This is a genomic window from Nocardia sp. 149-1B (genome assembly GCF_057747975.1).
In genome coordinates this window covers 564681-620810 of record NZ_CM173233.1, presented here as the reverse complement: position 1 = coordinate 620810, position 56130 = coordinate 564681, and the positions used below count along the sequence as shown (strand labels likewise).

Here is a 56130-nt window from a genome sequence, read left to right as displayed (position 1 = left end):
CGCATCCGCTCGAACACCATCGGTCGCAGCGACCAGAGCGGCTTGCTGACGTCGGCGTCCGCCCCGACGTACCGCTCGAGCCACGAGCTGGTGACGTCGCCGCCAGTGACCGGCGAGGGGGCGCCACGCACGACCCGGCCGTTGACGTACTGCTCGTAGTCGACGCCCTTGTCGAGCGTGATGCGCCACACCGCGGACTCGCCCTCCTGGACGGTCTTCGAGACCGTCGAGACGGTCGTGCGGGGCGTCGGGTCGTCGTCGAGCACGATCAGGCGGCCGAGGTAGCTGTCGGTCATCACGTTGCGCGTGGCCCAGGTCGTCACGGTCGTGATCGACGCGTCCGGGTCGTCGACCCGGTCGGGGGTGTAGCTGATCGGCACCTCACCGGTCTTCTGCCCCGGGGCGAGGTCGAGCTGGAAGCGCTGCACGCTGCCGCGCTCCTGCCCGGCCGTCATCACCACGATCCGGGCCGGCCGCGTGAGGTCACCGACGATGTGGAACGGCAGGTACGCCGTCGCCGGGCCCCGGCGGTTCCCCTCGGGGATCCGCAGCGTGCCCAGGTCGACCGTCGGCAGCCGCAGGTCCGGCACCGCGGCGAGCGTGGCCGGGGCGGAGGCCAGGTCGGCGACCCAGACACGGCCCTTCGCGCTGGCGCTGACCAGGTCGACCCGGACGATCTTGGTGAGGTCCACCCCGGTGGCGGTGGACGGGTCCACGGCAAGCGTCTGCGCCCAGTACTTCTGGGTATCGACACTGGCGGTGATCGCCGGCAACGCGCCGTACGTCGAGTCGAGCACGGCCGAGGCGCCGGCGGCATCGGTGATGCGCACCCGCAGGTCGGCGGCGCTGAAGGCCGGGTCGACGATCGTGCGCAGCTCGAGGCGTCCGGTGCTCAGGTCGAGCGGGTCGTCGAGCAGCAGCCCTCCGGACTGGCCGGCCGCGGTCCACGACATCTCGAAGAACGTGCGGGCCGGGACGTGCTCGTACTCCTCGGGCCAGTGCGGGCGGACCCCGGCGTAGTCCATGCCCTGCGTGCAGGACGAGACCCGGTTGAACGAGCTCGTGCCCTGGCACAGCCGGGTCCGGGCGCCGTCGGGCAGCGCGCGGGTCACGTCGACGCCGGGCGCCCGCTCGTCGCGGCCGCCGCCGATCGCGTGGCTGAGGACCTGGGCGTCACCGGTCGAGGCGACCCGCGCGCGCGAGCCGTCGAACAGCGGCAGCAGGTCCTGCTCGCCGCCCGCGAACAGGTGCACGGCACCGGCGACGTACGCCGTGCCGACCGCCTGCTGCTCGCGCGGCGTGAGCCGGTCGGGGTTGCGGGTGCCGCACGCCCCCTTGCGCTCGCCGCCCCAGTCGTCCCAGGCGGGCGCCTGCGCGAGGCCGGGCGTCCACTCGGTGTTGAAGTAGTTGTGGTTGGCGCCCATCACCAGCACCGAGCTCTTCAGCGAGGTGTCGCCGGTGGTCAGGTCACGGGCGGTGTCGGTGAACTTCTGGCCCTGCAGGTCGCTGACGTCACCGTCGCAGAACGGCAGCAGCGTGACCGTCGGGACGTACGGCGCGGTCTGAGCACCGAAGTCGGTCGGGGCGATCAGCACCTGACCGACGATGCGGTAGGGCGCGCTGAGCGGGATCTGGACCGAGGCCCGGTTGACCCCCTCACCGCCGCGGCTGTGCCCGACGAGCACGACCCGGTCGAGGTCGACCTGGTGGGCCGCGGCGATGTCGGCCCAGTGGTCGAGGTGGTGCTCGACGATCTCGGCGCGCGCGTCCGCGCCGCCGTCGGGCAGCCGCCAGTCCTGGCCGTTGATGCCGTTGACGCGGATCGAGACGGTCGCGTAGCCCTGGGAGGCCAGCACCTGCTGGATGTAGTCGTAACCGAGCTGGCTGGGGATGTCCTGCAACGGGGCCTGGCAGGGCCAGTCGCCGTACGCCTCGGGGTCCTTCGGGTCATAGCACACGCTGTGCCGGCCGTGCAGGAACAGCACCAGCGGGCGCGGACCGGTCGCCGCGTCCGCGGCCGGCTCCACCACATGGCCGACCATCTCGATCGGGACCGGCATGCCGGGCAGCTTCACCGGGTCGAGCTCGTAGTCACTGGTCGACACGGGGTACGGGCCCGGGGTCGCGGGGTCGACCGCCAGCGTCGTGGTGCCGGGCAGGTCGAGGCTCTTGCCGGGCGTGGTCGCGGCGCGGTAGCGGTCGTCGCCGCGCGTGTCGAGCCGGTCGCCGGAGAGCAGCACGTCGTACGCCGCGGTGTCGGGGCGACTGGTGGCGGTGACGACCGCGCGGACCGTGCGGCCGTCGGCGTCGAGCTCCGGGGTCCCGATCAGGGCGTCGGCCGGGCCGACGATCGTGGGGCGGTCCGAGGTGAGGGGGAACCGGCTCGGCGAGCGCCAGGACACGACGTACCGGCCCTGGCCGAGGTCCTGCACCTGCCAGGTGCCGACCTCGGTGGCACCGATCGAGCCGCTGTCACTCGGGGATGTCCCCGGGGACGCGGCGACCGCTCCCCCGTTCAGAGCGGCGGCGGTGAGGGTGGTGGCGGCGAGCGCCGCCAGAGCTGCAGCGGCGATCCGCCGGCGAGGTCCCATGCCTGGCCACTATGCCGTTGCCGAGGGCTCGCCGGGGCAAAACCCGGTCCGCGGCGCCGACATGTGACCGGGGCGACGCTCCGGAGGACACCCGGGCAGCGGTCTGGTCCGGCACCCTCGGATCGCCGTGTTCGCCGGACCGCCCGGGTGAGGGATATCTACCGTCCCCGCATGGCCATTCGCAGCTTCTTCGCCGCCCTCGTGATCGCCTGGGCCGGGTTGGTCGCCGTCCCCACCACGGCGCACGCCGTACCGGTCGCGGCCGCTCAGATGACCCACCCGTGCACGCACACGTCCAGCGGGTCCTGCATCCGAGGCGGGGAGTTCTGCCCCCAGTCCTCCTACGGGCACAGCGGCTGGGACGCCCAGGGCCGGCGCTACGTGTGCCGCGGCGACCGCACCCACCCGCACTGGATGGTTCCCTAACACCGCTGGCCGGCGGGGGCAGCGCCGTCCCACGCTGCGGCGCCGTTTCGGCCCGGGTGCGGTGGCAGACCTAGGCTGGTCCATCGTGAAGGTGCTGCTGCTCGAGAACATCCACCCGGCCGCCGTCGAGATCCTCGAGGGCCGCGGCTTCGACGTCGAGCTCCGCTCCGGCTCCCTCTCCGAGGACGAGCTGATCGCGGTGCTGCCCGGCGTGTCGATCCTCGGCATCCGCTCCAACACCCACCTCACCGCCCGCGTGCTCGAGGCGGCGACCGACCTCATCGCGGTCGGCTGCTTCTGCATCGGCACCAACCAGGTCGACCTGGCCGCGGCCAGCCGGAGCGGCGTGGCCGTGTTCAACGCGCCGTACTCCAACACGCGCAGCGTCGTGGAGCTCGTGATCGGCGAGATCATCGCGCTCGGGCGCCGCCTGACGGAGAAGACCCAGCGGATGCACGAGGGCATCTGGGACAAGTCCGCGCTCGGCAGCCACGAGGTGCGCGGCCGGACGCTCGGCATCGTCGGCTACGGCAACATCGGCACCCAGCTCGGCAACGTGGCCGAGGCGTTCGGCATGCGGGTGATCTTCTTCGACACCGCCGACCGGCTGGCGCACGGCAACGCGCAGCGGATGCGCAGCCTCGACGAGCTGCTCGCCGAGGCCGACGTGGTCAGCCTCCACGTCGACGGACGTCCCGGCAACGCCGGCATGTTCGGCGCCGAGGAGCTGGCGAAGATGAAGCCGCGCAGCCTGTTCATCAACGCCTCGCGCGGCATGGTCGTCGATGACGTCGCCCTGCGCGAGCACATCCTGTCGGGCCACATCGCCGGTGCCGCCATCGACGTGTTCCCGGTCGAGCCGAAGGCGCAGGGCGAGTCGTTCGAGTCCGTGCTGCGCGGTCTCGACAACGTGATCCTCACCCCGCACGTCGGCGGCTCGACCCAGGAGGCGCAGGAGGAGATCGGCTACTTCGTCTCCGCCAAGCTCGCGACGTTCGCCCGCCAGGGCCGCACCGAGCTGTCGGTGAACCTGCCGACCGTGCAGGCCCCCGAGCTCGAGGCCGGCCACCGCATCGGGTTCCTGCACGACAACGTGCCCGGCGTGCTCGCCAGCGTCAACGACCTGCTCGCCGACGCCAACGCCAACGTCACCGGCCAGTACCTCTCCACCCGCGGCCAGCAGGGGTACGTCGTCACCGACACCCTCGACCCGCTGCCGCAGGACTCGCTCGCCAAGCTCGCCGAGGCCTCGCACAGCATCTGGCTGCGCACCTGGGACGCCTGACCGCGTCTCGCGAGTCCGCGTCTCGCGCGTCGGCTTCGCCGCCGCGCGGGCCGCGGGATCGGTCCTCCGGTGGGTCGATCCGCGGTGTGGCACAGGTGGGCGCGCGGGTCTGAGGCCGCTGACTCGGTTGGTGTCGCTCCGTAGTCTCGGCCTATGGCGGGGGTGCGCGAGAGGTTGGGGCAGCAGCTGTTCCTGCGCGTCGCGGGGCCGGACGGCGCGAAGCACGCCGAGCGCATCCACGGGCGACCGGGGCCGCGGTGGTTCGAGGCGGACAGTCCGATCGCGCGGGTCCACGGGGACGCGTCGATGTTCGTCGGCGGCATCCGGGCCCTGCTGCTGCAGACGCTGCACCCCGCGGCGATGCGCGGCGTCGCGGAGCACTCGGGCTATCGGGGCGACATGTGGGGGCGGCTCGCCCGCACCAGCCGGTTCCTGGCGGTGACGACCTTCGGCCACGCCGAGGACGCCCAGCGCGCGGTCGACGCGGTGCGCGCGATCCACGAGCGGGTCGTCGGCACGCTGGCCGACGGCACGGCGTACGCCGCCTCCGATCCGCACCTGCTCGGCTGGGTGCACGTGGCCGAGGTCGACAGCTTCCTGCGGGCCCACGACGTCTACGGCAAGGAGCCACTGGTCGGCCCCGACCGTGACCTCTACGTCGCGCAGGCCGGCGAGATCGCCCGGCGGCTCGGCGTCGTCGACCCACCGACCACGGAGGCCGAGCTGGCCGCGGCGCTGGCGGCGTACCGCCCCGAGCTGCGCGCGACGCCCGAGGCCCGCGAGGCCGTGTCGTACCTGTTGCTCAGGCCGCCGCTGCCGCTGGCCGCGCGGGCGCCGTACGGCGTGCTCGTGGCCGCGGCGATCGCGCTGATGCCGCGCTGGACCCGCCGGCCGTTGCGGCTGCCCTGGCTGCCGGTGTCGGAGCGGACCGTCGTGCGTGCGCTCGGCGGCCTCGCCACCGGCACGATCCGGTGGGCGATGACCCCCGGCCGCGAGCAGCGGACCAGCCGCAGCGCATCTTGAGCAAAGCCTGATCTTCGCTTGAGCGGGGCTCAAGCGGGCGCGCCTAGGGTGGTCGTCATGCTTCCTCCTTCTCGACCCCGGCGCGCGGCGCTGCTGGCGCTCGTGGTGGCCCTGCTCGCCGCGCTCGTCGCGACGGCGCCGGTGCCCGCGCAGGCCGCCGACGACAAGGGCCTGGTGCACGGGGCGATCAAGTTCCCGCAGCACGACCAGCCGGCGCTGAAGATGCTGTGGTTCGACGCCGACTGGACCTACGTCGGCCAGCGCGGCATCGGGAAGGTCGACGGCTACTCCCTGTGGCTGGCCCCGGGCACCTACCACCTGCAGTTCGTCGACCAGCGGCCGGCGTACGACATCACGAAGTACGCCCCCACCGACGTCCAGGTGACCGTGCGCGCCAACGACTTCACGACCAAGACCGTGATCATGCGCAAGGGCGCCGCGATCACGGGTACGGCGAAGGCCGGCGGCAAGCCGCTCGGTGGCGCCCGGCTGGTCGCGGCGAACAAGGGCGAGCAGTCCTTCGCTACCACCGCGAACAGCAAGGGCCAGTTCGCGATCGGCGGACTGCCCCAGGGTCAGTACTCCGTGTTCACCTACGACAAGCACAAGGCCTGGGTCGGCAAGAGCAACTGGGCCGGCGCGGTGAAGCCCGGCCAGGCGAAGAACCTGCCGATCACGCTCACCAAGCGGGCCGGCAGCATGACCGTCTACCTGTTCACCCCCGACGGCCGGCTGCGGGCGACGACCCCGGTCACGATCACCAGCGACGCCACCGGGCAGTGGTGGACCGCCACCGCGCGCGACGGCACCGCCGTCTTCAAGGGCCTCTACCCGGGCGGCTACACGCTGAAGTTCGACGGCGTCGGCGTGTGGTTCGCGCGGACCGGTGCGGTCGCACGGGCTGACGTCCGGCCGGGCCAGATGGCGTTCGGCAAGTTCGACATCACCAAGCGCGGCGGCTGGATCACCGGCAACCTGGTCGACCGCGGGGCGCCCGACATCACCCTGGATCCGCCGTACACGGGGGCGCGCGGCGCGCAGATCGTCCTCTACAACGAGGCCGGCGACGAGATCGCCTCCGCCTACAGCGGCGCGGACGGGACCTTCACCATCACCGGCCAGCTGGCGACCCAGTCGGGCCTCACGATCGCGGTCAACCCGGGGATCGACAGTGCCGGCTACATGCGCGGCGAGGGCTACTGCCAGTTCGACGCCGCCGAGTTCAGCGGGTTCGCCCTCGCGACCGGGCAGGAGACCTACGTCGGCGACCTCTCCGTGCCGCGCACGCCGGGCCAGAAGGACCCCGCCTGCGTCTCCGCCAACGCCCCGGCCGGCCGCGCCCGCCGCTAGCCGATCGTCATGTCCTCCTCGCCCCAGTAGGCGCGCATGCTGGTGATCCGCCCGTCGTCGTCGAACGCCATCACGTCGACGGGGGCGAGCGTGTAGGTGACGCCGTCGGCGAGCGTGGCGACCTCGAAGTGGAACGCCGCCTCGCTGCCGGCGATCCGCACCGCGAGCAGCCGGGTGCGCTGGTCGAGGCCCTCGAGGGTGGCGTAGAGCTCGCGGATGGCGGCGTGTCCCGCCCGGGGCTCGGAGCCGACCGGGTCCTCGACGATCGCGTCCTCGGCGTACAGCGCGACGATCTCGTCGGCGGTGCCGGACCCCACCAGCTCGATGTAGCGGTCGACGACCTCGCGGATCCGCTCCCTGCTCGCAGCCATGGCTCCCCATTTCTAGAACACGTTCTCGTTGGTGGGGTCACGGTAGCGGGTCGCGGTCGCCACCGTCTTCAATGTGCGGGTGGATCTGCTGCTCGACTGGCCGCTGCCCTCCTCCCGCGAGCTCGGCGCGCAGCTGGTCGCGGCCTACGCCCACCACGACCGGCGCTACCACGACACCCGGCACCTCCGGGAGGTCCTCGACCGGGTACACGAGCTGTCGGCGCACGAGACGGCGTTCGACCGGATGGCCGTCGTGCTCGCGGCGTGGTTCCACGACGGGGTCTACGACGGGCGCCCGGACGCCGAGCGCCGCTCGGCCGCCTGGGCGGCCGAGGCGCTGCGGTCCGTGGTCGAGCCCGAGGTGGTCGAGGAGGTCGTGCGGCTGGTGCTGCTCACCGAGGGCCATCGCCCGGCCGACGGGGACGACAACGGCGGCGTCCTGTGCGATGCCGACCTCGCGATCCTCGCCGCTCCCGAGGACCGCTACGCCGAGTACGCCGCGGCGGTCCGCGAGGAGTACGCCCACGTCCCCGACGACCTGTTCGCCCAGGGCCGCGCCGCGGTGCTGCGTGACCTGCTGGCCAAGCAGCACCTGTTCCACACCCGCCACGCCCGCGACTCGTGGGAGCTGCTCGCCCGGGCCAACGTCGAGCGCGAGTTGACCGTCCTGGAGCGGTAGTCAGGGACCGCCTTGCTTGCGCCGCCGCAGACCCGAGGCGATCAGCCGCTGCACGAGCTCGCGCGAGGACACCGGGGTGGCACCGGCGGCGACCACGTCGGCGTACCGCTCGGCGGGGACGTCGTAGTGGTCGCGGTCGAAGCCACGGGGCGGGATGCCGATCCCGGCCGCGAAGGCGTGCAGCTCGTCGTAGGAGGAGTCGCTGGCCAGGTGCGACCACAACCGCCCGTGGCCCGCCGCGTTCGGCGGGTCGATGAGGATCATCCGGCGCTGGGCGTCGCCCGGTCGCGCTCGCGCCGGACCGCGTCGTCGAGGAGCAGGCGCCACGACCGCACGTGCCCGGCCTCCACGAACGCCTTGTACGACGCACCCGGCCGCGCCTGCGCCCCCAGGTGGAACTGCCGCACCCCGGCGCGCACGAACCACGGAACGTGCTCGGCCACCAGCCCGCCGCCGGGCATCAGCAACCGGGCGATCGCAGGATCGGAGGAGGCGAGCGCGAGCAGCTCGTCGTACCCGGCGTCGAGGCCGCGCGGCGAACCGGCGGACCGCACCCCCGCCAGGCCCGGCAGGTCGAGCAGGAAGCGCCACGAGCGCCGCAGGTCCAAGGTGTCGTCGATGGCCCGGCCGAACGTCCACGGGACGTTCGGCAGCGCGTCGGCGAGGTAGCCGCACACCTCCCGGTCGACCTCGAGGTCGGCGTCGAGGAACCCGAACGAGACGCCCGCCGCGCCGCAGCCGAGGTAGTCCCCGGCCAGGCCGACCAGCCGGGTCAGCTCGCCGCCGGTCGTCGTCCAGCTGTCGTTGAGCCGCAGCAGCACGAACACCGGCAGCTCGCTCTCGCGGGCGACCGCCGAGACCAGCGCGGGCTCCGGCGAGGTCGCCACGACCCCGCCACGGGAGACCATGTGCAGGCGGTCGGCACCGCCCTCGGCCGCGCCCGGAACGTCACGGGGGTCGAGCACCGTGACCTCGAGCAGCGCCTCGCTCATGCGGGCATCGTAGGCCCGTGCGCACGCCCGATCAGGGAGCCGCGCGCTACCGGCGCCGGGGCATGATGGGTGAATGGACGACACCCTGCTGTTCGACGTGCGTGCCCGCGTGCTCGCCGACCTGCAGGCCCGCAACCACGCCACAGCCGCAGCGGTCTCGGCCCTCGAGGACGCCGTCGCCCAGCGCAAGTGGTGGGCGGAGCAGTGGCCGGAGGGCGAGCAGTACGTCGCCGGCCTGGTCGCCCAGGACGTGCAGGACGCGCTGTTCGAGAGCGTGGGGCGCTGGCCCGTGTGCCACGACTGCGGCGACGGCGCACCCCTCCACGCCCTCTACATCCAGCCCGACCTCGGCGGCCCCGATCCGGTGTGGGTGTGCGAGGAGAGCGGCGACGTCATCGCGCCACTGGGCGGGTTATGACTCGCTGCCCACCTGGATCCACATCGTGAACCGGTCGGCGCGATAGACCGTCCGCGAGACCTCGACGACCTTGTCCCCGGACATCGCGCGACGCGAGTGACGCAGCACCGGGGTGCCCGCCGCGATCTCGAGCAGCACGCCCTCGTCCTCGGTCGCCACATCGGCGTTGATGGAGTCCTCGGCCCACGTGGGCCGCAGGCCGCGTGCCTCGAGCGCGTCGTACAGGCTCGTCGGCATGCCGCTCTGGAGGAAGCCCGGGATCAGCACCTCGTTGAGGTAGGCGTCCTCCAGGCACATCGGCACGCCGTCGGCGCGACGCAGCCGGCGCCAGTGGATCACGGCGTCGCCCTCGGTGAGGTTCAGGGCCCGAGCCACACCCGGTCCGGCCTGCTCACGGCGTGCGAGGAGCGTCTGGGACTCGGCCAGCAGGCCGCGCCTCCCCATCTCCTCGGTGTAGCTCGTCAGCCGGCTGGCGGCCCGCCGGGGCCTGGCCACGAACGTGCCCCGTCCCGGGATCCGCTCCAGAAGGCCCTCGACCACGAGGGCGTCCATCGCTTGCCTCACCGTCATGCGGGCGACCCCGAACCGATGCACCAGCTCACGCTCAGACGGTGCAGGTGAACCGGGTGCCGCCCCCGTGACGAGAGTGCGCACGTACTCACGCACCTGAACGTGCTTCAGCGCACGCCCCTCAGTCACCAGCAACTCGTCCACAGAGGGAACTCTAGGCAGACATCGACCCCCGCGTCCCCGGATCGGCGGGAACTGCGTGGACTGAAGGGATCAATTCCGAGAGATCCGTCGTGTGTCGGGTCCTACTCTGCCCCAATTACGCGAAGCACGTCGAGCGGGTCAGGGATGTCCCCGATGGCGGGCGTGCCGAGCCTTCCGGCAGGCTGTTCTCATGACCGTCACGCCCCCTGCCGACACTCCTGCGGCGCGCGCCGTCGACCTGCGCAAGACTTACGGCTCCGGCGACTCCGCCGTGCACGCCCTGGCCGGGGTGAGCCTCGACCTCGAGGCCGGCCGGTTCACGGCGATCATGGGCCCCTCCGGCTCGGGGAAGTCCACGCTGATGCACTGCCTGGCCGCCCTCGACACCCCGTCCGACGGCACCGTCGAGGTGGGCGGGACCGACCTCGGCCGGCTCAAGGACAAGGAGCTGACGGCGCTGCGCCGGGAGCGGATCGGGTTCGTGTTCCAGGCGTTCAACCTGATCCCGACACTCACCGCGTCGGAGAACATCCTGCTCCCGCTGAACCTCGCCGGCCGCAAGCCCGACCAGCAGTGGCTCGACACCGTGATCGACGCCGTCGGGCTGCGCGACCGGCTCGACCACCGGCCGACGGAGCTGTCCGGCGGTCAGCAGCAGCGGGTGGCCTGCGCACGGGCCCTGGCCAGCCAGCCCTCGATCGTCTTCGCGGACGAGCCCACCGGGAACCTCGACAGCACGTCGGGGGCCGAGGTGCTCTCGTTCCTGCGGCGCAGCGTGGACGACTTCGGCCAGACGGTCGTGATGGTCACCCACGACGCGGTCGCCGCGTCGTACTGCGACCGCGTCGTGTTCCTCGCCGACGGCCTGGTGGTCGATGAGATCCAGGATCCGCAGCGCGAGCAGATCCTCGAGCACATGACCCGTCTGCAGGACCTGGCAACGGCCCGCGGCACCCAGGCCTGAGGGGCGCGACGTGTTCAAGCTGACCCTGCGCAACCTGGTCGCCCGCAAGGTGCGGCTGGTGATGAGCGGCCTGGCCATCGTGCTGGGCGTGGCGTTCCTGTCAGGCGTCCTCGTCTTCAGCAACGGCCTGTCGTCCACGTTCGACAGCATCATCTACAGCTCCACGCCCGACGGCGTCGTCCGCGCCGAGCAGACGGCATCGTTCGACGCGGGCGGGGCCACGACGAACCAGACCCTCTCGCCCGGGGTGATCGACCAGCTCGCAGCACTGCCGGAGGTCGCCCGCGCCGACGGCGACGTCGTCGGCACCGGCATGAGCCTGCTGGCCTCCGACGGCACGCTCATCGGCGGCACCGGCGCACCGACGCTCGCCTTCAACCACACCGACGGCCCGAACATGGCCGGCGAGTCGCCGATGCTGCTGAGCAGCGGCCGCTGGCCCACCGCCCCCGACGAGATCGTCCTCGACGATGCGGCCGCCGACAAGGGCGACTACCAGCTGGGCGACCAGGTGAAGCTCCTCGCGCCGTTCGGCAAGCCCGACCGCGCGGCGACCCTGGTCGGCACCGCGGAGTTCAACGGTGGCGGCACCGCGGGCGCCACCTTGCTGGTGTTCAGCACGGAGGGCGCGCAAGACCTGTTCCTCGACGGTGCCGACAAGTTCCAGCAGGTCTCGCTCACCGCCGCCGACGGCGTCTCCCAGGAACAGCTGGTCAAGGCGGCCGCCACCGTGGCGCCCGACGGCTTCGAGGCAGTGACCGGCGACCAGGTCGCGCAGGAGTCCCAGGACGCCGTCGCCCAGTTCCTCGACGTGATCTCCACGTTCTTGCTGGTCTTCGCGATCATCGCGGTGATCGTCGGTGGCTTCATCATCGTCAACACGTTCACGATCCTGGTCGCGCAGCGCAGCCGCGAGCTCGCGCTGCTGCGAGCGCTCGGCGCCTCGCGGCGCCAGGTCACGCAGTCCGTGCTGCTGGAGGCGGTCGTCATGTCGACCGTGGCGGCCACCATCGGCATCGGGCTCGGCTGGCTCCTGGCCCGCGGCCTGGCCGCACTGTTCCGGGCGGTCGGGCTCGACATCGCCAGCGGCGCGTTGACGCTCAGCGCCACGTCGGTGGTCATCAGCTACGTCGTCGGCGTCGGCGTCACCCTGGTCGCCGCCTTCCTGCCGGCGCGGCGCGCCGGCAAGGTCGCACCGGTCGCCGCGATGCGGGCCGACTCGGCGCCCGTGCGCGAGTCGCTCCGCCGCCGCACGATCATCGGCGGCGCGCTCATGGCCCTCGGCGTCGTCTTCGCGGTGATCGGCGTCGTCGGCGGACCGGGCCCCGACGCGCTCTGGGTCGGCATCGCGGCAGGGATCTGGATCCTGACCGCGGCGGGCATCAGCTCGGTGATCGGCCGTCCGGTGCTGGTGATGTGCCGAGGCCTCTTCGGCCGGCTGTTCGGCACCACGGGCCAGCTGGCGGGCGAGAACGCCCTGCGGGACCCCCGGCGTACCGGCGCCACCGCGTCAGCGCTGATGATCGGCCTGGCACTGGTCTCCTGCATCGGCGTGCTCGCGGCGTCCCTCAACTCCTCGGTCGACGACGTCGTGGACGAGCAGTTCACCTCCGACTTCCTGGTGCAGAGCAGCAACTTCATGCCGTTCACGACGGCGGTCGGCGACGACCTGGAGAAGGTCGACGGCGTGGCGACGGTGAGCCGTCAGCAGTGGACCGCCGCGCAGGTGGACGACTCCACGGTCTTCGTGTCCGGCAACGACGCGGGCTTCGACGACATCTACGACCTCGACGTCACCGCCGGACGTCAGGAGCTGCAGGGCAACGAGGCACTGGTCTCCACCGGCTTCGCCGACGACCACGGGCTCGAGGTCGGCTCACCGCTGAAGCTGACGTTCCTCGCCGGGAAGTCCCTCGACGTCAAGGTCGCCGGGATCATCGAAGGCAGCGAGACCACCGGCGACGTGAGCGTCCCGATCGGCCTCCTCGCCGATGCCGGGGTGCCGCGCCAGGACACCAGCCTCAGTGTGCTGCTCCAGCCCGGCGCGGACGCGGTGGCGGTCGGCAAGGCGCTGGACGACGCGGTGGCGTCGACGCCGGTCGTGGCCGTCTACGACAAGCAGGAGTTCGCCGACTCGATCCGCGACCAGGTCAACCAGCTGCTCTACATGATCTACGGCCTGCTCGCACTGGCGATCGTGATCGCCGTGATCGGCATCGTGAACACGCTGGGCCTGTCCGTCATCGAGCGCACCCGCGAGATCGGTCTGCTCCGCGCGATCGGTATGAGCCGGCCGCGCCTGCGGCGGATGATCACGCTGGAGTCGGTCGCGATCGCGGTCCTCGGCGCGCTGCTCGGCATGGCCCTGGGCCTGGTGATCGGCACGCTGCTGCGCCAGTCCCTGAAGGACAACCTCACCAGCCTCGGGCTGCCGCTGGGTCAGCTGCTGGTGTTCCTCGTGATCGCCGTCATCGTCGGCGTCCTCGCCGCGATCCTGCCGGCTGTCCGGGCCTCGCGGCTCAACGTCCTGGACGCGATCGCCTCGGAATAGGTCTCGAACATCTGTTCGATCTCGGCGTATGCTCGGGTCATGGACTTCCAGGGAACCCTGTTCGAGGCGGCCGCGGACCTTGCCCCGGTCTTCGACGGGCTGACCCGGCGGGTCCTCACCCGCGGCGCCTGGGTCGACGTGTGCCGCACCTGGCTGCCCGAGGCCGACGACGTGTTCGCGACGCTCGTGCGCGACGTGCCGTGGCGTGCCGAGCGACGCCAGATGTACGACCGCGAGGTCGACGTACCCCGCCTCCTGCACACCTACGGCGTCGGCGAGGCGCTCCCCCACCCGGCCCTGGCGCGGGCCCGCGGGGCGTTGTCGGCGCACTACCGGCCCGAGCTCGGCGAGCCGTTCGTGACCGCCGGGTGCTGCTACTACCGCGACGGCCGCGACAGCGTCGCCTGGCACGGCGACACCATCGGACGCGGCAAGACTCAGGACACGATGGTCGCGATCGTCTCCCTCGGTGACCCCCGGAGGCTGATGCTGCGACCGCGCCTGGGCGGCGCCTCGATCGCGGTGGAGATGGGCCACGGAGACCTGGTTGTGATGGGTGGCTCGTGCCAACGCACCTGGGAGCACGCCGTCCCCAAGGTCACCCACGCCGGCCCGCGCATCTCCGTGCAGTTCCGCCCCCTCAACGTGTTCTGAGCTGAACTCCCCGCAGCCAACGCGGCGACCGCAACCACACCGTCGGACGACCAAGCCCAGAGCGACACCGCGGCCCGCGCGGCGACGAAGTCGACGCGGGAGACGCGGCCACCCGACCGGGTGACCCGATCCTGGGCGTGACGGCCGCCACGGCGGGGTACATGCATCACATGACCACGATCAGCCACGCCCCGGAGACGATGGGCTTCGGCGCGCTCCGGATCACCTTCGACGGCCGGGTGCTGCGTCCCCGGCCGTGGACCGCGGCCCAGTCGGAGTGGGCGGCCGAGATCCTCGCGAGCTCCCCGGCCGGACCGGTCCTGGAGCTGTGCGCGGGGGCCGGGCAGATCGGGCTGCTGGCCGTGACGGGCGCCGCGCGGCGGCTGGTCTGCGTCGATCTCAACCCGGTGGCGTGCGACTACGCACGCCGCAACGCCGCCGATGCCGGCCTCGCCGAGCACGTCGACGTACGCGAGGGCTCCATGGACGAGGTGCTGCGCGACAGCGAGCGGTTCGCGCTGGTGATCGCGGACCCGCCGTGGGTGCGACGGGCGGAGGTGGGGAGCTTCCCCGAGGACCCGGTGCTGGCGATCGACGGTGGCGCGGACGGCATGGAGGTGGCCTGGCTGTGCGTGGACACCGCCGCCCGCCACCTGATGCGCGGCGGCAGCGTGCTGCTCCAGCTCGGCACCGTCGAGCAGGTCGACCTGCTCCGCGACCGGTTGCGGGAGCAGACCGACGACGACCTCGCCATCAGCGAGGTGCGCTGGTGCGAGCGGGGCGTGCTCGTGCGCCTCGACCGGGGCTGACCGGCCGAGTTGGACGTCAGGCCGGGCGCAGCTTGTCCGGCAGCACCTTGTGGGTGCCGTCGCACCACGGGAACGACGCGGACTTGTCACACCGGCAGACGGCGGTGACCGGGCGCGTGGTCTCGTGCTCGACGCCGTCGGCGTCACGGATCGTGTGCTTGCCGCGCAGCAGCATCGGGCCGCCGGGGCAGAGCACCACGTCGGGGTGCTCGAAGTCGCTGCTCATGCGACCTCCTCCCGATGCTCCTCGCCGGCACCCCAGCGGTCCAGCATCGTGCGCGCGAACCGGTCCTCGAGGTCGAGGCAGGTGAACGCCCCGAACCAGACGTCCTCGGCCAGCTCCGGCTCCTCCGCCAACAGCCCCCCGCAGATCGTGCGCACCGCCAGTTGCTCGTGGACCGCGTCGGCCTCCACGTGCTCGGTGTAGTACTCGACGATCTCCGCGGGGAAGTCGAGCCGCTCGAGACCCTGCGCCATCCGGCGGGACGGCAGCGAGCTGGTCGCCTCGAAGGCCGCGAGATGGCCGAGGGCAGCCCCACGGAGCCGGCGGTGCAGTCCGAAGAGCGACATCGCGTTGTTCTGCTCGAGCACCTCCAGCGGGCTCTCGTCGATGTGGGCTGCGTACGACGCCTTGAGCCCGCACGCCTGCATCCCCTTCGCGTAGAGGTGGTGGTGCAGGCGGTTCGGGTCGCCGTTGCCGTACTCGTCGAACTGGAGCTCCATCAGCGCGGCCTTGGCGGCCACGCCGAGTCGGGGCACGACCCAGGCCACGGGGTCGGACTCCTTGAGGTGGTAGATCGAGCGCACCCGCAGCAGCTCGAGGACCTGTGCGCGGTCCGCGACCCGGTGCACGTGGGTCGCCAGGGAGGCGCCGTCCTGCTGATCGACCCAGTCGAAGAAGTCGTCCACGACCGAGAGCTCCTGCGGGGCCGTGAACCGCTCGCGCAGTCGCTGCTCGAGGTCACGCTCCAGGACGGCCCGCAGCCGCAGCAGCTGAGGATCCCACTCCAGGGTGTCGGACACCTCGTCGAAGCCGAGGTAGTGGAGCTCGTAGAGCACCCAGAGCGCCAGCGCGGCGTCCTCCCCCTCGGAGGGTCCGACGGCGAGGACCGGGTAGAAGTCGTCGGAACCGGAACGGAGGGCCCCGAAGAGCGCCTCGGTCAGGGGTCCGCGCGGCTGGGGGATCTGCATAGCCACTCAGTACCCGCCCCGAAAACCCCGCATGCTCACCCGTTGGGTGATGTAGACCGGCCCAGCAGCATCGTGGGCAGTTGTCGGCTCCTGCTGGCGCACCGTCACCCTGAGGAACTGGGTCTCGATACGCCCGTCGCGGCTTCGTTCCTCAGCCGCGGGGCTACTCGACCTGGCTGCTGGGTCCGAGCCGGCGCGAGCGCCGGCTCGGGCAGCTCAGAACTTGACCTGCGGCGCCTGCTCCTGGCCGTCGGGGGCGTCGTAGAACTCACGCTTGTGGACGCCCGCAACCCCGGTGAAGAACATCCACGGGATGGTCTGGGTGAGCTTGTTGAGCGTCGCGACCGCGTCGTTGTAGTACTGCCGCGCGAAGGAGATCTGGTTCTCGGTCTCGGCCAGCTGCTTCTGCAGATCGAGGAAGTTCTGGTTGGCCTTGAGGTCGGGGTAGTTCTCGGCCACGGCGTTGAGACTGACGAGCGCCTGCGACATGCGGGCGTCGGCGGCGGCCTTCTCGGGGACGTCGTCACCCTTGGCCGCCTTCTGGATGCCGGCCCGGGCTGCGGTGATCTCCTCGAACACGCCCTTCTCGTGAGCGGCGTACCCCTTCACGGTCTCGACGAGGTTGGGGATCAGGTCGGCGCGGCGGGTGAGCTGGACGTCGATGCCGCCCAGCGCCTCCTGCGCACCGATGTCGGTCGTGCGCAGCTTGTTGAAGCCGATGACGCCGAAGGCCACCAGGGCGACGAGCACCACGACGATGACGATGATGGCGATGAGCATGTGAACTCCTCAGTTGGTCCTGCTCGGTGATGGGTGGTGCTCGCGGGTCACCAGGACCCGACACCGCCGCCGCCCCCACCGCCGCCACCCGAGAACCCACCACCGCCGCCGCCCGAGGACGACGACTTCTGGGTGGCCTCGTAGGAGGAGACGGCGGAGCTGACGGTGGAGTGGAAGTCGTCGACCATCGAGGAGACAGCCGATCCGGTGTAGGCGCCGGCGTACGCCGGGCCGAAGTACGACGGCACGGGCGGCTCGGCGCCCATCTCGGTGCGGTACTTGCCGGCCCACTCGTCGGCACAACCGAATGCGACCGCCCACGGGACGTAGGCCGTGTAGAGCTCCTGGCGTCCGGAGAAATCGAACCGGTCCTGCGCCGACGGGGTCGAGAGGATCCGCTTGAAGCCGCCCGCGCGCGACCACAGGTCTCGGCCAGCCTTGGTGCGTCGGGTGCCCGCGCCGCGCGCGGCGAGCGGCGAGCCGAACACCGCGAACATGCCGGGCACCAGCGCGAGGACGGACATGTTGAGCGGGTTGAGGATGGAGATCGCGACCACGGCGATGAAGCAACCTCCGATCACCAGGCCGCCCAAGCCGCCCAGCCCGCTGGAGACCATCAGCCCGGAGGTCGAGGCCCAGGTGGTGGTGCTCTCCTCGAACGACTCGATCTCGCTCTTGAGCCGCTGGCCGGCCGCGACGTCCTTCGGCGTCGCGGTGAACGACGTACCCGGGCCACCGAGCAGGTGCGCGACGCCCGCGGTCACCGGATCCAGCCCGCTCCATCCCGCGGCGCCGGCCTTGTCGGTGATCGTCCACGCGTCGTTGTCGCGGCCGAGGTCGATCGCGCCCTTCTCCGCGGCGTACATCAAGGTGGCGACGTACAGCTCGTCGTCGACGCTCTCCTCGAGCAGGTATGCCGCCTGCGCCGGGCCGATGCCCTCGGGCGGTGCGTACATCAGCGGGAACTGCGGTGCCCGTTCGTAGGTCCGGCGGGCCAGGACCGTGCCGAGCACGCCGGCGGCGGCCGCGAGCAGGAGCACCGCGACCAGCGCGAGCAGGTTCGACCCGAACACCGGGTCGAACCGCGCGGTCCAGGGCAGCTCGTCACCGGCGTCCGGAGTCGGCATGTCGAGCCCGACCTTGACCGTCACCGGGGTGTGGGGATCGAGTGGTCCGGTCTGGACTCGCAGCGTCGCGGTGCCCTCGCCGTTCGCCGTGCAGCCTGTCGTCGACCCGGCGCCCTGAGCGCAGCGGACGCCCTCGGCGACGACGGGCAGGTGGATCAGGATCTGGGCCTCGTCGATCTGCGGGCCGTCGGGGACGAGGTTCCAGTAGAACTGGGTCTCGGTGCCGTCGGTGCCGGGCTCGAGCACGCCGTCGATCTCGTAGTGGATCGCGTACCGGTGCACTCCGGGCTCGAGCGTCGTGTCGGCGTCGCCGATCTTGGCGACCAGGTAGCGCCCGGAGCTCTCGTGAGAGAGCTCGAACGGCTCCGGCTTCCCATCCATGGTCACGGTCACGTGCTGCGGGTTGCGTCGCGCGTGGGACGCCGAGGGATCGGCGCGGTCCCAGAAGCGGAAGATGCCGTGCTTGCCGGTGACCGAGAAGTCGATGTCGAGCACCTCGTCGACGGTGAGGTCACCCTTGCTCGAGACATCCATCGTGGCGCGGTAGGCCGAGATGGTGAAGTCGGTGTCGGTCGTCGCGTCGTCGCCGGAGCTCCAGAACATGGCCGGGGCCAACACGAGCAGGATCACCACGGACAGCCCCGCCACCGTGGCGATCAGACGCTTCATGTGCGGGAGCCTAAGGGGCGGCGGACACGAGCGTCGGAAAACCGCGTGCTGGGTGTCGGCGGACGCTGGGACACTGGAGTCGATGAGCTCGACTGCCCCCTCCGACGCCCCCGCCCGACCCACCCTCGGCTCGTTCTGGCACGACCTGCCACGCGAGGGCCGGCTGCTGCTCTCCGTCGTGGTGTTCGAGTTCATCGGCACCGGCTTGGTGCTGCCCTTCCACGTCGTCTACCTGCACGAGGTGCGCGGGTTCACCCTCAGCGACGTCGGGTTGCTGCTCGGTCTGCCGCCGCTCGTGGGACTCTTCGTCGTCGGCCCCGGCGGGTCGGCGATCGACCGGCTCGGCGCCCGCCGCATCCTGATGGGCGCACTGGTCCTGCAGGTCGTGTCCAACACGGTGCTCGCGTTCTCGTCGGCCGAGTGGGTGGCGGCGTCCGCCCTGTTGCTGTCGGGACTGGCGTTCGGCGTCTCCTGGCCCGGCTTCCAGACCCTGATCGCGACCGTCGTCCCGACGGGGCTGCGGCAGCGCTACTTCGGGGTGAACTTCACGCTGCTCAACCTCGGCATCGGTATCGGCGGCATCGTCGGCGGGATCGTCGTCGACGTCGACCGGTTGAGCACGTTCCAGGTCGTCTATCTCGGTGACGCCGTGAGCTACCTGCCCGCGTTGTTCCTCATGCTGGTGCCGCTGCGGCACGTGGCCGGCCGGCCCGTCCACGACGGGGACGCGCCGCCGGCGCAGGTCAGCTACCGCGAGGTGATGCGCCGCCCGGCGGTCGCGTCGCTGATGCTGCTCAGCTTCGTGTCGTCGTACGTCGGCTACTCCCAGCTCAACGCCGGCATGCCGGCGTACGCCCGCGCGGTCGGCGAGGTCTCGACGCAGGGCCTGGGCATGGCGTTCGCGGCCAACACGCTGGTGATCGTTCTGCTCCAGCTCGTCGTGCTGCAGCGGATCGAGGGTCGGCGGCGCACCCGGATCATCGCGGTGATGTCGGTGGTGTGGGCGTGCTCCTGGGTGCTGCTGGGCACCACCGGGCTGGTCTCCGGCACCTGGGGCGCGACCTTGCTGGTGGCGGCGTGCGCGTCGGTGTTCGCGTTCGGAGAGACCCTGCTGCAGCCGACGATCCCGGCGCTGGTCAACGAGCTCGCGCCCGACCATCTCCGCGGTCGCTACAACGCGCTGAGCTCGGGCTCGTTCCAGCTGGCGGCGATCATCGCGCCGCCGATCGCCGGCCTCCTGGTCGGGCACGGCCTGGGCAGCGTCTACATCGGGTCGCTGGTCGTGGGCTGCCTGCTGTGCGGCGCCGTCGCGATCGCCCGCGTCGAGCCCCAGCTGACGCCGGAGGTCAACGGGGTGCGGGACGCGTCAGCGGACCGCGCGATCGTGGTCGAGCAAGCGCCCGGGGCCGCGCCTGCGGACCCGACGGCGGGTGTCGAGACCCGCTGACCTAGGCGGTCTCCCCGGCATCGTCCTGCTCGACAGCCTCGTCGGGCACGGTGGCCGGACCCGCGTCCTGGTCGTCGGTCGGCGAGTCCTGAGCCGCCGCACCGCTGGGCTGCGACGCCGGTCCGGCGTCCTGGTCGTCGTACTGCTCGTCAGGTGTCTCGGTCATGCCGCTCCGGTGCCCACGAACGGTGCAGTCCACACGGGTCTTCCGGGTCGTGTGCCTCAGGACGGCGCCTGGACCGTGCTGAGGCACACGACCCGATCAGCGAGAGCGGCGGGCCAGCAGCCTGCGAAGGATCAGCAGCACGACCACCGCACCCAGGGCCTGCCGCCAGTAGGTCCGTGCCAGCACCGGGAGCACCGTGGCCCCCAGGTCGAGGTGGTCCTCGCCCGCCGTCGCGGCGGCGTGCCTCGGCCCGGCCGTCGGTGTCACCTCCGCGGGAGCCCGGGGCGGTGCTCCCTGACGTTCGGGTCCCTCATCGGGCGGTTCCGGGGCCCGATCGTCAGGGACGATGTCAGCCGGCGAGGACTCGGTCTCGCCCATCCGCTGCTCGAGGCAGTCGATGAACTGGCCGAGGAGCTTGTCCGAGACGTCCTGCATGACGCCGCGACCGAACTGCGCGGGCTTGCCGGTGATCGCCAGGTCCGTGACGACCTCGACGTCGGTGCTGTCGGCGCCGGTCTCCCCACCTGACGGGGTCATGGTGAGCGTGACGGTTGCCCCCGCCGTACCGTTGCCGCGCTTGTCCTTGCCCTTGGCCTCGACCACGAAGCGGTGGGCTGCCTCGTCCTTCTCCATGAACGTGCCGGAGCCGTTGTACACCAGCGCGATCGGGCCGAGCTTGACCTTCACCGAGCCGTGGAAGGTCTCGCCCTCGACCGAGGTGACGGCGGCGCCCGGGAAGCACTCGGCGACCGAGGCGATGTCGTTGAAGTGCGCCCAGGCCTCCTCGACGCCGGTGGGGACAGTGAAGCGGTGGGTCAGGTCCACGGGCTCACGCACCCGCCGCAGCCAGCACGGCCCGCCGGGTGACAACGGTCGCGAGGTGCCGGCGGTAGTCCGCGTCACCGTTCAGGTCCGAGGGCGGGTTGGTGCCCTCGGCCGCCCGCGCCGCGGCGGTGCGTACGGCGTCCTCGCTGACCGGCTGGCCCACGAGGGCTTCCTCGACCCCGCGCGCCCGCAGCGGGGTCGATCCCATGTTGGTCAGCCCGACCCGCGCCTCCGCGATGGTGCCGCCCTCGACCCGGACCGTCGCGGCGACCGCGACGATCGGCCACTGGTGGGCGACCCGCACGAACTTCTCGTAGTGGGCGCCCCAGCCGGTGTGCTTGGGGATCCGCACCTCGGTGAGGATCTCGTCCTCACCGATCGCGGTCTCGAAGAGGTCGACGAAGAAGTCGTCCGCACCCACCCGGCGGGTGCCGCCGGCGCCCTGGATCACGAACTCCGCCCCGAGCGCCAACGCCGGCGCCCCGAGATCGCCGGCGGGGTCGGCGTGCGCGAGCGCACCGCCGAAGGTCCCGCGGTGCCGGATCTGCGCATCCGCGAGGTGCTCGATGGCCTTGCTGATCACCGAGGCGTGCTCGGCCACCAGCGGGTCCGACCCGACCACGGCGTGGGGCGTCATCGCGCCGATCACGATCGCGTCGCCGTCGTCACGGATGCCGCGCAGTGACTCGATCCTGCCGAGGTCGATGACCATCTCCGGGGCGTTGAGGCGCATCCGGAGCACCGGCAGCAGGCTCTGCCCGCCGGCGATGATCTTCGCGTCGTCGCCGTGCTGAGCCAGCGCCGCGAGCGCGTCCTCGACCGAGGCCGGGGCCAGGTAGTCGAACTGGGCGGGGATCATGCGCCTGCTCCTTCCGTGCTGCTCGTGCCGGGTTGCTCCTGATTGCCCATCTCGCCACCGGACTCGAAGTGGGGCATGGCTGCGCCTTCCGTCGAGCCGCCCTTGCCGCCGCTGTTGATCGCCCGCCAGACGCGTTCGGGCGTGCACGGCATCTGGATGTCGTTGATGCCCAGGTGGCGTACGGCGTCCACGACAGCGTTGACGACCGCCGGGGTGGAGGCGATCGTGCCGGCCTCGCCGACGCCCTTGGTGCCGAGCGTGTTGGTGGTGCTCGGCGAGGTCGTGTGGTCGATCTCGAAGCTGATCGTGTCGGCGGCCGTCGGCAGCAGGTAGTCGACGAACGACCCGGACACCAGCGTGCCGGAGTCGTCGTACACCGCCTCCTCCCACAGGGCCTGCGCGATGCCCTGCACCAGCCCCCCGTGCACCTGGCCGCTGACGATGAGCGGGTTGATGATGTTGCCGATGTCGTCGCAGCAGACGTACTTGCGCATCTTCAGCGCGCCGGTCTCGGTGTCGACCTCCATCGCGCACAGGTGGGTGCCGTGCGGGAAGTTGAACGCCTCGGGGTCGAACGTCGCATCCGCGTCGATCGACGGCTCCACCCCGTCGGGCAGGTTGTGCGCCGCGAACGTCGCGAGCGCCACCTCCCCGATCGCCATCCCCTGATCGGTGCCGCGCACCGAGAACCGGCCGCCCGAGAACTCCAGGTCGTCGACCGAGGCCTCGAGCAGGTGCGCCGCGATCGGCTTGGCCTTCTCGATCACCTTGTCGGCCGCGCGCACGAGTGCCTCGCCACCGACGACCAGCGAGCGGGACCCGTAGGTGTCGAGGCCCTTGGGCGCCACCTGGGTGTCACCGTGCAGCACCTCGACGTCCTCGAAGGCCACGCCGAGCCGATCGGCGACGATCTGGCTGAACGCCGTCTCGTGGCCCTGGCCGTGGGCCGAGGCACCCGTCACCACCTCGACCTTGCCGGTGGCCAGCATCCGCACGCTCGCGTGCTCCCACCCACCGGCGCCGTAGTCGAGGGAGCCGAGTACGCGCGACGGCGCCAGTCCGCACATCTCGGTGAACGTCGAGACCCCGATGCCGAGCTGCACCGGGTCACCGGACTCACGGCGACGCCGCTGCTCGGCCCGCAGCTCGTCGTACCCCAGCATCTCCTTGGCCCGCGCGGTCGCAGCCTCGTAGTTGCCGGAGTCGTACTCCAAGCCGGCGACGGTGGTGAACGGGAACTCCTCGTGCTTGATCCAGTTCCGCTCGCGGATCTCCAGCGGGTCGACGCCGACCTCGGCGGCGAGCTCGTCCATGAGCCGCTCGATGGCGTACGTCGCCTCCGGCCGGCCGGCGCCCCGGTAGGCGTCGGTCCAGGTCTTGTTGGTGAGCACCGTCTGGACGGCGAACCGGTAGGCCGGGAACTTGTAGATCGAGTTGAACATGAACGCCCCGAGCACCGGGACGCCACCGCCGACCAGGGACACGTAGGCGCCCAGGTCGGCGAGCAGGTCGACCTTGAGCCCGGTGACGTTGCCGTCCTTGTCGGCCGCGAGGGTCAGCTTCTGCCACTGGTCACGGCCGTGGTGGCCGGACATCAGGCTCTCCGAGCGGGTCTCGGTGTACTTGGCCGGCTTGCCGAGCCGGCGGGCCACCGCCCAGGTGATCCACTCTTCCGGCGTCGTCTGCAGCTTGCCACCGAAGCCGCCGCCGACGTCGGGTGCGATCACCCGGATCTTCGACTCCGGCACGCCGGTGGTGGCCGCGAGCGCGAAGCGCAGGATGTGCGGGATCTGGGTGGCCGACCACATCGTGATCTGCTCGCCGGTCGGGTCGACGACCGTGGACCGCGGCTCCATGAACGCCGGGATCAGCCGCTGCTGGCGGTACTCCCGCTCGATCACGATGCCGTCGGTGCGTGCCTTCGCGATCGCGTCCTCGACTCCGCCGCCGGTGCCGGCCTCCCCGGAGTCGAACACCCAGTACGCCGACTTGTTGGTGCCGAGGTCGGGGTGGGCGAGCACGCCCTGCTCACTGCTGGCGGCCGCGGCATCCTTGAGGTCGAGGGCGGCCGGCAGCTCGTCGTACTCCACATCGACGAGCTCGGCGGCGTCACGTGCCTCCGCGGCGCTGCGCGCCACGACGACGGCGACGATCTCGCCGGCGAACGCGACCCGGTCGCTCGGCATCGGCGAGTGGGTGGGCGTGACCTGGTCGGGGGTGATCGGCCAGGCGTTGATGTTCACCCCGAGGCTCTCGCCGAGGTCGGCGCCGGTGAGCACGTCGACGACGTTGGTCGCCTGCTTGGCCGCTGCGGTGTCGATCGAGACGATGCGGGCGTGGGCGAACGGGCTGCGCACCATCGCGAGGTGCAGCATGCCCGGCAGCGTGATGTTGTCGGTCCACCGGGTGCGGCCGGTGATCAGCCGCTGGTCCTCCTTGCGGCGCCGGTCGCGGCCGATCTCCTTCTCGACGGCGTCGGAAGGCCGCTCCTGGGTGGCGGTCATGCCTGCACCCCCTGCCCGCTGGCGTGCTGCACAGCCCGCACGATGTTGTGGTAGCCCGTGCACCGGCACAGGTTGCCCTCGAGCCCGAGGCGGATCTCCTCCTCGGTGGGGTGCGGGTTGGTGCTGAGCAGGTCGACGCTCTGCATGATCATCCCGGGGGTGCAGAACCCGCACTGCAGGCCGTGGCACTCGCGGAACGCCTCCTGCACCGGGTGCAGCTGGCCGTCCTTCGCCAGGCCCTCGATCGTGGTGACCTCGGCCCCGTCGGCCTGGACCGCGAGCACGTTGCACGACTTCACGCTGGTGCCATCGAGGTGGACCGTGCACGCGCCGCAGTTGCTGGTGTCGCAGCCGATCACGGTGCCGGTCTTGCCGAGACGCTCCCGCAGGTACTGCACGAGCAGCATGCGGGGTTCTACGTCGTCGGAGACCCGCGCTCCGTCGACGGTGAGGTTGATCCGGGTCATGACTCTCCCTGGAGGACGGCCTGAGGGGTGTGGTCCAGGTCACGTTAGGCAGCCCCGGTTGGTGAAGGGTTGGCCGAGTCGGCGCTACTGCACGTCACAGGACGCCGAGTCGGCGCTACTGCACGCGACCTGGCGTGCAGACGCGCCGACTCGACCCCTCACCGCGTGCAGACGCGCCGACTCGACCCCTCACCGCGTGCAGACGCGCCGACTCGACCTGGGGCGGTCAGCGGGAGGCGGCGGCGAGGCGGCCCTTCAGCAGGGGCACGGCGCGGTGGGGGCGACCGGCGAGGGCGGCGAGGCAGACCTCGACCACCTCGGTGTCGTAGGGCGCGAGCTCGCTGTAGCGGATGACCGCGTCGGGCTGGGGGTCGGCCAGCAGCGCCTCGCGCATCGCCACGGCGACGTACTCCCCCAGCTCGGTCAGCGCGGGCGAGTTCGTGCCGGGCAGCAGGTCACCGCCGTAGGCGTCGACGGCCGCGGCGACCCGGCCCGAGCGGAGCAGCCCGAGCACCAGGTCGACGTCGGTGGCGACCGGCATCGGCAGCCGGTAGGGACGCGAGGAGAGCTGGCCGCCGAGCGCGGCGCGCAGGTGCGAGACCTCTGCCTTGAGCGTGGACAGCGTGACCGCCTGGTCCCCGTAGACCAGCGCGTGCAGGTGCTCCAGCGACAGTCCCTCGGGGTGCATCGCGAGCAGGGCCAGGACCTCGGTCTGCCGGCGGTTGAGCAGCAGCCGCTGACCGTCGAGCCAGACCTCGACGGTGCCGAGCAGCCGCATCACCAGCCCGGGCTCGGTGCGCTCGTCGGCGATGACACCGCCGTGGTGCGCGGAGGCGGGCATCGCGGTCTCGATCAGCCGGGCCAGCACCCGGGCGGTCGCCAGGCCGATGGGATGGGTGCGGTCCCAGGTGGTCGACAGGTCGATCACGCCGAGCTGCGTGCCGGTCACCGGGTCGTGCACGGGCGCGGCCCAGCACACCCAGTTGTGCACGATCGGGGCGTAGTGCTCGGCGCTGAACACCATCGCGGGAGCGTCCAGCCGGTTGGCGAGGTCGAGGGCGTTGGTGCCGACGCTGAGGTCGTCCCAGCGACCACCCGGCACGAAGTTGACCGTCTCGGCCTTGCGGCGCATGACCCGCCCGCCGTACGTCCACAGGATCCGGGTCTGGGCATCGGTGACCGCCACCACGAGGTCGCCGTCCTCGGCCGTACGCCGCAGCTCCGCCTCGACCCGCTCCACGGCCGTCTGCAGCGGGGAGCCCTGCCACCACGCGGCCGTCTCCGACTCGTCGGCGAGTGGCGCCCGGGTCACGTCGGTCGGCACCACCGACTCCGAGCGGGCCCAGCTGCTGAGGATCTCGGGGCGCACCAGCCCGGCCGCGTCGTCACCGTGCTCGACGAACGACGTCCAGGCGCGTACGGCGTCCACCCTGCGGCTCTGGAGGTCGCTGCTCGCCATGCGGTGGACGGTAGCACCGGGCGCGTGACCGGGGTCACACGGCGATCAGGGGTCAGTCCGCGAGCCGGTTCGCGACCGTCAACAGCACGACCGCGTCCTCGATCGCCTCGAGGTCGTGGCGTGCGGGCGGGATCACCGCCAGGTCGCCCGGGCCGCCCTCCCACGACTCACCGCCCGCGTGCAGGCGCACCCGCCCGCGCAGCACGTGCAGGGTCGCCTCGCCGGGGCTCTCGTGCTCGCCGAGGGACCGGCCACCGGCGAGCGCGATCAGGGTCTGGCGGAGGTGGTGCTCGCGGCCGCCGTGCACGGTGACCGCGCTGCGGCCGCTGTCGTGCTCGCCGGCGAGCGCGAGGTGTTCGGTGGCGAGCTGGGTCAGGGACAGCGCGTTCATGTGGTGGGCTCCTGGTGGATGCGTCCTTCGAGGGTGCCGAGTCGTTCCCCGGAGCCGCCCCAGCGGCCCGCGATGATCTCGGCGGCGATGCTGATCGCGGTCTCCTCCGGCGTACGGGCGCCGAGGTCGAGACCGATCGGGCTGGAGAGACGGGCCAGCTCGTCGTCGGTGAGCCCGGCCTCGCGGAGCCGGTCGAGGCGGTCGTCGTGGGTGCGCCGGGAGCCCATCGCCCCGACGTACGCGACCTCGGGCAGGCGCAGGGCGACCTGGAGGAGGGGTACGTCGAACTTCGGGTCGTGGGTGAGCACGGTGACGACCGTACGCGCGTCGACGCGTCCCGCCTCGGCCTCGGCGGCGAGGTAGCGGTGCGGCCAGTCGACGACCACCTCGTCGGCCTCGGGGAACCGGCTGTGCGTCGCGAACACCGGGCGGGCGTCGCAGACGGTCACGTGGTAGCCGAGGAAGCTGCCCACCCGGGCGACGGCCGCCGCGAAGTCGATCGCACCGAACACCAGCATCCGCGGCTTGGGCGCGAACGCCCACACGAACACCCGCATGCCCTCGCCGCGACGCTCCCCGTCGGGGCCGTAGGTCAGCGTGGCGTTGTGGCCGGCCGCCAGCAGTCCGAGAGCGTCGTCATGGACGGCGTCGTCGGACCGCGCGGAGCCGAGGGAACCGGTCGCGGCCTGATCGGGTCGCACCACGAGGCGGCGGCCGAGGCGGGTCGGGTCGGGGTGCTCGATCACGGTGGCCAGTGCGACCGGGCGGCCGGCCTCGATGTCCGCGGCGATCTCCTCGAGCTCGGGGAAGGTGTCGCGGCCGACCTTCTCGACCCAGACGTCGAGGATGCCGCCGCAGGTGAGCCCGACCGCGAACGCGTCGTCGTCGGAGACGCCGTACCGCTGCAGGACGGGGGTGCCCGACGCCACGACCGACTCGGCCAGGTCGTAGACCGCGCCCTCGACGCACCCGCCGGAGACCGACCCGACCGCGGTGCCATCGGGCCCGACCAGCATCGAGGCGCCGGGCGGGCGGGGCGCGGACTGGAACGTCGCGACGACGGTGCCGACGCCCACGGTCTCGCCCGCCCGCCACCAGTCCAGCAGCTCGCTCAGCACGTCACGCACGGGACACCACCTCGACCAGCTCGGCGAACGTGGCCAGCGAGTGGCCGGCCAGGAAGTCGTCGCAGTGCGGGAGCGCGGCGACCACGCCCTGCTGGACCGGCTCGTAGCCGGCCTTGCCACGATGGGGGTTGACCCACACGACCCGGTGCGCGACCCGGCGCAGCCGAGCCATCTGCTCGCCGAGCAGTGTGGGGTCGCCGCGCTCCCAGCCGTCGCTGAACACGACCACCACCGCGCCGCGGGCCATCCCGCGCTGCCCCCACCGGTCCATGAAGAACCGCAACGTCTCACCCAGCCGGGTGCCGCCCGACCAGTCCGGCACGGTCTCGCCGGCAGCCACGAGCGCCCGCTCGGGATCGCGCAGCCGCATCGCCCTGGTCAGGTGCGTGAGCCGGGTGCCGACGGTGAACGTCTCGACGACGCCACCACTCTCGCGTCCCACCTGGGTGAACCGGTGCGCGAGGCGCAGCAGCGCGTCGGCGTACCCGCTCATCGAGCCGGACACGTCGACGAGCAGCACCACCCGCCGCGGCCGAACTCCGCGTCGCCGCCACGCGATGTCGGCCGGCTCGCCCATCCGCCGCAGCGAGGCGCGCAGCGTGCGTGAGGCGTCCACCTCGCCGCGGTGCCAGGCCTGGTGGCGGGCCGTACGCCGCACCGGCGGGCGCGGACGCAGGGTCGCGAACATGCCCGCGAGCCGGTGCTTCTCGGCCGCGGTCAGCGACGCCAGGTCGCGCTGGCGCAGCACCTCGGTCTCGCTGGCCAGCGCCCGCAGGACCTCCTCGTCCGGGGTCTCCCCGGTGCCGGTCGACTCCTCCAGCGGCAGCCCGGCGAAGGGTGCGGTCGGCTGGGCCGGCCTCGGCCGGGGCAACCCGTCGCGGGCCTCGAAGAACGCGTGGAACACCTGGTCGTAGCGCTCGAGGTCGTCCGGCCCGGCGCACAGCGTGGCGCGGCCGGCGAGGTACGTCGAGCGGCGGTCGTCGATCCCGAGCACGGCGGCCGCGGCGAGGAACCCCTGGGCGCGGTCGTGCGTGACCGGCACGCCCGCCGCCCGCAGCGCCCGGGCGAAGCCCAGCAACACTTCGTCCGCCCCGCGGCGAAGCGGCTCGTCGGGCTGGCGCTCGGTCATCGCGTCACCGCTGCCCGGCCGGCGGTGATCTGTCCACCCGGACGGACCCCCACCACGTGGACCACGCACCGCCCACCGGCGCCGACCCCGGGCCGGCAGTGACCTGTCCACCCGGACTGACCCCCACCACGTGGATCACGCACCGCCCACCGGCGCCGACCCCGGGCCGGCGGTGACCTGTCCACCCGGACTGACCCCCACCACGTGGACCACGCACCGCCCACCGGCGCCGACCCCGGTGCCGACCCCGGCATGCGCACAGGCCCCGGCTCGGTCATGCGCGCAGCATCTGGTCCAGGGCGTGGCGCACCCGGTCGGCGTCCTCGCGGTACTTCACCAGCGCACCGAGCGTCGCGGACGCGGCCGCCAGGTCGATCTCGGCCGTGCCGAGGTGGTGCAACGCGCGGGCCCAGTCGAGGGTCTCGGCGACGCCGGGGGGCTTCTGCAGGTCGTCCCGGGCGCGCAGCTGCTGCACCAGCCCGACCACCTGGCGGCGCAGCGTCTCGGACACCTCCGGCGCCCGGGAGCGCAGGATCTCCACCTCGCGGTCCAGACCCGGGTGGTCGATCCAGTGGTAGAGGCAGCGCCGCTTCAGCGCATCGTGCAGCTCCCGGGTGCGGTTGGAGGTGAGCACCACGACCGGTGGCGTCGTGGCCCGGACCGTGCCGAGCTCGGGGATCGAGACCTGGTACGTCGAGAGGACCTCGAGCAGGAACGCCTCGAACTCGTCATCAGCCCGGTCGACCTCGTCGACCAACAGCACCGCCGGGCTCTCCTGGAGAGCCCGGAGCACCGGGCGCGCGAGCAGGAAGCGCGCGTCGTACAGGCTCTTCTCCGCCTCCTCCGCATCGGCGCCCGCACCGGCGGCCTCGAGCGCGCGCAGGTGCAGGATCTGGCGCGGGAAGTCCCAGTCGTAGAGCGCCTGCGTCGCGTCGATGCCCTCGTAGCACTGCAGCCGCACCAACGGCAGGCCGAGGCTCTCGGCGATCGCCTCCGCGAGGGCGGTCTTGCCGGTGCCCGGCTCGCCCTCGAGCAGCAGCGGCCGCTCCATCCGCAGCGCCAGGTAGGTCACGGTCGCGAGCGCGTCGTCGCTGAGGTAGCCGGTCGCCCCCAACCGGGCGGCGACGTCAGCGGGGGACGCGAGCTCCATGGAGCAAGGCTACGGGGGCGGATGTTGGCGCAGGGTTGGTCACGCGTGGTCGACGTCCACGCCGGTGGCCAGGTCGCCGCACTCCACGAGCTCCACCTCATGGGCGGCGAGGTAGCCGCGGGCGCCACGGTCACCGGCGGCCGTCTCGCCGGCGTCGGCCCAGTGGTCGCGACCGAGCACGACCGGGTGGCCGGGCACGCCACGGTAGGCCGCACGGCGCAGCGTGGCTGGACCGGGAGGCGCCTCGAGGACCCGGCGTACGACGGCCGCGGAGACGTCGGGCAGGTCCACGAGCGTCACCACGGCCGCGTCGGCGTCGGTGGCGCTCGCCGCGGCCAGGCCGGCGCGCAGCGACGCGGACATCCCCTCGGCCCAGTCGGCCGCGACCACCGCCGTCGCGCCCGTACCCTCGAGCAGCGGCAGCGCCTCCTCGGCGGCCGCCCCGAGCACCACCGTCACCTGGGCGCAGCCACCCTCGGCGAGCACCCGCACCCCGCGGACCAGCCACGGCTCACCGTCGGGGCCGCGCACCAGCGCCTTCGGCGTCCCCATCCGGGTGCCGGCTCCGGCGGCGAGCAACAGTCCGTGCACGCGTCCCAGGATCGCAGGTCAGCCCGGGAACGCCTGCTGGTAGACGGCGGCCAGGTCCGCGGAGTACGGCGCGCTGAACCCACAGACGGTGACCCGCCCATCGGTGGCCGACACCAGGTAGCGGCCGCCCTGCTCGAAGTCGACCGCGCTGACCAGCTGCTGCATCTGGTCCGCAGGCGCCTGCACCCGCACCAGGTCGGTCGGGCCACCGGCGTACCACTGGCTCACCGACAAGGTCACGACGCCGTCGGCGATCGCGGTGACCGTGCCGTCGAACGCGACACTCTGCTGCCCGACGATCTCGGCGTTGGGCACCATGCACTTGGCGGCGTACGCCGCGGCACTGGGCGCCTGCAGGGTGGTGACGGTCTGGTTCCGCGCGGCGGTCGGCGGCGCGGCCGGGTCGTCGTCGTGGCCGAGCACCGCGAACACCCCCACCCCGGCGATGATCACCACCGCGGCGGCGGCGACCAGCCAGGTGAGCGGTCCCCGGTGGCGCGTGCCGGTCTCCCGGTTCTCGGTGGTCAGCTCGGTGCTCATGACGTCCTCCAGGAGTCGGGCCACCCGGTGTGGGTCGGCCGGCGGCAGGGAGGAAGCCGGGTCGGACGCCCGCAGGCGCTCCCGCAGCTGCGGGTCCTCGTCGTACGCGTCGGTCACGGCCTTCTCCCCTCTCTCGACTCCTCATGTCCGGATGCGGACCGGTCCTGTCGCAGCCGGTCCTTCAACTTCTGCCGGGCCCGGTGCAGCCGCAGCGAGACGGCGTTCGGGGACAGCCCCAGCACGACCGCGATCTCGGCGGGTGCGAGCTGCTCCCAGGCCCACAGGCGGAGCAGCTCGGCCTCCTCGGGCCGCAGCGCCGCCATCGCCTCGGCCAGCTCGTCGTCGTGGTCCTCCGGTCCCGCGACGCTGTCGGCAGGCGGGTCGACCGCCATGATCCGGGCGGCCACCCGCTCCTGCCGGCGCGCGGACCGCTCGGCGTTGCGCAGGCAGTTGCGCGCCACGGCGTACGCCCACGGCAACGGCTCCTCGGGCAGGTCCTCGGCGCGACGCCAGCACACCAGCAGGGTCTCGGCGAGCACGTCCTCCGCGGTGGCAGGGTCGGCTCGCCGGGCCAGGAAGCGCCGCAGCGGCTCGATCAGGGTCGGGGCAACCTCCTCGAAGCGGTCCCGTCGACTCTCCACGTCCCCACCCTCACACATCTGTCCGGCCGGTCCGCCGCGCCGTACCCTGCCGAGGTGCCCGCCACGCCCACCCCGACCCTGGCCGCCCGCATCCGCACCGGCGTCGAGGGTCTCGCGCCCGGCTACTTCGCGCTGGTGATGGCCAGCGGGATCCTGTCGGTCGGCATGGAGCTGCAGGGACACCGGCCGCTCTCCCTGGCGCTGCTGGCGGTGTGCGCGACGTCGTTCGTGCTGCTGCTCTCGCTCACCGCCTGGCGGTTCGTGTCCTACCGCGCCGCGACCACCGAGGACTTCGTCGATCCCCGGCGCGGGTTCGGGTTCTTCACGTTCGTCGCCGGCACCAACGTGCTCGGCGTGCGCCTGGGCCTCGAGGGGCACTACACGCTCACCGCCGTGCTGTTCGCGCTCGCCGGCACCGCGTGGCTGGTGCTGGGGTACGTCGTGCCGTGGACGGCCGTGCTCGGTCCGCAACCGCGGCCGGTGGTCGCCCTCGCGAACGGCACCTGGTTCATCTGGACGGTGGCCACCCAGTCCGTGGCGACCGTCGCCGCCACCCTCGAGCCGCAGGTGCAGACCGGACGGGCCGCGCTCGCGCTGGTCGCGGTCGTCGCCTGGTCGGTCGGGGTGTTCCTGTACGCCGTCACCGGCGTGGTGGTGACACTGCGCCTGATGCTCTACGACTTCGGCCCCGAGGACCTCAACCCGCCGTACTGGGTGGCGATGGGCGCGCTGGCGATCACCGTGCTCGCGGGCGCCCGCATCGTGGAGATGGCCGACGCCCCGATGGTCGATGCGACCCGGGGGTTGATCGCGGGGCTGGCGGTGGTCGCCTGGGCGTTCGCGTCGTGGCTGATCCCGCCCCTGGTGGCCGCGGGCTGGTGGCGGCACGTCGTCCGCAAGATCCCGCTGCGCTACGACGCCACGCTGTGGAGCATGATCTTCCCGCTCGGGATGTACGCCGCGGCCGGGATCTACCTGGGCCGTGCCGACCACCTGCCGCTCGTGCACCGGATCGCGGCGGTCGAGCTGTGGGTCGCGTTCGCGGCCGCCGCGGCGGTGTTCGTCGCGATGCTCGTCCACGTGGACCGCACCGTCCGGCGACCAGCGCCGGCCGGTGCGATCCCGGGGTGAGGTCAGGCGCGGACGATCTGGAGGCGCCAGGCCTCCGGGCCGCGCTCGACGTACTCGATGCTGAGCGCGCCGGGGTGGCGGCTCTCGAGCTGGGCCAGCAGCGGCAGCGGGTCGTGCGGGGCCACGAGGATCAGGCCGCTGCCGGGACGCACGCCGTCGACGGCACCGAAGACCGTGGCGTGCCGGATCGCGTGCGGGATCGTCCGGACGTCGAGCTCGGGATAGCCGGCCGGGTCGGTCTCGCCGCAGCCACAGCCGCCGTGGCCGTGGCCGTGGCCGTGGCCGTGGGCCGCCGGAGCGTCCGCGTCCGCCTCGTCGGCGCCGTGGTCGTGCTCGAGCTCGGCGTGCATCCCGTCGAGGAGCGCGGCGAGCGAGGTGTCCCCGGCGGTCGCGAGCAGCGGGATCAGCAGGTCGTTCTCCTTGCCCAGGTGGCTCTCGAAGACCGTGCGCAGCGAGCTGGCCGCGGCTGCGGCGGTCACCGCGTCTCCGGCCTGGTCGAGCTGGTCCACGAGGCCGAGGAGCAGCTGGTGCTCGGTGATCATCGCGGTCACCAGCAGCGAGGCGGGCGGCTGGGCGGCGGCCGCCGGGTAGAGCGCCGCCTCCTCGGCGAGCGCGTGCGGCACCAGGTCGGTGCGGCACCAGGCGAGCAGCTCGCCGCGGGTGCGCTCGACGTCGTCGGCACGGCCCGCCCGGGCGGCGAACGTCAGCTGGGCGACGTGGGTGGTCAGCGTGCCGGCCATCGCCGCGTGGTGGGCCACCATCGCCTCGGCCGCGCGGGCGTCATCGGCGGTGGAGGCGACCATCAGGTCGTTCATCGGGGCTCCTCTGGAGATCTGTCGGGGGCGGTGGTGCGTCGGTGAACCATATTTACTACAGTAGAACCCGTGAAAAATAATCCGCTCGGTCCTCGGCCTGGCCGGCGCTCTCGCCCCCTGACCGCCGGACGGGCGGCGGTGCTCCAGTTGCTGGTCGACCAGCCCCGCCCTCCCCTGCTCGCCGCCCTCGCCCACGCCAGCGGCCTGCACCCGAACACGCTGCGCGAACACCTCGAGGCCCTGGTCGCCGACGGGTGGGTACGCCGGGTCCGCAGCGAGCCGCAGGGGCGCGGTCGGCCGGCCTGGCGCTACGAGGCGGTCGACGACCGCGGCCACGACGAGTACGCCGGGCTCGCCACCGCCCTGGCCGCCTCCATCGCCGCGACCAGCCCGGCGCCGACCGAGACCGCGCGGTTCGCCGGCGAGCAGTGGGGCCGCACCCTGGCGGCCGACCGCGCAGCCGACCCGGACACGCCGGAGCAGGCCCGCGAGGAGGTCGTCGCGATGCTCGACGACCTCGGCTTCGAGCCAGAGGTCGACGCCGAGCAGCCCGGGCGGGTGCGACTGACCCGGTGCCCGCTGCTCGATGCCGCGCACCGCTACCCCGGCGTCGTGTGCGAGGTGCACCGCGGCATCGTCAGCGGCGCGCTCGCGTCGTACGGCGCCGACCCCACCGGCACCGACCTGGTGCCGTTCGCCGAGCCCGGGGCCTGCCTGCTCGCCGTACCGCCGGTCCGCGGCTGACGCCGAAGGGGTCGTGTGCCTGAGGACGGTCCATGGGTCGTCCTGGGGCACACGACCCGACCGGATGGCGAAATGACACCGACCCGCCAGGTGCTTCCCTGGCGGGTCGGTGCTTCGTGCTGATGTCCTGCTGAGCGACTGGGTCTCGATACGCGTCGCCCAGCTCGCGCTGACGCGCGATCTGGGCCGACGCTACTCGACCTTGCAGCTGGCTTTGTCCGGGCTCCGCCCGGACAAGGGCTGCTAGAAGTCCATGCCGCCCATGCCACCGGACGGGTCGCCCATCGGGGCGGCCTTCTCCGGCTTGTCGGCCACGACGACCTCGGTGGTGAGGAAGAGCGCCGCGATGGAGGCGGCGTTCTGCAGCGCGCTGCGGGTCACCTTGGCGGGGTCGATGATGCCCTCGGCGATCATGTCGACGTACTCGCCGGTGGCCGCGTTGAGACCGTGACCGGCCGTGAGACCACGCACCTTCTCGGCCACGACGCCGCCCTCGAGGCCGGCGTTGATCGCGATCTGCTTGAGCGGCGCGTCGGTCGCGAAGCGCACGATCTGCGCACCCACGGCCTCGTCACCGGTGAGCTCGAGCTTGTCGAACGCGGCGTTGGCAGCCTGGACGAGCGCCACGCCACCGCCGGCGACGATGCCCTCCTCGACGGCCGCCTTCGCGTTGCGAACGGCGTCCTCGATGCGGTGCTTGCGCTCCTTGAGCTCGACCTCGGTGGCCGCGCCGACCTTGATGACGGCCACGCCGCCGGCCAGCTTGGCGAGGCGCTCCTGGAGCTTCTCGCGGTCGTAGTCGGAGTCCGACTTCTCGATCTCGGCACGGATCTGGTTGACCCGACCGGCGATCTGGTCGGCGTCGCCCGCACCCTCGACGATGGTGGTCTCGTCCTTGGTGATGACGACCTTGCGGGCCTGGCCCAGCAGCTCGATGCCGGTCGACTCGAGCTTGAGGCCGACCTCCTCGGAGATGACCTGGCCACCGGTGAGGATCGCGATGTCCTGCAGCATGGCCTTGCGGCGGTCACCGAAGCCCGGAGCCTTGACGGCGACGGACTTGAAGGTGCCACGGATCTTGTTGACGACCAGCGTCGAGAGAGCCTCGCCGTCCGTGTCCTCCGCCAGGATCAGCAGCGGCTTGCCGGACTGCATGACCTTCTCCAGCAGCGGGAGCAGGTCCTTGACCGAGGAGATCTTCTGGTTGGCGATCAGGATGTAGGGGTCCTCGAGGACCGTCTCCATCCGCTCGGGGTCGGTGACGAAGTAGGCCGAGATGTAGCCCTTGTCGAACCGCATGCCCTCGGTGAGCTCGAGGTCGAGGCCGAAGGTGTTCGACTCCTCGACGGTGATGACGCCTTCCTTGCCGACCTTGTCCATCGCCTCGGCGATGATCTCGCCGACGGTAGTGTCGGCGGCGGAGATGCTCGCGGTGGACGCGATCTGCTCCTTGGTCTCGACGTCCTTGGCCATGCTGAGCAGCTGCTCGGACACGGCGGCCACGGCGGCCTCGATGCCGCGCTTGAGGCCCATCGGGTTCGCACCCGCGGCCACGTTGCGCAGACCCTCGCGGACCATCGCCTGGGCGAGGACCGTGGCGGTGGTGGTGCCGTCGCCGGCGACGTCGTCAGTCTTCTTGGCGACCTCCTTGACGAGCTCGGCACCGATCTTCTCGTAGGGGTCCTCGAGCTCGATCTCCTTCGCGATGGACACACCATCGTTGGTGATCGTGGGGGCGCCCCACTTCTTCTCGAGGACGACGTTGCGACCCTTGGGCCCGAGCGTGACCTTGACGGCGTCCGCGAGCGTGTTCATCCCACGCTCGAGGCCGCGCCGGGCCTCCTCGTTGAAAGCAATCAGCTTCGGCATAACTCCTGCGATCCTTCGCATTGAAAGAGATCTGGATCCGAGTCGGCGGGCTGCCCGCGACGGACGGCCCCCTGGGGTCCGGCGAACCCTTTCTCGCCGGGCAGGTGGACCTCAACGTCGCCGATCCGGTTTGTCACTCTCCCGGGGAGAGTGCCAGCGTCATGTTTAGCACTCGACCCCTGAGAGTGCAAGAAGATCAGCGGCCGTCGAGGCGGGCCAGGCTGGTGGCTCCGCCCGGCCGGATCGAGAGCACCAGGTGGAAGGTGCGGGTGCCGACGTCCCACGCGATGAGCAGGTCTCGGTCCACGGCGCGGGACTCGTAGATCACAGTGTCGCCGTCGAGCCAACCGAGGACGATCGGGGTGTCCGCCTGCCGGGCCTCGTCCACCGCGGTCATGAACGCCAGCGCCATCGCGACGCGCCCACCGGTGACCGCGAGATAGGCCGGATCGGCCTGGTCGCGCTCCGGATCACGCACCGGGAGGGCCGCGCCGCTCAGCTCCCAGGCCTGCGCGACCAGACCGGCATTGTTCTCCTTCCACGGACCCATCGCGACGGCGTCCGCCGCGGCGCCGTCGACGACGTTGCCCGGCGCCTCGAGGACGGCGGTGCCGACGCGGTCGCCGGCGAGGTCCAGCAGCGGCCCCCGCCCGCGGAACGGCTCCGGGGGCAGCCACAAGGTGGCGTCGTCGGCCCAGGCGACGTACGCCGTATCCGCGTCACCGGCGTCGATCTCGCTCCACCGGCCCGTGGCGAGCGTGTAGACCCGCAGCACGTGTCCGTCGGCGAAGACCAGCCGCCGGCCGTCCGGCGAGAGGGTCGACGACGTCGCGATCAGGCCCGGGGTGTCGAGCAGCCGCTGCTCACCCGAGGGGCCCAGCAGCTTGACGGCGCTGTCGCCCACCCCCAGGGCAGCCATCGCCCGGTCGAGCGGGTGCACGGCCTGGTCAAGGGCGGCCTCCGGCGCGTCGACCACCTCGCGGGGCAGCGGGGAGTCGGGCAGCCACGGCAGCTGGGTCTCCTGGAACAGGTCGGGGCTCCACCACACCTGCACGCCCCGGCTGACGGCGTCGGGCCCCGGCTCCGCGGTGGTCGTCGACGACGTCGCCGGGGCTCCGTCGCTGCGCGGCTCGTGGCGGGTGTCGACGATCGCGACGACGCCGGCCGCCGCGAGCGCGCCCGCACCCAGGCACGCGACAGCACCGGCACGGCGGCGGGTACGCCGGCGGGCGGCGTCGCGCCAGGCGGTCGACGCGAGGTCTGTGGTGGTCAGGTCGGCGACCCGCTCCTGGAGGAGGTCGCGCAGGTCCTGGTCGGTCATCGGTGGTCCTCTCCGATCAGCTCGGCGAGCTCGGGCGACGTCTCGCGGAGACGGCGCAGGGCGAGATGTGTCTGGCTCTTGACGGTGCCGACCGAGACGCCGAGGGCCTCGGCGGTCTCCCGCTCCGACAGGTCGTCGTAGTAGCGGAGCACGACCGTCGCGCGCTGCCGCGGAGTCAGCGCGGCCAGGGCCCGGTCGAGCACGATGCGTCGCTCGGCGCCGGACGTGTCAGCCGGGCTGGAGGCGGCGTCGTCGTACACGTCGAGCACGACCTCGTGGCGGTGCTTGCGCCACCACGAGATGTTGCCGCGCACGATCACCTGTCGGGCGTAGGCCTCCGGGTTCCCGTCGCGCAGCCGACGCCAACGCAGCGCCACTTGGGTGAGCGCGTCCTGCACCAGGTCCTCGGCACGGTGGCGGTCCCCGGTGAGCAGGACCGCCGTGCGCAGCAGCGCGAGCTGGCGCTCGCCGGCCCACCGGCTGAAGTCCTGCTCGTCGCCACTCATGACGATCAGAACGCTTCAGGCGCCCGAAAGGTTGGGATCCGCGCCGGTCACGCGACACTCACCAGGTGCGGGGGATCGCCCGGGCCGCGACCGCATCGGCGAACGGCAGCGCGTTGAGCGGGAGCACGTCGAGGTAGAGACCGGGCTCGGTCAGCTCGATCTCGCTGACGACGAGCCGGCCCCGGTGGCGCATCATGTCGACCCGGCCGTAGACGACCTCGGTGCCGAGCAGGTCGACCACGGTGGCGATCGCCTTCGCCGCCAGCAGCGCGGCCTCGCGCGACACCTCGACCGAGCGCGTGGTGCCGCCGAAGCGCTCGTGCACCCGGATGTCGGAGGTGCTCGGCAGCTTCTGCACCTGGCTCACCGGGTGGCCCGCGATCACGAACACCGAGGTCTCGCCATCGTGGTGGATCGACTCGACCAGTGGCTGCACCACCCACGGCCCCTGGTGACCGTCGGGCGTGGGCAGCCAGATCCGGCCGTCCGAGACGACCTCGAGGCCGCGGCCACCGGCACCGACCCGCGGCTTGACCACCGCGAGCCCGAAGGCGTCGGCCGCCGCACGGACGTCGAACACCGTGTCGGCGGCGACCGTCGGCACCACGGGCAGGCCGGCGGCCTGCAGCTCGACGAGATACCGCTTGTCGGTGTTCCACCGGAACACCTCCACGCCGTTGAGCAGGGCCGGCCCGACCCCGGACGCCCAGCCCAGGAACTCACCGAGCCGGCCGTCGTAGTCCCACGTGGAACGGACCGCGACCACGTCGGCCGCACCCCAGTCGACACTCAGGTCGTCCCAGACGACCCAGCGACCGGTCAGCCCGCGCGCCTCGAGGGCGGCGTCCAGTGCGCCGTGCCCGGGCTCACCCTCGGGCCAGTCGGCACAGGTGACGAGCAGGACCAACGGCGTCGTCGGCTGGTCGCTCGCATCCACGAGCGAACCCTAGTGTCGCGTCTCGGAAGTTGTTAGACGGTTGGCGTTCTCAGGGTGGGTGCATCGCCAGGCGCCGGCGCGCCGCCATACCCGCTCGTCTCGCAAGCGTCGGCAACGCAGCGAGGTGCGTGCCGTGGGGGCGCGAAGCGCCCAAGAACTTCTGGGACGCGGCACTAGTCACCGCCGACGTGGTGCGCGGCGCTGTTCCAGACCTTCGGGGGAATCGCGACGCGAGCCCCGAAGGCGTTCAGCTGCTCTGCCGTACGACGAGCCGCGTGGGGAGCATGCGACCGGGCAGCAGCATGTCGCCGGTCGCCATGGTGTCCAGGAGCAGCGCCACCATCTCGCGGCCCATCGAGCCCGGCGACTGGTGCACGGTCGTCAACGGCGGCACCGTGGAGCGCGCGACCGGCGCGTCCTCGAAGCCCACGACCGCCACGTCCTCCGGCACCCGGCGGCCCGCGTCGCGCAGGGTCTGGAGCGCCCCGACCGCCATCAGGTCGTTGGCGCAGAACACCCCGTCGATCTTCGGCTCGCGCTGCAGGAGCGTCCGCATCGCGCGCGCCCCGCTGTCCTGGCTGAAGTCGCCTCGGGCCACGAGCCGCTCGTCGAAGGGCCGGTCCGCGGCGGTCAGCGCCTCGACGTACCCCTCGAACCGGGAGCTGCCGGCGACCATGTCCGCCGGCCCGGCGATGGTGCCGATGCGGGTGCGGCCGCGCTCGGCGAGGTGGGCGACGGCGAGCCCGGCGCCCTGGACGTTGTCGACGTCCACGAACCCGGTGGTGACGTTGGTGCGGCCCCGTCCGCCCACGACCACCGGCAGGCCGTGCCCGCGGATCCGGTCGGGCAGCGTGTCGTCGTCGTGCAACGAGAGGAGCAGCACCCCGTCGACGTGCTGGCGGGTGAGGTACTGCTCCAGGCTGCCACGGCGCCGCGCGTCGGCGAGGATCAGCACCAGCTGCCGGTCGGCGGAGGCCAGGGCCGTGCCGATCCCGCGAACGACCCCGGCGAAGAACGGCTCCCCGAACACCCGCTCCTCGGACTCCGCGATCACCAGCGCGACGGCGTCGGTGCGGCGGGTGACCAGGGCGCGGGCGGCGGCGTTCGGCACGTAGCCGAGCTCGGTGATCGCCTCCTCCACCGCCTGCCGGGCCCGGTCGGAGACCTTCGCACCGCCGTTGATCACGCGCGAGGCGGTGCCCCGGCCGACGCCGGCCAGCGCGGCGACCTCCTCGAGCGTGGGACGAGTGCGAGGGCGACGGGCCATGGCGTCAGTATGCCGTCGTCACGGACGCGGCGACGCCGGGTCGGGGGCATTGACCGGGGCCCGGCCGAGGAAGGACGACGGGCCCGGGACGTCGAGGTGTTCCCGGGCCCGCCGCACGGTGGGTTCCGCCCGCCGACAGCGGTCGGCGGCGGGCACTCCCGTTCGTCCCCGGCAAGGCCATCGCGGTCCACCCCTCGCCGGGGCCGAGGAGTTTGGGAGCGTTCCCACCGATACTGTGGGGCCGACCCCACCCCGGTGTCAAGGGTGAACCGTCACCGCCGGTCACCCGGAGCTCGGTGGCCGAACGGCAGGTCCTCGCGGAGCCCGAGCGCGGCCAGCACCGAGGGCAGCATCGCCTTGGCGGTCCGCTGGTAACCGAGCGCGCTCGGGTGGAACCGGTCCAGGCTGAACATCTCGTCGGGGTTGGTGATGAAGAACGGACCGACCACATCGGCGAGCGACACCGCGTGCGCCCCGGCCGCGATCGCCGCGGTCTCCTGCGCGAGCGCCAGCTGCCGGGAGGCCCGCGAGCCGAGCGCCCGGAGGGGTTGGGGCACCGGCCGCAGGGCCCCGAGGTCGGGGCAGGTGCCGACGACGACGCCCGCACCGCGATCGCGCAGCGCGCGCACCGTCTCCTCGAGGTGCTTCGCCGCGTCGGCGACCGGGACTCGGTGGGTCACGTCGTTGCCGCCGACGACGATGACCGCCACGTCGGGGCGGTACGTCGGGGGCAGCCCGTCGAGCTGGGCGCCCAGCATGGAGGACTCCGAGCCGACCTGGGCGGCGGTCCGGAGCCGCACGGCCCGGCCGGTCTCCTTCGCCAGCGCTCGCGCCAGCCGCCCGCCGAGAGTCTCCTTGGGGCGCTCGGCACCGAGGCCGGCCGCGATCGAGTCGCCGAGGAGCAGCAGGTCGAGCGGTGCGCCGTACTTCTTCTTCCACACCCGGTCGGCGTCGATCGCCTCCTCCCCCAGCGGCTTGCCGATCACCCGCCGGGCAGCGGCGGCCTGGCGCTGGAGCAGGCCCCGGCCGGCCATCGCCGCTCCGGCGAGCATGCCGGCCGTGGCGGTGGTCGTCAGGACCAGGAGTCGGGTGCGAGCGCGAGTCACCACCCCGTTGAAGCACGTCCGGGTGAACGGCCGGTGGAGCGCCCTCCCCCGCTGCTGTAACGCGGGGTTAGGGGATCTGGTGACCCCCTTGCAAGGGGGTGCCTAGATCCAACAACCCCGCGTTACATGCGTGGGGGGTCAGCCGCCGGCGACGGCGGGGATGACCGAGATCTGGGTGCCGTCGGGGGTGGGGGTGTCGAGGTTGTCGAGGAAGCGGACGTCCTCGTTGCCGACGTAGACGTTCACGAACCGGCGCAGCGAGCCGGCCTCGTCGAGGATCCGGCCCTTGATCCCGGCGTAGCTGCCGTCGAGGTCGTCGAGCACCTCGGCCAGAGTCGCACCGGAGGCGCTGACCTCGGACTCCCCGCCGGTGTAGGTGCGCAGGATGGTCGGGATCCGGACGGACACGCTCATGGTTCGGATGCTCCTCGGTGGGTCAGGCCAGGCCGGTGGCGGCGAAGGCGGCGTACGACGGGTCGATGGTCGCCGCCGGGGCGACCTGGCCGGCCACGGCGTCGAGGGTCTTCAGCCCGTGGCCGGTGTTGATGACGACGGTCTCGAGCTCGGTGTCCAGCTGGCCGGTCTCGACGAGCTTCTTGAGCACCGCGACCGTGGTGCCGCCGGCGGTCTCGGTGAAGATGCCTTCGGTCCGGGCGAGCAGCACGATGCCGTCGCGGACCTCATCGTCGGTGACGTCCTCGACGGCCCCACCGGTCTCGCGGCAGATGTCGAGCACGTAGATGCCGTCGGCGGGGTTGCCGATCGCGAGGCTCTTGGCGATGGTGTCGGGCTTGACCGGGCGGATCGCGTCGACGCCGGCCTTGTAGGCCACCGAGACCGGGGAGCAGCCGGCCGCCTGCGCGCCGTACACCCGGTAGGGCTTGTCCTCGACGAGGCCGAGCTCGATCAGCTCCTGGAAGGCCTTGTGCACCTTGGTCAGCTGGGAGCCGCTGGCCACGGGGATCACGATCTGGTCGGGCAGGCGCCAGCCGAGCTGCTCGGCGATCTCATAGCCCAGCGTCTTGGACCCCTCGGCGTAGTACGGACGGACGTTGACGTTGACGAACGCCCACCCGTCCTCCTCGCCGGCGATCTCGGAGGCGAGCTTGTTGACGTCGTCGTAGTTGCCGTTGACGGCGACCAGCGAGTCGGTGAAGACCGCCGAGTTCACCTGCTTGGGGTGCTCGAGGTTGCTCGGGATGAACACCACGGTCTTGATGCCCGCACGGGCACCGGCGGCGGCGACGGCGTTCGCGAGGTTGCCGGTGCTCGGACAGGCGAACACCTTCGAGCCGAACTCGCGGGCGGCGCTCAGGGCGCAGGCGACGACGCGGTCCTTGAAGGAGTTGGTGGGGTTGGTCGAGTCGTCCTTGACCCACAGGTTCGTGATGCCGAGCTCGGCGGCGAGGTTGTTCGCGCGCAGCAGGCGGGTGAAGCCCGGCTCGGTGTTGGGGCTCTGCTCGATGTCGGTCGGCACGGGCAGCAGCGCCTTGTAGCGCCAGATGTTGCGCGGACCGGCCTCGATCTCCTCGCGGGTGATCCGCGGGAACTGGTAGGCGATCTCCAGCGGGCCGAAGCACTCCGGACAGGCGTAGTGCGGACCGAGCTCGACCTGGTGGCCGCACTCGCGGCAGGCCAGGGCGACGGCGTTGCCGAACGCGCCCTCGCGGGGGGCGCCGGGAACGCCGGCGGTGCGGGCGGGTGCCTCGGTGACAAGAGCGCTCATGAAGTCCTCCTCCTCATCTTCCCCGGGTGCGACGGTCGCCCCGGGCGGAATTGGCACCGTTTCCGCGAACCGCTTCCTGGCTGATGCCGGGCGGCGGAGGTTCGCGGCGGTTGCCGGGACTTCACTGGGCCGTATCCCTCAGTCCCTCTTGATGAGCTGCTGACAACAGTACGACGGCCGTCTCAGCATGTGCACATCGCATCCACATGCTGGACGGCCGTCGTCTCACGTCCTTGTCGAGCCGGCGCAGTCTGTGCCCAGACTGCGCCGGCTGGCGGGATCACGCGGCGACCGTGACCGCAACCGGCTCGGCCAAGGCACCACGGACCACGTCCAGCACGTCGCTGACCGGGTGCACGGTGACCGTCTCGAGGACGTCGGCCGGTACGTCGTCCAGGTCGGGCTCGTTGCGCAGCGGCACGAACACCTCGGTCAGGCCGTTGCGTTGCGCGGCGAGCAGCTTCTGCTTCAGCCCGCCGATCGGCAGCACCCGCCCGTTGAGCGTGACCTCACCGGTCATGCCGACCTCCGAGCGCACCGGGCGCCCGGTGGCCAGCGAGGTGAGCGCGGTGACCATCGTGATGCCGGCGGACGGGCCGTCCTTGGGCGTCGCACCGGCCGGCACGTGCACGTGGATCGCCTTCTCGAAGAAGGACGGGTCCACGCCGAGCTCGGCCGCGTGCGCGCGGACGAACGACAGCGCGATCTGCGCCGACTCCTTCATCACGTCGCCGAGCTGGCCGGTCAGGGTCAGTCCGGCCGTGCCCTCGGAGGCAGACGCCTCGATGAACAGCACGTCGCCGCCCAGGCCGGTCACCGCCAGGCCCGTGGCCACGCCCGGTACCGCCGTACGCTCCGGGGCCTCGGGGGTGAACCGCGGCCGGCCGACGAGCTCCTTGAGGTCGGCCAGGTCGATGTCGACGTGCTCAGCCCCGGTCGCGAGCCGCGTCGCGGCCTTGCGCAGGGCCTTGGCCAGCAGCCGCTCCATCTGGCGTACGCCGGCCTCGCGGGTGTAGTTCGCGGCCATCTCGCGCAGCGCCGCGTCGGTGATGCTCACCTCGTCGGCGGTCAGCGCGGCCCGCTCCAGCTGCCGGGGCAGCAGGAAGTCGCGGGCGATCGCGACCTTGTCGTCCTCGGTGTAGCCGTCGAGGGTGACCAGCTCCATCCGGTCCAGCAGCGCCGAGGGGATCTGCTCGACCACGTTGGCGGTGGCGATGAACAGCACGTCGGAGAGGTCCAGGTCGAGCTCGAGGTAGTGGTCGCGGAACGTGTGGTTCTGCGCGGGGTCGAGCACCTCGAGGAGCGCCGCGGCCGGGTCGCCGCGGTAGTCAGCGCCCACCTTGTCGACCTCGTCGAGCAGCACGACCGGGTTCATGGAACCGGCCTCCTTGATGGCCCGGACGATCCGGCCCGGGAGCGCGCCGACGTACGTGCGCCGGTGGCCACGGATCTCGGCCTCGTCGCGCACGCCGCCGAGGGCGACGCGGACGAAGTTGCGGCCCAGGGCACGGGCGACCGACTCGCCGAGCGACGTCTTGCCGACTCCCGGAGGTCCCGCGAGCAGCACGACCGCGCCGGAGCCGCGGCCACCGACGACCTGCAGGCCGCGCTCGGCCCGGCGGGCGCGGACCGCGAGGTACTCCACGATCCGCTCCTTGACCTCGTCGAGGCCGTGGTGGTCGGCGTCGAGCACCGAACGGGCGCCGAGGACGTCGTTCGCGTCCTCGGTGGTGACGTTCCACGGCAGCTCGAGGACGGTGTCGAGCCAGGTCCGGATCCACCCGGTCTCGGGGCTCTGGTCGCTCGAACGCTCGAGCTTGCCGACCTCCTTGAGCGCCGCCTCGCGGACGGCCTCCGGCAGGTCCGCCGCCTCGACCCGGGCGCGGTAGTCGTCCGCACCCTCGGGCTCGTCCTCGCCGAGCTCCTTGCGGATCGCGGCGAGCTGCTGGCGCAGGAGGTACTCCCGCTGCGTCTTCTCCATCCCCTCGCGGACGTCCTCGCCGATCTTGTCGGTGAGCTCGGCCTCGGCGAGGTGGTCGCGGGTCCAGCCGATCAGCGTCTCGAGCCGCGACTCGACGTCGGGGTTCTCGAGCAGCTCGCGCTTGCGGTCCACCGAGAGGTACGGCGCGTAGCCCGCGGCGTCGGCGATCGCGCTGGGGTCGCTCATCTGGTGCACGGAGTCGATGACCTGCCAGGCCTCGCGGCGCTGGAGCACGGCGACCACCAGTCGCTTGTACTCCTCGGCGAGCTCGCGGGCCCGGTCGGAGACGTGGTCCTCCGCGGGTTCGACCTCGACCCAGAGCGCCGCGCCGGGGCCGGTGACCCCGCTGCCGATGCGGCCGCGGGTGCCGGCCTTGAGCACGGCGGCCGGGCTGCCGCCGGAGAAGCGGCCGACGCGCTCGACGGTCGCGATCACGCCGTACGACGCGTAGCGGTCGTCCAGTCGCGGAGCGACCAGCACCTGGTTGTCACTGCCGGCGCGGGCGGCGTCGATCGCGGCGCGGGCGGCGTCGTCCAGCTCCAGCGGAACCACCATGCCGGGCAGGACGACGAGGTCGGAGACGAAGAGAACGGGGAGCTTGAGGGACATGCCGACTCAACTCCCGGCAGTGGGCCCGTGTTCCGGAGAGGGCCTCCTGTTCGCTGATGACGAACAGGGGAACTCGTTGACCCGTCGTGAACTTTCGGGCGGGTCAACGTGCATTGTCGACAAAGTACGTTGACCCGCCGAGAGTTTCGGGCGGGTCAACCCTGCCGGGCGGCGCGGGCGTCCGCGGTGAGCTGGCGCAGCAGCTCGAGGACGCCCTCGGGGCCGTGGACGACCACATCGGAGAGGGCGACCAGCGCGCTCTGCTCGACGGAGGCCGAGCAGACCAGCAGCGTCGGCATGCCGTCCTTGCCGAGGGCGCCGACCGCGTCGAAGGCGTCGAGGTCGCCGAGGTCGTCCCCGGCGAACACGAAGGCTCCTGCGTCGACCTCCTCGACCAGGGTGGTCACGGCCTTGCCTTTGTCCATGCCCGGGGCACGGACCTCGATCACCTGGCGGCCCGGCTCGAGGACGAGCCCGTTGCGGCCGGCGAGCTCGCGCAGGGGCGGGAGCAACCGCTCGAAGGCGGCGTCGGGGTCAGGCAGCCGCCGGGTGTGCACGCCGTACGCGAGGCCCTTGTCCTCCACGTAGGCGTCCGCCGCTCCGGCGTTGCGCAGCGTGCGCGGCAGGTCGCGCAGGAACGTCGCGAGCCCGTGCGGCGGCCGTGGGGAGATGATCCGGCGGCGGGTGGAGCTCCACCGCTCGTTGCCGTACTGGCCGAAGAGGTAGAGCTCCTTGCCGGCCTCGGCGACGGCGTCCCCGACCTCCTCGAGTCCGCCGAGGTCGAGCGCCTGGCGCGCGGGGCGCCCGGTGATCACCGCGATCGCGGCGACCTCGGCGGCCAGGTCGACCAGCACCTCGCGGGCGTCCGGGTGGATCCGCGCACGCTCGGGGTCGTCGACGATCGGGGACAGCGTGCCGTCGAAGTCGAGCCCCACGACGGCGCGCGACGCGGCCCGCACCAGGGCGTCGTAGCGCTGCTCGCCCTCGCTCGAGGTGAAGTCCATGCGCTCAACCCAATCATCCGAGGCGCCTTCGAGCCCACCTCGTGATCGAAACCAGTGTCGAACTGTGGCGTAATCCTCAGCTGAGCGGGCCGGTGAGGATCACCGTGAGCCGGTCGAGCCGCATAGGTTCGACCGCAGGGGCGGTCCGGTGGATCCCGAGGTCGAGCGCGAGCGTCTTGGCCGCCAGCTTGAGCTTGGGCGGGTAGTAGACGGTGGTGGCCGGAATCGTGCCGTACCAGTTGTCGGAGCCCACGACCTGCCAGCCGATGCCGGTGGCCCGTTCGGAGACCTGGCCGGCCAGACCGGTGATGCCGGAGTTGTTGTAGACCTCGACGTAGACCTTGCCGCGCTTGACGGTCGGCTCGGGCTTCGGGTCCTTCGACGGCGCGTGGGTCGGGGACGGCGACGTGCTCGGCTCGTGCCGGGCGACCTGGGCGACCTCACGCTCGGTGGGCTCTCCACCGCGCGTCGCGACGAACGCGATGCCGGCCATCGCGACCGCAATCACGCTGAGCATCACGACCGGGGACGGAGTGACCACGCCCCGCTGGTTGCGCGTGCGCACCGCTCAGACCTCGAAGCCGAGACGCCGGGCCGAGCGCTGCCTCTGCCGTGCGGAGCGCAGCCGCCGCAGCCGGCGCACCAGCAGCGGGTCGGCCTCGAGGGCCTCGGGACGGTCGATCAGCGCGTTGAGGACCTGGTAGTAGCGGGTCGAGGACATGTCGAACTTCTCCCGGACCGCGGTCTCCTTGGCGCCGGCGTACTTCCACCACTGGCGCTCGAAGTCGAGGATCTCCCGGTCGCGGTCGCTGAGGGCAAGCGTGACCTCGGCCTCGCCGTCGTAGGCGTTGGCGGCATCCATGAGATCTCCTGAGCACACTGTTCCGACACGTCTGGTGAGATCACTGTAGGCGACGAACCACAGCGATGTCATTCGCCCTGCCGCGAGTCGGCGGGTCCGTTCCGGCCGGTAGCCTCCGGGCATGGAAACCATCGGCTGGGGCGTCCTCGCGACCGGCAAGATCGCCCACGCGTTCGCCACCGACCTGGCCCTGGTGCCCGGCGCCCGGCTCGCCGCGGTGGGCTCGCGGCGCGCGGCGAGCGCCCAGGCGTTCGCCGAGCAGTACGGCGGCACCGCACACGGCTCCTACGAGGAGCTGGTCGCCGACCCGGCCGTCGACGTCGTCTACATCGCCACGCCCCACGCCCTGCACCTGGACAACGCTCGGCTCGCGTTCGAGGCCGGCAAGCACGTCTTGTGCGAGAAGCCGCTCACCCTCGACGTGGCCGACGCCGAGGAGATGGTCCGACTCGCCGGCGTCCACGACCGCTTCCTGATGGAGGCCATGTGGACCGCCTGCCACCCCGTGATCCGCGCGCTGCGCGAGCGCCTGCAAGCCGGGGAGCTCGGGGCCCCGCGCCACCTGCACGCCGAGCTCGGCTTCCGCGTCGACGCCCCGCCCGAGGACCGGATGTTCAACCCCGAGCTCGGCGCCTCGGCGCTGCTCGACATGGGCATCTACCCCCTGACCGTGGCCCACCTGCTGCTCGGTCCGGCGGTGCAGCTGACCGCCACCGGTGACCTCTCCGATCGTGGGATCGACCTCGACATCGCCATCGCCGGGCGGTACGCCGGGGGCGCCCTCGCGACGATGACCGCCTCGATGACGTCGTACTCCTCCCGAGCGTGCGAGATCGCCACCGACCGGGGCCGGATCCGCTTCGACGACTTCCACCACCCGACCGAGGCCGTGTTCACCCCGCACGCCCCCGGTCCCGGCAGCTGGGTCGTCGAGCCCGGCGAGCCCGTCGTGATCGAGGGCGCAGAGCCGGTCATCGGCCAGGGCTACGGCAACGAGATCGCCGAGGTCGGCCGCTGCCTGCGCGAGGGGCTGCGCGAGAGCCCGCTGGTACCCCACGAGCAGACGCTCACCCTGCTGCGCCAGATGGACGAGCTGCGCGCCCAGGTGGGCGTCGTCTTCCCGGGCTGACCGGAACCCGGCGGGTCAGTCCGTCAGCTGCCGCCACGGTGAGTCGTACGGCGTCGCCACGATCGCGTCCGGGGGATCGCCCTGGGTCCACCACTTCGCCTGGTAGCCGATCCCGTGGCTCAGCACCCGGTCACCGCCCTGGTAGACCCGCGCGGCACGCCACTCCGGGTAGGTGCCCGCGGGCAGCGTCGGCGCCATGACCGGGTGCTCGCCGGGCAGCACCGGGCCCACCAGGCTCCATGGCGTGAGGTAGGCGTCGGCGACCGGCGCGTCCGGCAGGTCCCCGGAGGAGTACCACTTGGCGACGTAGACGTTGTGGTGCCAGACCACCTTGGTCGCCGCGGCGTAGCCACGCTCGGCGTTCCAGATCTGGTACGGCGACGTGGCTGGGTCGTCCGCCGCCGCGCTCGCCCCCGGTGCCGGCACGACCGGATCCGCCGCGCTCGTCGCGGGCGGCGGCCCCGGGTCGGACGCCGCGGTGCGGCTGTACCGGCCGAGGACGGCCGCGAACTCCCCGGCGGCCTGGGTGACACCGCTGCACTGGTCCGAGACGACCCGGGTGTCGGGGTAGTTGGGGCCGCAGTCCTGGTCCCGGTTGGCCGACCACATCGAGAGCTGCCGGAGATCGTGGTGGCGCGCGAACGCAAGCAGCCGGTCGGCGTCGTCGAGGTCGAACACCTCTCCGGCGACGTCGTTCTGCCCGATCATCGCGGTGGCGCCGACTCGCTGCCACGCCTGGTCCTCCGACAGCGGTGCGCCCGCCGCGGCATACGCGCCGCGGAGCTGTGCCTGCAGGGCGGTCAGCGCGTGCTCGGCCTGCTCTCCCATGGTGACGCCCGGATCGACCGGCGCGCCGTAGTCCATCACCATCGCGTTGACGCCTGCCGGATCCACGCCCGCAGCGAGCGTCTCGTCCACGACGGCGAGCCCGTCGGCCGTGAGCCCGGAGGCGGCGACCGGGAGCGTGAGCCACACCTGGAGGTGCCGACCCGCGGTCTCCTCCGCTGCGACCACGAGCGCGATGGCCCGGGCCCGCCGCTCGACCACGTCCGGAGCCGAGGCGACCGTGCCCTCGATGTCCAGGTCGATCGTGTCGACCGAGTACCTGTCCACCACGGACTGGTAGGCGGCGGCCAGGGCTACGACGTCCGTGCACCCGATCGCGAGCTCGGCGTTCGCTGCTCCGCCGAAGGAGACGGTCGCGTGGGCGCCGACCTGGTCGAGCCGCGCCACGCGACGGTCGAGGTCGAGCTGGTCCGCGGCCTGGTCGAGGGTGTAGGCGCCGCCCCAGCTGGGCGCACACGGGTCCGTCGGGCTGCTGACGACGAACGCCAGGGTCACGTCGCGGCCCGAGATCCGACCGGCGCCCTCGAAGGCGTACGTCGGCGTGGCGGTCACGTCGACGTACGGCGCGAACCCGTGCCGGGTCACGGTCGCCGCCGCGGTGGTGTCGTCGCGCGTCACGAGGCCGAGGCCGGCCACGCCGACCACGACACCGAGGACAACGGCGATCCTGAGCACCGACAGACGGCGACGCCTCGACGGACCGGACGACGGCGCCGGTGCCTGCGGGTCAGCACAGAGCAGCTCCTCTGGTGTCACTGCCTGTCCCCCCGGGCCTGGCTGTCCAAGCCGTCGAATGGTGATCCCGAGTGGGCGCCTGCGGCTAACCTACTCCGTGACGCTTCGCACGTCTCGGGGACGAGAGCTTCGCCAATGCCCGGGGGGGCTTCTCAGATGTCTACGTCCACGAACGCGCGACCGCCGTCGCAGACCTCGTCGGAGCCGACCGCGGAGGCGCTCGCCGAGCCGGCCGCCCGACCGGCCTCCGCTCGGCGACAGTGGGGCTCCGATCCTCGGCACGACCCGTTGCCCCCGGTCGCCAGCCCGGTGAGCGAGCGGGTACTCGCCCTCGGCCGGCTGGCCGTCGGATTCACCATCACCGCCTGGGTCTGCTACATCGTCTCGGCGATCGTGATCAGGCTGGTCAACCGTGAGTTCCGGGGGCAGAGCGGGCTGGCCGGCGAGACGGCCGTCTACGTCGCGATCACCTCCTCGCTCGCGTTCTCGTGCCTGATGTACCTGGTGGCGCGACAGGGTGCGCTGTACCGGACGCGTGCTCACCGGCGCGTGCCCCGCGCGCTCATCGATGCCTCGTTCGGTGCGGATCTTCCGTCGATGACCGTGCTCGTCCCGTCCTACCGTGAGGAGGTCGCGGTCGTCCGGATCACCCTGTTGTCGGCGTTGCTCCAGGAGTACCCCGCGATGCGGGTGGTGCTCCTGCTCGACGACCCTCCCCATCCGAGCGACCCCCAGCACCTCGAGTCGTTGGCCGCGGCCCGAGCCCTGGCGGCGGAGCTCACCGCCTGGCTGGAGGAGCCACGCCGCAGGTTCGCGCGCACACTGGAGGAGCTCGATGCGGGCGACGCCGGGGCGCGGCACCCCCACGGCCTCGAGGCCCTGGCCACCGAGTACGCGTGGGCCGCCGCCTGGCTGCGGGGCCGGGCGGCCGAGGAGGCGGTGACCGACCACGTCGACCGATTCTTCGTCGACCAGGTCCTCGGCACGCTCGCCGACGACTTCGCGAGCGTCTGCCAGGCGCTCACGACGGCCGTCGCCGAGGGCGGCGAGGTGTCACCGGACCGGGTGCGGCAGCTCTACCGCAGGCTCGCCTGGACCTTCCAGGGCGAGGTGACGTCGTTCGAGCGGAAGGTCTTCGCCTCCCTCTCGCACGAGGCCAACAAGGCGATGAACCTCAACAGCTACATCGGGCTGATGGGCCGCACCGTCGAGGTCAAGAACACGTCCGAGGGGCGGGTGCTCATGCCGTCGGACGGCCCGGACGCGATCGGGATCCCCGACGCCGAGTTCCTGCTGACCCTCGACGCGGACAGCATCGTGCTGCCCGAGTACTGCCTCCGGCTGGTGCACGTGATGATGCGCCCGGAGAACTCCCGCCTGGCCGTCATCCAGACGCCGTACTCGGCCTTCCCGGGCTCGTCCACCCGGCTCGAGCGCATCGCCGGAGCGACCACCGACATCCAGCACATCGTCCACCAGGGCATGAGCTACTACGGCTCGACGTTCTGGGTGGGCGCGAACGCCGTGATCCGCAAGCGCGCCCTCGACGACATCGTCGAGGTGGAGCACCACGGCGGTGTCGAGATCCGGCGCTATGTGATGGACCGGACCGTCATCGAGGACACCGAGTCGAGCCTCGACCTGGCGACCCACGGGTGGCAGCTGCTGAACTACCCCGAGCGGCTGAGCTACTCCGCCACTCCCCCGGACTTCGGGTCGCTGTGCATCCAGCGCCGACGATGGGCCAACGGCGGGCTGCTGATCCTGCCCAAGCTGCGGGGCGTGCGCCAGGCGCGCCTGCGCCGCAACGAGCGAGGCAGCATCGTCGCCACCCTGTTGCGGGTCAACTACCTGGCCTCGACCTGCTGGAGCAGCGTCGCACTGCTGTTCCTGCTCTACTTTCCCTTCGCCAGCGAGCTGCTCAGCCCGATGATCCTGGTCGTGGCCCTGCCGTACTTCCTGGCGATGGCCTCCGACCTCCGGCGCTCCGGCTACCGCCGCACCGACATGCTCCGGATCTACGGGCTCAACCTGATCCTGCTACCCGTCAACCTGGCCGGCGTCGTGAAGTCGGTCCAGCAGGGGATCACGGGGAGGCGGATCCCGTTCGCCCGGACACCCAAGGTCGCGAACCGCACCGCGACACCGTTGCTCTTCGCCCTGTCGCCGCTGCTGATCATCGGCTACTCGATCCTGACGGTCTACCGCGACGTGGACCAGGCCTACTGGGTGAACGCGGCGTTCGCGCTCTTCAACACCGTGACCGCGAGCTACGCGCTCGTCGCGCTGATGGGGGTGCGTCCCGCCCTGGTCGACATCGCGCTCGGCATCTGGGAGCACCTCCACACGCCGGAGGGTCCCGCCCGGCCGACGGCGCTGCGGCGTACGCGGAACCCGGTCGCCCCGGTGCTGCTGCAGCCGCAGTGGTCCGAGGTCCTCTACCGGGGCGCTGCCGCGACGGAGACGGGTCACCACCCAGGCGACGGCACCGGGGCGTTCCGCATCCTGGCGGCGAGCGCGGCGCCCGCCCCGGCGGACCCGCACAGTCCCACCGTCACCGGCCAGACCGGCTCGGCGAGCTGATCGTCCACTGGCTCGAAACAGCGGTCGCGGTCTCCTGCGCGTCCATGCGCAGCCTCGGGCAGCTCCTCACCGCAGGAAGCGCAGCACCGCCGCCACCCGGCGGTGCGCGGTGTCGTCGTCGGGCAGCAGGCCGAGCTTGGCGAAGATCCGCTGGGTGTGCTTCTCGACCCCGGCCAGGGTCACCGAGAGCGCCTCGGCGATCGCGGCGTTCGACTTGCCCTCGGCCATCAACGACAACACCTCGCGCTCCCGGGGCGTGAGGTCGACGAGCGGGTCGCGGTTGCGGCCCATCAGCTGGCGCACCACGAGCGGGTCGAGCGCCGTGCCACCGGCCGCCACCGCGGCGATCGCGGCGAGGAAGTCGTCCAGGTCGCTGACCCGGTCCTTGAGCAGGTAGCCCACCCCGCCGTCCCCCGTGGCCAGCAGGTCGTCGGCGTAGGAGACCTCGACGTACTGCGAGAGCACGACGATCCGGGCCTCCGGCCAGGAGCGGCGTACGTCGACCGCGGCACGCAACCCTTCGTCGGTGTGGCTGGGCGGCATCCGCACGTCGACGAGCCCGAGGTCGGGGCGGTGCTCGAGCATCGCCGCGGTGAACCCTGGACCGTCGCCGACCGAGGCCACGACCTCGTGGCCCGCCTCCTCCAGGAGCAGGTGCAACCCCTCGCGCAGCAGCAGCGAGTCGTCGGCGACGACGACCTTCATCGCAGCCTCCTCATCGCGGGATCCTCGCCAGCAGGACGGTCGGACCACCCTCGGGCGAGGTCAGCTCGAGCGTGCCGTCGACGGCCGTGAGCCGCTGCCGCAGCCCGGCCAGTCCCAGGCCCTTGGCCGGGTGAGCACCGCCCACGCCGTCGTCCTCGACCCGCACCTCGACCCAGCCCCTGTCCGCGGCGTCGTCCATCGTGACCGACACGGTCGCACTGGTCGCCCCGCTGTGCTTCGCGACGTTCGTGAGCGCCTCCGCGACCACGAAGTAGACCGCGGTCTCGACGTGCGGCGGGAGCTGGGACGGTACGTCGATCCGGGACCCGACCGGCACCACGCTCTGCGCCAGCATCTCCTCGAGAGCGGCCGCCAGGCCGCGGTCGACCAGCAGCGGCGGGGCGATGCCGCGCGAGAGGGAGCGCAGCTCGGCGACGGTCTCCCGGGCCTGCGCGAGCGCCTCGTCGATCGTCGAAGCGGCCCGCTCGGGGTCCTGGTCGATCTGGTGCTTGGCCCGGCCCAGGTCCATCGTCAGCCGGACCAGCCGCTGCTGAGGCCCGTCGTGGATGTCGCGCTCGAGCCGGCGCATCGACTCGGCCTCCGCCATCCGGGCGGCGTCCCGGCCGCCCTCGACCCGGGCCACCTCGTGCTGGAGCTCGGCGCGGCTGCTGAGCAGCACGGTCGCCAGGCTGGCGTGGATCGAGGTCACCAACCGCACGACCCACGGCAGCGTCAGCAGCGCCACCGCCCCGAGGAAGAGCTCGACCAGCGCCGTCGCCGTGTCCCCGTCACCGAAGCCCAGGTAGTAGGCGAGCTCGTGGTCGTCGGGCCCCCGCTCCGGCAGGAACTGCATCCAGAACCAGTAGGTGAGTCCGGCGCCCGACGCGGCCCACCACGCGACGGTCACCGCGAACGCGATGGTGCCGGTGACCAGGCCGACCAGCGCCCAGACCACGTCGAGCCACGACTGCGGGTCGCGCAGCACGATCAGCTGCCGGCGCCAGAACCCGTCGCCCGGGGCGGCGCACACGTACGCCGGCGTCACGGCCTCGCGGCCGAGCATGCCGCGCAGCCTGATCCGCTCGAAGCGCGCGAACCCACGCGCGACCATCACCGCGACCGAGACCAGCAGCACCCCGCCGATGAGGACCGAGAGGCCGATCCCCAGCGCGAGGTCGACGACCACGAGGATGAACGCGACCAGAGCGATCGGGAATGCCGAGATGTTGTAGCCGGTCTCGAGCAGCACCCGGCGTACGCCCCGGGGTTGCCGAGGCGCCTCGAGGGGGTACGTCGTCGTCATGGTCAGATCCGTCATGGGAGAAACGCTAGGAACCAGCGGGGTCGAGCACGATCCTGCCAGCCCGACGACCTCTGTCGGGCCAGCCCGACAGCTCGAGACGGCCTAGGCTGGTGACCGTGGCTCCCTCTGGCTCGGCTGACCTGGTCATCGTCGCGAACCGTCTGCCCGTCGACCGGGTGACGCTGCCGGACGGCACCACGGAGTGGCGGCGCTCCCCCGGGGGGCTGGTGACCGCGATCGAGCCCGTGATGCGCGCCAACGACGGCACCTGGATCGGGTGGCCCGGCGGCACCGAGACCGACCTCGAGCCCTTCGAGGACGAGGGTCTGGAACTGGCCCCGATCACCTTGACCCAGCAAGAGGTCGAGGACTTCTACGAGGGCTTCTCCAACGCCACGCTCTGGCCGCTCTACCACGACGTCGTGGCCAAGCCGGAGTTCCACCGCGAGTGGTGGGACGCCTACGTCGTGGTCAACCGCCGCTTCGCCGAACGGGCCGCCGAGGTCGCCGCCGAGGGCGCGACCGTGTGGGTGCACGACTACCAGCTGCAGCTCGTACCCCAGATGCTCCGGGAGCTGCGCCCCGACCTGCGCATCGGGTTCTACCTCCACATCCCGTTCCCGCCGGCCGAGCTGTTCCAGCAGCTCCCCTGGCGCCGCCAGCTGCTCGAAGGGCTGCTGGGCGCCGACCTGGTCGGCTTCCAGCTCGCCGGCGCGGCCCAGAACTTCGTCCGCCTCGTGCGCCAGCGCGTCGGGCACAAGACCCACCGCGACCTGGTCTACCTCCCGGACGGCCGCACGGTGCGCGCCGCGGCGTTCCCGATCTCGATCGACGCCCAGGGGTTCGAAGACCTGGCCCGCTCCGAGGAGGTCACCCAGCGCGCCAAGGAGATCCGCGAGGCGGTCGGCAACCCGCGACGGATCTTCCTCGGGGTCGATCGTCTCGACTACACCAAGGGCATCTACGCGCGGCTGCGCGCCTACAGCGAGCTCGTCGTGGAGGGTCACCTCGACGTCGAGGACGCGGTGTTCATCCAGGTGGCGACGCCGTCACGCGAGCAG

54 protein-coding genes and 1 riboswitch (2 of these 55 running past the window's edge) are annotated in these 56130 nt (G+C 72.2%); of the genes, 16 read left to right on the top strand and 38 right to left on the bottom strand.

Features of this window, described 5'->3' with window-relative positions; translation table 11 throughout:
- Window positions 1–2591, bottom strand: the 5' portion of a protein-coding gene (locus tag AC3ANS_RS02915) for an alpha/beta hydrolase (protein ID WP_488294672.1). 139 nt of this gene lie to the left of the window's left edge; only the first 2591 of its 2730 coding nucleotides appear in the window; the start codon lies at window positions 2589–2591; the stop codon falls past the left edge of the window.
- A gap of 171 nt (window positions 2592–2762) precedes the next feature.
- Between AC3ANS_RS02915 and AC3ANS_RS02910 the strand changes: the two genes are divergently transcribed.
- From AC3ANS_RS02910 to AC3ANS_RS02895, 4 genes are all read left to right on the top strand, one after another.
- Window positions 2763–3017 carry a hypothetical protein gene (locus AC3ANS_RS02910; protein WP_488294671.1) on the top strand — a complete coding sequence of 85 codons (255 nt, stop codon included), beginning with the start codon at window positions 2763–2765 and terminating at the stop codon, window positions 3015–3017.
- 85 nt (window positions 3018–3102) lie between these two features.
- The gene (gene serA, locus AC3ANS_RS02905; protein ID WP_488294670.1) at window positions 3103–4302 is read left to right on the top strand and encodes a phosphoglycerate dehydrogenase; all 1200 of its coding nucleotides are present in this window, start codon (window positions 3103–3105) and stop codon (window positions 4300–4302) included.
- 153 nt (window positions 4303–4455) lie between these two features.
- Complete coding sequence (locus AC3ANS_RS02900; RefSeq protein WP_488294669.1) at window positions 4456–5325, top strand: oxygenase MpaB family protein; 870 nt, start codon at window positions 4456–4458, stop codon at window positions 5323–5325.
- Window positions 5326–5382: 57 nt separating this feature from the next.
- On the top strand, window positions 5383–6675 hold the full coding sequence (locus AC3ANS_RS02895; protein WP_488294668.1) for an MSCRAMM family protein: 1293 nt from the start codon (window positions 5383–5385) through the stop codon (window positions 6673–6675).
- Here AC3ANS_RS02895 and AC3ANS_RS02890 read toward each other — a convergent pair.
- Window positions 6672–7046, bottom strand: a complete 375-nt coding sequence (locus AC3ANS_RS02890; RefSeq protein WP_488294667.1) for a nuclear transport factor 2 family protein — start codon at window positions 7044–7046, stop codon at window positions 6672–6674. The genes AC3ANS_RS02895 and AC3ANS_RS02890 overlap by 4 nt on opposite strands.
- Before the next feature lie 79 nt (window positions 7047–7125).
- Between AC3ANS_RS02890 and AC3ANS_RS02885 the strand changes: the two genes are divergently transcribed.
- Window positions 7126–7725: an HD domain-containing protein gene (locus AC3ANS_RS02885; RefSeq protein ID WP_488294666.1), complete on the top strand. Its 600-nt coding sequence runs from the start codon at window positions 7126–7128 to the stop codon at window positions 7723–7725.
- Here AC3ANS_RS02885 and AC3ANS_RS02880 read toward each other — a convergent pair whose 3' ends face one another.
- The gene (locus AC3ANS_RS02880) at window positions 7726–7989 is read right to left on the bottom strand and encodes a DUF4031 domain-containing protein (RefSeq protein ID WP_488294665.1); all 264 of its coding nucleotides are present in this window, start codon (window positions 7987–7989) and stop codon (window positions 7726–7728) included.
- The gene (locus AC3ANS_RS02875; RefSeq protein ID WP_488294664.1) at window positions 7986–8717 is read right to left on the bottom strand and encodes a copper homeostasis protein CutC; all 732 of its coding nucleotides are present in this window, start codon (window positions 8715–8717) and stop codon (window positions 7986–7988) included. The genes AC3ANS_RS02880 and AC3ANS_RS02875 overlap by 4 nt, the downstream gene beginning before the upstream one ends.
- A 73-nt stretch (window positions 8718–8790) precedes the next feature.
- On the opposite strand from AC3ANS_RS02875, the gene AC3ANS_RS02870 reads away from it, so the two are divergent.
- A complete protein-coding gene (locus AC3ANS_RS02870) occupies window positions 8791–9135 on the top strand; it encodes a hypothetical protein (RefSeq protein ID WP_488294663.1) in 345 nt (114 codons plus the stop codon).
- Here the strand turns inward: AC3ANS_RS02870 and AC3ANS_RS02865 are convergent.
- Window positions 9130–9789: a GntR family transcriptional regulator gene (locus tag AC3ANS_RS02865; RefSeq protein WP_488296417.1), complete on the bottom strand. Its 660-nt coding sequence runs from the start codon at window positions 9787–9789 to the stop codon at window positions 9130–9132. The two genes, AC3ANS_RS02870 and AC3ANS_RS02865, sit on opposite strands and share 6 nt — an antisense overlap.
- 250 nt (window positions 9790–10039) lie before the next feature.
- On the opposite strand from AC3ANS_RS02865, the gene AC3ANS_RS02860 reads away from it, so the two are divergent.
- The 4 genes from AC3ANS_RS02860 (at window position 10040) to AC3ANS_RS02845 (ending at window position 14827) form a co-directional block, all read left to right on the top strand.
- Entirely contained in the window at window positions 10040–10813 is a 774-nt protein-coding gene (locus AC3ANS_RS02860; RefSeq protein ID WP_488294662.1) for an ABC transporter ATP-binding protein, read from the top strand.
- 10 nt (window positions 10814–10823) lie between these two features.
- Entirely contained in the window at window positions 10824–13364 is a 2541-nt protein-coding gene (locus AC3ANS_RS02855; protein WP_488294661.1) for an ABC transporter permease, read from the top strand.
- A gap of 39 nt (window positions 13365–13403) precedes the next feature.
- Window positions 13404–14018, top strand: a complete 615-nt coding sequence (locus AC3ANS_RS02850; RefSeq protein WP_488294660.1) for an alpha-ketoglutarate-dependent dioxygenase AlkB — start codon at window positions 13404–13406, stop codon at window positions 14016–14018.
- 170 nt (window positions 14019–14188) lie between these two features.
- Window positions 14189–14827: an RsmD family RNA methyltransferase gene (locus tag AC3ANS_RS02845; protein ID WP_488294659.1), complete on the top strand. Its 639-nt coding sequence runs from the start codon at window positions 14189–14191 to the stop codon at window positions 14825–14827.
- Window positions 14828–14843: 16 nt separating this feature from the next.
- On the opposite strand, the gene AC3ANS_RS02840 is transcribed toward AC3ANS_RS02845, so the two are convergent.
- From AC3ANS_RS02840 to AC3ANS_RS02825, 4 genes are all read right to left on the bottom strand, one after another.
- Window positions 14844–15053, bottom strand: coding sequence for a CDGSH iron-sulfur domain-containing protein (locus tag AC3ANS_RS02840; protein ID WP_488294658.1), 210 nt, complete (start codon window positions 15051–15053; stop codon window positions 14844–14846).
- The gene (locus tag AC3ANS_RS02835) at window positions 15050–16018 is read right to left on the bottom strand and encodes an iron-containing redox enzyme family protein (RefSeq protein WP_488294657.1); all 969 of its coding nucleotides are present in this window, start codon (window positions 16016–16018) and stop codon (window positions 15050–15052) included. Before AC3ANS_RS02835 ends, AC3ANS_RS02840 begins: the two co-directional genes overlap by 4 nt.
- A 216-nt stretch (window positions 16019–16234) precedes the next feature.
- The gene (locus AC3ANS_RS02830) at window positions 16235–16798 is read right to left on the bottom strand and encodes a LemA family protein (protein WP_488294656.1); all 564 of its coding nucleotides are present in this window, start codon (window positions 16796–16798) and stop codon (window positions 16235–16237) included.
- A 47-nt stretch (window positions 16799–16845) separates the two neighbouring features.
- Complete coding sequence (locus tag AC3ANS_RS02825; RefSeq protein WP_488294655.1) at window positions 16846–18594, bottom strand: DUF2207 domain-containing protein; 1749 nt, start codon at window positions 18592–18594, stop codon at window positions 16846–16848.
- 82 nt (window positions 18595–18676) lie between these two features.
- Between AC3ANS_RS02825 and AC3ANS_RS02820 the strand changes: the two genes are divergently transcribed.
- Window positions 18677–20041, top strand: a complete 1365-nt coding sequence (locus AC3ANS_RS02820; protein WP_488294654.1) for an MFS transporter — start codon at window positions 18677–18679, stop codon at window positions 20039–20041.
- Window position 20042: 1 nt separating this feature from the next.
- Here the strand turns inward: AC3ANS_RS02820 and AC3ANS_RS02815 are convergent, their stop codons facing one another.
- The 13 genes from AC3ANS_RS02815 to AC3ANS_RS02755 all read right to left on the bottom strand — a co-directional run bounded on the left by AC3ANS_RS02815 (window position 20043) and on the right by AC3ANS_RS02755 (window position 31890).
- Window positions 20043–20207, bottom strand: coding sequence for a hypothetical protein (locus AC3ANS_RS02815; protein ID WP_488294653.1), 165 nt, complete (start codon window positions 20205–20207; stop codon window positions 20043–20045).
- A 96-nt stretch (window positions 20208–20303) separates the two neighbouring features.
- Window positions 20304–21044, bottom strand: coding sequence for an SRPBCC family protein (locus AC3ANS_RS02810; protein WP_488294652.1), 741 nt, complete (start codon window positions 21042–21044; stop codon window positions 20304–20306).
- Complete coding sequence (locus tag AC3ANS_RS02805; protein WP_488294651.1) at window positions 21037–21891, bottom strand: FAD binding domain-containing protein; 855 nt, start codon at window positions 21889–21891, stop codon at window positions 21037–21039. Before AC3ANS_RS02805 ends, AC3ANS_RS02810 begins: the two co-directional genes overlap by 8 nt.
- Complete coding sequence (locus AC3ANS_RS02800; RefSeq protein ID WP_488294650.1) at window positions 21888–24395, bottom strand: xanthine dehydrogenase family protein molybdopterin-binding subunit; 2508 nt, start codon at window positions 24393–24395, stop codon at window positions 21888–21890. Before AC3ANS_RS02800 ends, AC3ANS_RS02805 begins: the two co-directional genes overlap by 4 nt.
- The gene (locus tag AC3ANS_RS02795) at window positions 24392–24862 is read right to left on the bottom strand and encodes a (2Fe-2S)-binding protein (protein ID WP_488294649.1); all 471 of its coding nucleotides are present in this window, start codon (window positions 24860–24862) and stop codon (window positions 24392–24394) included. The genes AC3ANS_RS02800 and AC3ANS_RS02795 overlap by 4 nt, the downstream gene beginning before the upstream one ends.
- A gap of 226 nt (window positions 24863–25088) precedes the next feature.
- The gene (locus AC3ANS_RS02790) at window positions 25089–26321 is read right to left on the bottom strand and encodes a transcriptional regulator (RefSeq protein ID WP_488294648.1); all 1233 of its coding nucleotides are present in this window, start codon (window positions 26319–26321) and stop codon (window positions 25089–25091) included.
- Window positions 26322–26373: 52 nt separating this feature from the next.
- The gene (locus AC3ANS_RS02785) at window positions 26374–26712 is read right to left on the bottom strand and encodes a cupin domain-containing protein (RefSeq protein ID WP_488294647.1); all 339 of its coding nucleotides are present in this window, start codon (window positions 26710–26712) and stop codon (window positions 26374–26376) included.
- Window positions 26709–27839, bottom strand: coding sequence for an XdhC family protein (locus tag AC3ANS_RS02780; protein ID WP_488294646.1), 1131 nt, complete (start codon window positions 27837–27839; stop codon window positions 26709–26711). The genes AC3ANS_RS02785 and AC3ANS_RS02780 overlap by 4 nt, the downstream gene beginning before the upstream one ends.
- A complete protein-coding gene (locus AC3ANS_RS02775) occupies window positions 27832–28968 on the bottom strand; it encodes a vWA domain-containing protein (RefSeq protein WP_488294645.1) in 1137 nt (378 codons plus the stop codon). Before AC3ANS_RS02775 ends, AC3ANS_RS02780 begins: the two co-directional genes overlap by 8 nt.
- A 274-nt stretch (window positions 28969–29242) precedes the next feature.
- Window positions 29243–30118 (bottom strand): AAA family ATPase, encoded by an 876-nt coding sequence (locus AC3ANS_RS02770; protein ID WP_488294644.1) that lies wholly within the window; start codon window positions 30116–30118, stop codon window positions 29243–29245.
- Window positions 30119–30157: 39 nt separating this feature from the next.
- Window positions 30158–30709: a nucleotidyltransferase family protein gene (locus AC3ANS_RS02765; RefSeq protein WP_488294643.1), complete on the bottom strand. Its 552-nt coding sequence runs from the start codon at window positions 30707–30709 to the stop codon at window positions 30158–30160.
- Window positions 30710–30727: 18 nt separating this feature from the next.
- On the bottom strand, window positions 30728–31366 hold the full coding sequence (locus AC3ANS_RS02760) for a hypothetical protein (RefSeq protein ID WP_488294642.1): 639 nt from the start codon (window positions 31364–31366) through the stop codon (window positions 30728–30730).
- Window positions 31363–31890, bottom strand: a complete 528-nt coding sequence (locus tag AC3ANS_RS02755) for an RNA polymerase sigma factor (protein ID WP_488294641.1) — start codon at window positions 31888–31890, stop codon at window positions 31363–31365. Before AC3ANS_RS02755 ends, AC3ANS_RS02760 begins: the two co-directional genes overlap by 4 nt.
- Before the next feature lie 54 nt (window positions 31891–31944).
- Here AC3ANS_RS02755 and AC3ANS_RS02750 point away from each other — a divergent pair, with 54 nt between their 5' ends.
- Window positions 31945–33021, top strand: coding sequence for a tellurite resistance/C4-dicarboxylate transporter family protein (locus tag AC3ANS_RS02750; RefSeq protein ID WP_488294640.1), 1077 nt, complete (start codon window positions 31945–31947; stop codon window positions 33019–33021).
- 2 nt (window positions 33022–33023) lie between these two features.
- Here the strand turns inward: AC3ANS_RS02750 and AC3ANS_RS02745 are convergent, their stop codons facing one another.
- Complete coding sequence (locus AC3ANS_RS02745; RefSeq protein ID WP_488294639.1) at window positions 33024–33836, bottom strand: DUF2249 domain-containing protein; 813 nt, start codon at window positions 33834–33836, stop codon at window positions 33024–33026.
- A 138-nt stretch (window positions 33837–33974) separates the two neighbouring features.
- Between AC3ANS_RS02745 and AC3ANS_RS02740 the strand changes: the two genes are divergently transcribed.
- Window positions 33975–34580, top strand: coding sequence for a helix-turn-helix transcriptional regulator (locus AC3ANS_RS02740; RefSeq protein WP_488294638.1), 606 nt, complete (start codon window positions 33975–33977; stop codon window positions 34578–34580).
- A gap of 243 nt (window positions 34581–34823) precedes the next feature.
- Here AC3ANS_RS02740 and groL read toward each other — a convergent pair whose 3' ends face one another.
- From groL to AC3ANS_RS02680, 12 genes are all read right to left on the bottom strand, one after another.
- Window positions 34824–36449: a chaperonin GroEL gene (gene groL, locus AC3ANS_RS02735; RefSeq protein WP_488294637.1), complete on the bottom strand. Its 1626-nt coding sequence runs from the start codon at window positions 36447–36449 to the stop codon at window positions 34824–34826.
- Window positions 36450–36645: 196 nt separating this feature from the next.
- Window positions 36646–37770: a TolB-like translocation protein gene (locus AC3ANS_RS02730; protein ID WP_488294636.1), complete on the bottom strand. Its 1125-nt coding sequence runs from the start codon at window positions 37768–37770 to the stop codon at window positions 36646–36648.
- The gene (locus AC3ANS_RS02725; protein WP_488294635.1) at window positions 37767–38276 is read right to left on the bottom strand and encodes a SigE family RNA polymerase sigma factor; all 510 of its coding nucleotides are present in this window, start codon (window positions 38274–38276) and stop codon (window positions 37767–37769) included. The genes AC3ANS_RS02730 and AC3ANS_RS02725 overlap by 4 nt, the downstream gene beginning before the upstream one ends.
- A 58-nt stretch (window positions 38277–38334) precedes the next feature.
- Complete coding sequence (locus tag AC3ANS_RS02720) at window positions 38335–39213, bottom strand: ATP-grasp domain-containing protein (RefSeq protein ID WP_488294634.1); 879 nt, start codon at window positions 39211–39213, stop codon at window positions 38335–38337.
- Between the two features lie 247 nt (window positions 39214–39460).
- Window positions 39461–40480 carry a LacI family DNA-binding transcriptional regulator gene (locus tag AC3ANS_RS02715; protein ID WP_488294633.1) on the bottom strand — a complete coding sequence of 340 codons (1020 nt, stop codon included), beginning with the start codon at window positions 40478–40480 and terminating at the stop codon, window positions 39461–39463.
- 272 nt (window positions 40481–40752) lie between these two features.
- On the bottom strand, window positions 40753–41586 hold the full coding sequence (locus tag AC3ANS_RS02710; protein WP_488294632.1) for an SGNH/GDSL hydrolase family protein: 834 nt from the start codon (window positions 41584–41586) through the stop codon (window positions 40753–40755).
- Between the two features lie 138 nt (window positions 41587–41724).
- Window positions 41725–42000 carry a MoaD/ThiS family protein gene (locus tag AC3ANS_RS02705; protein WP_488294631.1) on the bottom strand — a complete coding sequence of 92 codons (276 nt, stop codon included), beginning with the start codon at window positions 41998–42000 and terminating at the stop codon, window positions 41725–41727.
- A gap of 22 nt (window positions 42001–42022) precedes the next feature.
- Window positions 42023–43312, bottom strand: coding sequence for a threonine synthase (thrC, locus tag AC3ANS_RS02700; protein ID WP_488294630.1), 1290 nt, complete (start codon window positions 43310–43312; stop codon window positions 42023–42025).
- 10 nt (window positions 43313–43322) lie between these two features.
- Window positions 43323–43470, bottom strand: a riboswitch (SAM riboswitch).
- A 122-nt stretch (window positions 43471–43592) separates the two neighbouring features.
- Window positions 43593–45902 (bottom strand): endopeptidase La, encoded by a 2310-nt coding sequence (gene lon / locus AC3ANS_RS02695; RefSeq protein ID WP_488294629.1) that lies wholly within the window; start codon window positions 45900–45902, stop codon window positions 43593–43595.
- A 155-nt stretch (window positions 45903–46057) separates the two neighbouring features.
- Window positions 46058–46906, bottom strand: coding sequence for a trehalose-phosphatase (gene otsB, locus AC3ANS_RS02690; RefSeq protein ID WP_488294628.1), 849 nt, complete (start codon window positions 46904–46906; stop codon window positions 46058–46060).
- Between the two features lie 76 nt (window positions 46907–46982).
- Window positions 46983–47471, bottom strand: coding sequence for a LytR C-terminal domain-containing protein (locus AC3ANS_RS02685; RefSeq protein ID WP_488294627.1), 489 nt, complete (start codon window positions 47469–47471; stop codon window positions 46983–46985).
- A gap of 3 nt (window positions 47472–47474) precedes the next feature.
- On the bottom strand, window positions 47475–47768 hold the full coding sequence (locus tag AC3ANS_RS02680) for a DUF3263 domain-containing protein (RefSeq protein ID WP_488294626.1): 294 nt from the start codon (window positions 47766–47768) through the stop codon (window positions 47475–47477).
- Between the two features lie 121 nt (window positions 47769–47889).
- Between AC3ANS_RS02680 and AC3ANS_RS02675 the strand changes: the two genes are divergently transcribed.
- Window positions 47890–48897, top strand: coding sequence for a Gfo/Idh/MocA family protein (locus tag AC3ANS_RS02675; protein WP_488294625.1), 1008 nt, complete (start codon window positions 47890–47892; stop codon window positions 48895–48897).
- A 15-nt stretch (window positions 48898–48912) separates the two neighbouring features.
- On the opposite strand, the gene AC3ANS_RS02670 is transcribed toward AC3ANS_RS02675, so the two are convergent.
- Window positions 48913–50418, bottom strand: coding sequence for a chitinase (locus tag AC3ANS_RS02670; RefSeq protein WP_488294624.1), 1506 nt, complete (start codon window positions 50416–50418; stop codon window positions 48913–48915).
- A 216-nt stretch (window positions 50419–50634) separates the two neighbouring features.
- Here AC3ANS_RS02670 and AC3ANS_RS02665 point away from each other — a divergent pair, with 216 nt between their 5' ends.
- Complete coding sequence (locus AC3ANS_RS02665; RefSeq protein WP_488294623.1) at window positions 50635–53061, top strand: glycosyltransferase family 2 protein; 2427 nt, start codon at window positions 50635–50637, stop codon at window positions 53059–53061.
- Between the two features lie 66 nt (window positions 53062–53127).
- Here the strand turns inward: AC3ANS_RS02665 and AC3ANS_RS02660 are convergent, their stop codons facing one another.
- Together AC3ANS_RS02660 and AC3ANS_RS02655 are read right to left on the bottom strand one after the other, a co-directional pair.
- Window positions 53128–53766, bottom strand: coding sequence for a response regulator (locus AC3ANS_RS02660; RefSeq protein ID WP_488294622.1), 639 nt, complete (start codon window positions 53764–53766; stop codon window positions 53128–53130).
- A gap of 10 nt (window positions 53767–53776) precedes the next feature.
- On the bottom strand, window positions 53777–55084 hold the full coding sequence (locus AC3ANS_RS02655; RefSeq protein ID WP_488294621.1) for a sensor histidine kinase: 1308 nt from the start codon (window positions 55082–55084) through the stop codon (window positions 53777–53779).
- Window positions 55085–55179: 95 nt separating this feature from the next.
- Between AC3ANS_RS02655 and AC3ANS_RS02650 the strand changes: the two genes are divergently transcribed.
- On the top strand, window positions 55180–56130 hold the 5' portion of the coding sequence (locus AC3ANS_RS02650; protein ID WP_488294620.1) for an alpha,alpha-trehalose-phosphate synthase (UDP-forming). Its footprint extends 495 nt past the window's final position; 951 of the gene's 1446 nt are visible here — the first part of the coding sequence; the start codon lies at window positions 55180–55182; its stop codon lies beyond the right edge, outside the window.

Excerpts from the sequence above, each read along its gene's own strand:
- AC3ANS_RS02910 (WP_488294671.1), top strand. The coding sequence starts at position 2,763 with ATGGCCATTCGCAGCTTCTTCGCCGCCCTCGTGATCGCCTGGGCCGGG.
- AC3ANS_RS02900 (WP_488294669.1), top strand. The coding sequence starts at position 4,456 with ATGGCGGGGGTGCGCGAGAGGTTGGGGCAGCAGCTGTTCCTGCGCGTC.
- AC3ANS_RS02895 (WP_488294668.1), top strand. The coding sequence starts at position 5,383 with ATGCTTCCTCCTTCTCGACCCCGGCGCGCGGCGCTGCTGGCGCTCGTG.
- AC3ANS_RS02890 (WP_488294667.1), bottom strand. The coding sequence starts at position 7,046 with ATGGCTGCGAGCAGGGAGCGGATCCGCGAGGTCGTCGACCGCTACATC.
- AC3ANS_RS02880 (WP_488294665.1), bottom strand. The coding sequence starts at position 7,989 with ATGATCCTCATCGACCCGCCGAACGCGGCGGGCCACGGGCGGTTGTGG.
- AC3ANS_RS02875 (WP_488294664.1), bottom strand. The coding sequence starts at position 8,717 with ATGAGCGAGGCGCTGCTCGAGGTCACGGTGCTCGACCCCCGTGACGTT.
- AC3ANS_RS02870 (WP_488294663.1), top strand. The coding sequence starts at position 8,791 with ATGGACGACACCCTGCTGTTCGACGTGCGTGCCCGCGTGCTCGCCGAC.
- AC3ANS_RS02860 (WP_488294662.1), top strand. The coding sequence starts at position 10,040 with ATGACCGTCACGCCCCCTGCCGACACTCCTGCGGCGCGCGCCGTCGAC.
- AC3ANS_RS02850 (WP_488294660.1), top strand. The coding sequence starts at position 13,404 with ATGGACTTCCAGGGAACCCTGTTCGAGGCGGCCGCGGACCTTGCCCCG.
- AC3ANS_RS02845 (WP_488294659.1), top strand. The coding sequence starts at position 14,189 with ATGACCACGATCAGCCACGCCCCGGAGACGATGGGCTTCGGCGCGCTC.
- AC3ANS_RS02840 (WP_488294658.1), bottom strand. The coding sequence starts at position 15,053 with ATGAGCAGCGACTTCGAGCACCCCGACGTGGTGCTCTGCCCCGGCGGC.
- AC3ANS_RS02835 (WP_488294657.1), bottom strand. The coding sequence starts at position 16,018 with ATGCAGATCCCCCAGCCGCGCGGACCCCTGACCGAGGCGCTCTTCGGG.
- AC3ANS_RS02830 (WP_488294656.1), bottom strand. The coding sequence starts at position 16,798 with ATGCTCATCGCCATCATCGTCATCGTCGTGGTGCTCGTCGCCCTGGTG.
- AC3ANS_RS02825 (WP_488294655.1), bottom strand. The coding sequence starts at position 18,594 with ATGAAGCGTCTGATCGCCACGGTGGCGGGGCTGTCCGTGGTGATCCTG.
- AC3ANS_RS02820 (WP_488294654.1), top strand. The coding sequence starts at position 18,677 with ATGAGCTCGACTGCCCCCTCCGACGCCCCCGCCCGACCCACCCTCGGC.
- AC3ANS_RS02815 (WP_488294653.1), bottom strand. The coding sequence starts at position 20,207 with ATGACCGAGACACCTGACGAGCAGTACGACGACCAGGACGCCGGACCG.
- AC3ANS_RS02805 (WP_488294651.1), bottom strand. The coding sequence starts at position 21,891 with ATGATCCCCGCCCAGTTCGACTACCTGGCCCCGGCCTCGGTCGAGGAC.
- AC3ANS_RS02800 (WP_488294650.1), bottom strand. The coding sequence starts at position 24,395 with ATGACCGCCACCCAGGAGCGGCCTTCCGACGCCGTCGAGAAGGAGATC.
- AC3ANS_RS02795 (WP_488294649.1), bottom strand. The coding sequence starts at position 24,862 with ATGACCCGGATCAACCTCACCGTCGACGGAGCGCGGGTCTCCGACGAC.
- AC3ANS_RS02790 (WP_488294648.1), bottom strand. The coding sequence starts at position 26,321 with ATGGCGAGCAGCGACCTCCAGAGCCGCAGGGTGGACGCCGTACGCGCC.
- AC3ANS_RS02785 (WP_488294647.1), bottom strand. The coding sequence starts at position 26,712 with ATGAACGCGCTGTCCCTGACCCAGCTCGCCACCGAACACCTCGCGCTC.
- AC3ANS_RS02775 (WP_488294645.1), bottom strand. The coding sequence starts at position 28,968 with ATGACCGAGCGCCAGCCCGACGAGCCGCTTCGCCGCGGGGCGGACGAA.
- AC3ANS_RS02770 (WP_488294644.1), bottom strand. The coding sequence starts at position 30,118 with ATGGAGCTCGCGTCCCCCGCTGACGTCGCCGCCCGGTTGGGGGCGACC.
- AC3ANS_RS02745 (WP_488294639.1), bottom strand. The coding sequence starts at position 33,836 with ATGAACGACCTGATGGTCGCCTCCACCGCCGATGACGCCCGCGCGGCC.
- groL (WP_488294637.1), bottom strand. The coding sequence starts at position 36,449 with ATGCCGAAGCTGATTGCTTTCAACGAGGAGGCCCGGCGCGGCCTCGAG.
- AC3ANS_RS02730 (WP_488294636.1), bottom strand. The coding sequence starts at position 37,770 with ATGACCGACCAGGACCTGCGCGACCTCCTCCAGGAGCGGGTCGCCGAC.
- AC3ANS_RS02725 (WP_488294635.1), bottom strand. The coding sequence starts at position 38,276 with ATGAGTGGCGACGAGCAGGACTTCAGCCGGTGGGCCGGCGAGCGCCAG.
- AC3ANS_RS02715 (WP_488294633.1), bottom strand. The coding sequence starts at position 40,480 with ATGGCCCGTCGCCCTCGCACTCGTCCCACGCTCGAGGAGGTCGCCGCG.
- AC3ANS_RS02705 (WP_488294631.1), bottom strand. The coding sequence starts at position 42,000 with ATGAGCGTGTCCGTCCGGATCCCGACCATCCTGCGCACCTACACCGGC.
- thrC (WP_488294630.1), bottom strand. The coding sequence starts at position 43,312 with ATGAGCGCTCTTGTCACCGAGGCACCCGCCCGCACCGCCGGCGTTCCC.
- lon (WP_488294629.1), bottom strand. The coding sequence starts at position 45,902 with ATGTCCCTCAAGCTCCCCGTTCTCTTCGTCTCCGACCTCGTCGTCCTG.
- otsB (WP_488294628.1), bottom strand. The coding sequence starts at position 46,906 with ATGGACTTCACCTCGAGCGAGGGCGAGCAGCGCTACGACGCCCTGGTG.
- AC3ANS_RS02680 (WP_488294626.1), bottom strand. The coding sequence starts at position 47,768 with ATGGATGCCGCCAACGCCTACGACGGCGAGGCCGAGGTCACGCTTGCC.
- AC3ANS_RS02675 (WP_488294625.1), top strand. The coding sequence starts at position 47,890 with ATGGAAACCATCGGCTGGGGCGTCCTCGCGACCGGCAAGATCGCCCAC.
- AC3ANS_RS02665 (WP_488294623.1), top strand. The coding sequence starts at position 50,635 with ATGTCTACGTCCACGAACGCGCGACCGCCGTCGCAGACCTCGTCGGAG.
- AC3ANS_RS02660 (WP_488294622.1), bottom strand. The coding sequence starts at position 53,766 with ATGAAGGTCGTCGTCGCCGACGACTCGCTGCTGCTGCGCGAGGGGTTG.
- AC3ANS_RS02655 (WP_488294621.1), bottom strand. The coding sequence starts at position 55,084 with ATGACGGATCTGACCATGACGACGACGTACCCCCTCGAGGCGCCTCGG.